This window comes from Paraburkholderia sp. FW306-2-2C-D06C (assembly GCF_058781505.1).
The window spans coordinates 1-56,347 of sequence record NZ_JBYSWU010000037.1; the positions used below are offsets into that span (position 1 = coordinate 1).

At 63.8% G+C, this 56,347-nt stretch carries 52 protein-coding genes, 1 pseudogene and 2 riboswitches (1 of these 55 cut by a window edge); of the genes and pseudogenes, 26 read left to right on the plus strand and 27 right to left on the minus strand.

From position 1 onward, the window contains the following. The first annotated feature begins 490 nt into the window (after positions 1–490). On the plus strand, positions 491–1,435 hold the full coding sequence (locus AC3WLT_RS24585) for a flagellar brake protein (protein ID WP_492594284.1): 945 nt from the start codon (positions 491–493) through the stop codon (positions 1,433–1,435). Between the two features lie 34 nt (positions 1,436–1,469). On the opposite strand, the gene AC3WLT_RS24590 is transcribed toward AC3WLT_RS24585, so the two are convergent. The 4 genes from AC3WLT_RS24590 to cobW all read right to left on the minus strand — a co-directional run bounded on the left by AC3WLT_RS24590 (position 1,470) and on the right by cobW (position 8,127). Continuing rightward, positions 1,470–2,060 carry a vWA domain-containing protein gene (locus tag AC3WLT_RS24590; protein WP_492594285.1) on the minus strand — a complete coding sequence of 197 codons (591 nt, stop codon included), beginning with the start codon at positions 2,058–2,060 and terminating at the stop codon, positions 1,470–1,472. An 80-nt stretch (positions 2,061–2,140) separates the two neighbouring features. Beyond that, on the minus strand, positions 2,141–3,193 hold the full coding sequence (locus AC3WLT_RS24595) for a magnesium chelatase ATPase subunit I (protein WP_492594286.1): 1,053 nt from the start codon (positions 3,191–3,193) through the stop codon (positions 2,141–2,143). Then, positions 3,190–6,990 (minus strand): cobaltochelatase subunit CobN, encoded by a 3,801-nt coding sequence (cobN, locus tag AC3WLT_RS24600; RefSeq protein WP_492594287.1) that lies wholly within the window; start codon positions 6,988–6,990, stop codon positions 3,190–3,192. Before cobN ends, AC3WLT_RS24595 begins: the two co-directional genes overlap by 4 nt. Positions 6,991–6,996: 6 nt before the next feature. Then, positions 6,997–8,127: a cobalamin biosynthesis protein CobW gene (gene cobW, locus AC3WLT_RS24605; protein WP_492594288.1), complete on the minus strand. Its 1,131-nt coding sequence runs from the start codon at positions 8,125–8,127 to the stop codon at positions 6,997–6,999. A gap of 216 nt (positions 8,128–8,343) precedes the next feature. Beyond that, a riboswitch (cobalamin riboswitch) is annotated at positions 8,344–8,624 on the minus strand. Between the two features lie 92 nt (positions 8,625–8,716). Beyond that, positions 8,717–8,957: riboswitch (cobalamin riboswitch) on the plus strand. Between the two features lie 222 nt (positions 8,958–9,179). On the opposite strand from cobW, the gene cobA reads away from it, so the two are divergent. Genes cobA through bluB form a run of 5 tightly spaced genes read left to right on the plus strand, consistent with a single transcriptional unit; the run spans position 9,180 to position 12,940 of the window. Continuing rightward, positions 9,180–9,932, plus strand: a complete 753-nt coding sequence (gene cobA, locus AC3WLT_RS24610; RefSeq protein ID WP_492594349.1) for a uroporphyrinogen-III C-methyltransferase — start codon at positions 9,180–9,182, stop codon at positions 9,930–9,932. Continuing rightward, positions 9,929–10,372: a cobalamin biosynthesis protein gene (locus AC3WLT_RS24615; protein ID WP_492594289.1), complete on the plus strand. Its 444-nt coding sequence runs from the start codon at positions 9,929–9,931 to the stop codon at positions 10,370–10,372. The genes cobA and AC3WLT_RS24615 overlap by 4 nt, the downstream gene beginning before the upstream one ends. Next, on the plus strand, positions 10,369–10,971 hold the full coding sequence (cobO, locus tag AC3WLT_RS24620) for a cob(I)yrinic acid a,c-diamide adenosyltransferase (protein ID WP_492594290.1): 603 nt from the start codon (positions 10,369–10,371) through the stop codon (positions 10,969–10,971). The genes AC3WLT_RS24615 and cobO overlap by 4 nt, the downstream gene beginning before the upstream one ends. A 3-nt stretch (positions 10,972–10,974) precedes the next feature. Then, complete coding sequence (locus tag AC3WLT_RS24625; RefSeq protein WP_492594291.1) at positions 10,975–12,300, plus strand: cobyrinic acid a,c-diamide synthase CobB; 1,326 nt, start codon at positions 10,975–10,977, stop codon at positions 12,298–12,300. Continuing rightward, positions 12,284–12,940: a 5,6-dimethylbenzimidazole synthase gene (gene bluB / locus AC3WLT_RS24630; protein WP_492594292.1), complete on the plus strand. Its 657-nt coding sequence runs from the start codon at positions 12,284–12,286 to the stop codon at positions 12,938–12,940. The genes AC3WLT_RS24625 and bluB overlap by 17 nt, the downstream gene beginning before the upstream one ends. A 10-nt stretch (positions 12,941–12,950) precedes the next feature. On the opposite strand, the gene AC3WLT_RS24635 is transcribed toward bluB, so the two are convergent. The 5 genes from AC3WLT_RS24635 to AC3WLT_RS24655 form a co-directional block, all read right to left on the minus strand. Further along, positions 12,951–13,631: a DUF4136 domain-containing protein gene (locus AC3WLT_RS24635; protein ID WP_492594293.1), complete on the minus strand. Its 681-nt coding sequence runs from the start codon at positions 13,629–13,631 to the stop codon at positions 12,951–12,953. Next, positions 13,631–16,111 carry a CHASE2 domain-containing protein gene (locus AC3WLT_RS24640; RefSeq protein ID WP_492594294.1) on the minus strand — a complete coding sequence of 827 codons (2,481 nt, stop codon included), beginning with the start codon at positions 16,109–16,111 and terminating at the stop codon, positions 13,631–13,633. Before AC3WLT_RS24640 ends, AC3WLT_RS24635 begins: the two co-directional genes overlap by 1 nt. Before the next feature lie 68 nt (positions 16,112–16,179). Beyond that, the gene (locus tag AC3WLT_RS24645) at positions 16,180–17,634 is read right to left on the minus strand and encodes a FecR family protein (RefSeq protein WP_492594295.1); all 1,455 of its coding nucleotides are present in this window, start codon (positions 17,632–17,634) and stop codon (positions 16,180–16,182) included. Next, positions 17,631–18,410 (minus strand): response regulator transcription factor, encoded by a 780-nt coding sequence (locus AC3WLT_RS24650; RefSeq protein WP_492594296.1) that lies wholly within the window; start codon positions 18,408–18,410, stop codon positions 17,631–17,633. Before AC3WLT_RS24650 ends, AC3WLT_RS24645 begins: the two co-directional genes overlap by 4 nt. Before the next feature lie 592 nt (positions 18,411–19,002). After that, on the minus strand, positions 19,003–22,452 hold the full coding sequence (locus AC3WLT_RS24655) for a DEAD/DEAH box helicase (RefSeq protein ID WP_492594297.1): 3,450 nt from the start codon (positions 22,450–22,452) through the stop codon (positions 19,003–19,005). 208 nt (positions 22,453–22,660) lie between these two features. Between AC3WLT_RS24655 and AC3WLT_RS24660 the strand changes: the two genes are divergently transcribed. After that, the gene (locus AC3WLT_RS24660; RefSeq protein WP_492594352.1) at positions 22,661–22,783 is read left to right on the plus strand and encodes a hypothetical protein; all 123 of its coding nucleotides are present in this window, start codon (positions 22,661–22,663) and stop codon (positions 22,781–22,783) included. A 37-nt stretch (positions 22,784–22,820) separates the two neighbouring features. On the opposite strand, the gene AC3WLT_RS24665 is transcribed toward AC3WLT_RS24660, so the two are convergent. The 3 genes from AC3WLT_RS24665 to AC3WLT_RS24675 form a co-directional block, all read right to left on the minus strand. Further along, positions 22,821–23,360 carry a cytochrome b gene (locus tag AC3WLT_RS24665; protein ID WP_492594298.1) on the minus strand — a complete coding sequence of 180 codons (540 nt, stop codon included), beginning with the start codon at positions 23,358–23,360 and terminating at the stop codon, positions 22,821–22,823. Beyond that, on the minus strand, positions 23,357–24,460 hold the full coding sequence (locus AC3WLT_RS24670) for a catalase family peroxidase (RefSeq protein WP_492594299.1): 1,104 nt from the start codon (positions 24,458–24,460) through the stop codon (positions 23,357–23,359). The genes AC3WLT_RS24665 and AC3WLT_RS24670 overlap by 4 nt, the downstream gene beginning before the upstream one ends. A 115-nt stretch (positions 24,461–24,575) precedes the next feature. Beyond that, complete coding sequence (locus tag AC3WLT_RS24675) at positions 24,576–24,842, minus strand: DUF4148 domain-containing protein (RefSeq protein ID WP_492594300.1); 267 nt, start codon at positions 24,840–24,842, stop codon at positions 24,576–24,578. Positions 24,843–25,077: 235 nt separating this feature from the next. On the opposite strand from AC3WLT_RS24675, the gene AC3WLT_RS24680 reads away from it, so the two are divergent. From AC3WLT_RS24680 to AC3WLT_RS24690, 3 genes are all read left to right on the plus strand, one after another. Beyond that, positions 25,078–25,815: a transcriptional regulator gene (locus AC3WLT_RS24680; RefSeq protein ID WP_492594301.1), complete on the plus strand. Its 738-nt coding sequence runs from the start codon at positions 25,078–25,080 to the stop codon at positions 25,813–25,815. Between the two features lie 194 nt (positions 25,816–26,009). Then, on the plus strand, positions 26,010–26,528 hold the full coding sequence (locus AC3WLT_RS24685) for a sigma-70 family RNA polymerase sigma factor (RefSeq protein WP_492594302.1): 519 nt from the start codon (positions 26,010–26,012) through the stop codon (positions 26,526–26,528). Further along, positions 26,525–27,358 (plus strand): anti-sigma factor family protein, encoded by an 834-nt coding sequence (locus AC3WLT_RS24690; RefSeq protein ID WP_492594303.1) that lies wholly within the window; start codon positions 26,525–26,527, stop codon positions 27,356–27,358. Before AC3WLT_RS24685 ends, AC3WLT_RS24690 begins: the two co-directional genes overlap by 4 nt. A gap of 41 nt (positions 27,359–27,399) precedes the next feature. On the opposite strand, the gene AC3WLT_RS24695 is transcribed toward AC3WLT_RS24690, so the two are convergent. From AC3WLT_RS24695 to AC3WLT_RS24705, 3 genes are all read right to left on the minus strand, one after another. Continuing rightward, positions 27,400–28,443, minus strand: a complete 1,044-nt coding sequence (locus AC3WLT_RS24695; protein ID WP_492594304.1) for a lipase secretion chaperone — start codon at positions 28,441–28,443, stop codon at positions 27,400–27,402. Positions 28,444–28,447: 4 nt separating this feature from the next. Further along, positions 28,448–29,542 carry a triacylglycerol lipase gene (locus tag AC3WLT_RS24700; RefSeq protein WP_492594305.1) on the minus strand — a complete coding sequence of 365 codons (1,095 nt, stop codon included), beginning with the start codon at positions 29,540–29,542 and terminating at the stop codon, positions 28,448–28,450. Between the two features lie 105 nt (positions 29,543–29,647). Continuing rightward, complete coding sequence (locus AC3WLT_RS24705) at positions 29,648–30,574, minus strand: helix-turn-helix domain-containing protein (RefSeq protein ID WP_492594306.1); 927 nt, start codon at positions 30,572–30,574, stop codon at positions 29,648–29,650. Positions 30,575–30,782: 208 nt separating this feature from the next. Here AC3WLT_RS24705 and AC3WLT_RS24710 point away from each other — a divergent pair, with 208 nt between their 5' ends. Both AC3WLT_RS24710 and AC3WLT_RS24715 read left to right on the plus strand, forming a co-directional pair. Then, positions 30,783–31,694 carry an NmrA family NAD(P)-binding protein gene (locus AC3WLT_RS24710; protein WP_492594307.1) on the plus strand — a complete coding sequence of 304 codons (912 nt, stop codon included), beginning with the start codon at positions 30,783–30,785 and terminating at the stop codon, positions 31,692–31,694. Between the two features lie 25 nt (positions 31,695–31,719). Continuing rightward, on the plus strand, positions 31,720–31,926 hold the full coding sequence (locus tag AC3WLT_RS24715) for a hypothetical protein (RefSeq protein WP_492594308.1): 207 nt from the start codon (positions 31,720–31,722) through the stop codon (positions 31,924–31,926). Positions 31,927–32,058: 132 nt separating this feature from the next. On the opposite strand, the gene ribA is transcribed toward AC3WLT_RS24715, so the two are convergent. Further along, the gene (gene ribA, locus AC3WLT_RS24720) at positions 32,059–32,709 is read right to left on the minus strand and encodes a GTP cyclohydrolase II (protein ID WP_492594350.1); all 651 of its coding nucleotides are present in this window, start codon (positions 32,707–32,709) and stop codon (positions 32,059–32,061) included. Between the two features lie 268 nt (positions 32,710–32,977). On the opposite strand from ribA, the gene AC3WLT_RS24725 reads away from it, so the two are divergent. After that, on the plus strand, positions 32,978–33,436 hold the full coding sequence (locus AC3WLT_RS24725; RefSeq protein WP_492594351.1) for a CBS domain-containing protein: 459 nt from the start codon (positions 32,978–32,980) through the stop codon (positions 33,434–33,436). 389 nt (positions 33,437–33,825) lie between these two features. On the opposite strand, the gene AC3WLT_RS24730 is transcribed toward AC3WLT_RS24725, so the two are convergent. Together AC3WLT_RS24730 and AC3WLT_RS24735 are read right to left on the minus strand one after the other, a co-directional pair. After that, positions 33,826–34,170 carry a DUF4148 domain-containing protein gene (locus AC3WLT_RS24730; protein WP_492594309.1) on the minus strand — a complete coding sequence of 115 codons (345 nt, stop codon included), beginning with the start codon at positions 34,168–34,170 and terminating at the stop codon, positions 33,826–33,828. Between the two features lie 273 nt (positions 34,171–34,443). After that, positions 34,444–35,088, minus strand: a complete 645-nt coding sequence (locus AC3WLT_RS24735) for a DNA-3-methyladenine glycosylase (protein WP_492594310.1) — start codon at positions 35,086–35,088, stop codon at positions 34,444–34,446. Between the two features lie 322 nt (positions 35,089–35,410). Between AC3WLT_RS24735 and AC3WLT_RS24740 the strand changes: the two genes are divergently transcribed. Together AC3WLT_RS24740 and AC3WLT_RS24745 are read left to right on the plus strand one after the other, a co-directional pair. Next, positions 35,411–35,773: a BON domain-containing protein gene (locus AC3WLT_RS24740; protein ID WP_492594311.1), complete on the plus strand. Its 363-nt coding sequence runs from the start codon at positions 35,411–35,413 to the stop codon at positions 35,771–35,773. A gap of 407 nt (positions 35,774–36,180) precedes the next feature. Beyond that, the gene (locus AC3WLT_RS24745; RefSeq protein WP_492594312.1) at positions 36,181–37,263 is read left to right on the plus strand and encodes a calcium:cation antiporter; all 1,083 of its coding nucleotides are present in this window, start codon (positions 36,181–36,183) and stop codon (positions 37,261–37,263) included. Positions 37,264–37,302: 39 nt separating this feature from the next. Here the strand turns inward: AC3WLT_RS24745 and AC3WLT_RS24750 are convergent, their stop codons facing one another. Next, complete coding sequence (locus tag AC3WLT_RS24750; protein ID WP_492594313.1) at positions 37,303–38,196, minus strand: LysR substrate-binding domain-containing protein; 894 nt, start codon at positions 38,194–38,196, stop codon at positions 37,303–37,305. Positions 38,197–38,636: 440 nt separating this feature from the next. On the opposite strand from AC3WLT_RS24750, the pseudogene AC3WLT_RS24755 reads away from it, so the two are divergent. The 4 genes and pseudogenes from AC3WLT_RS24755 to AC3WLT_RS24770 form a co-directional block, all read left to right on the plus strand. Then, positions 38,637–38,843 (plus strand): annotated as a pseudogene (locus AC3WLT_RS24755) (TOBE domain-containing protein); the annotation flags it as partial. 45 nt (positions 38,844–38,888) lie between these two features. Continuing rightward, positions 38,889–39,707, plus strand: coding sequence for a transporter substrate-binding domain-containing protein (locus tag AC3WLT_RS24760; protein WP_492594314.1), 819 nt, complete (start codon positions 38,889–38,891; stop codon positions 39,705–39,707). Between the two features lie 93 nt (positions 39,708–39,800). Next, the gene (locus AC3WLT_RS24765; protein ID WP_492594315.1) at positions 39,801–40,547 is read left to right on the plus strand and encodes an amino acid ABC transporter permease; all 747 of its coding nucleotides are present in this window, start codon (positions 39,801–39,803) and stop codon (positions 40,545–40,547) included. A 2-nt stretch (positions 40,548–40,549) separates the two neighbouring features. Beyond that, entirely contained in the window at positions 40,550–41,206 is a 657-nt protein-coding gene (locus tag AC3WLT_RS24770; protein ID WP_492594316.1) for an amino acid ABC transporter permease, read from the plus strand. A gap of 73 nt (positions 41,207–41,279) precedes the next feature. Here the strand turns inward: AC3WLT_RS24770 and AC3WLT_RS24775 are convergent, their stop codons facing one another. The 3 genes from AC3WLT_RS24775 to AC3WLT_RS24785 form a co-directional block, all read right to left on the minus strand. Then, the gene (locus tag AC3WLT_RS24775; RefSeq protein WP_492594317.1) at positions 41,280–42,560 is read right to left on the minus strand and encodes a cytochrome c; all 1,281 of its coding nucleotides are present in this window, start codon (positions 42,558–42,560) and stop codon (positions 41,280–41,282) included. A 110-nt stretch (positions 42,561–42,670) separates the two neighbouring features. Then, the gene (locus AC3WLT_RS24780; RefSeq protein ID WP_492594318.1) at positions 42,671–44,917 is read right to left on the minus strand and encodes a xanthine dehydrogenase family protein molybdopterin-binding subunit; all 2,247 of its coding nucleotides are present in this window, start codon (positions 44,915–44,917) and stop codon (positions 42,671–42,673) included. A gap of 1 nt (position 44,918) precedes the next feature. Continuing rightward, entirely contained in the window at positions 44,919–45,374 is a 456-nt protein-coding gene (locus AC3WLT_RS24785) for a (2Fe-2S)-binding protein (protein WP_492594319.1), read from the minus strand. Positions 45,375–45,827: 453 nt separating this feature from the next. Between AC3WLT_RS24785 and AC3WLT_RS24790 the strand changes: the two genes are divergently transcribed. Together AC3WLT_RS24790 and AC3WLT_RS24795 are read left to right on the plus strand one after the other, a co-directional pair. Further along, entirely contained in the window at positions 45,828–46,226 is a 399-nt protein-coding gene (locus AC3WLT_RS24790) for a hypothetical protein (RefSeq protein ID WP_492594320.1), read from the plus strand. Between the two features lie 400 nt (positions 46,227–46,626). Next, positions 46,627–47,445, plus strand: a complete 819-nt coding sequence (locus tag AC3WLT_RS24795) for an alpha/beta fold hydrolase (protein WP_492594321.1) — start codon at positions 46,627–46,629, stop codon at positions 47,443–47,445. A gap of 10 nt (positions 47,446–47,455) precedes the next feature. Here AC3WLT_RS24795 and AC3WLT_RS24800 read toward each other — a convergent pair whose 3' ends face one another. Beyond that, entirely contained in the window at positions 47,456–48,403 is a 948-nt protein-coding gene (locus tag AC3WLT_RS24800) for a peptidoglycan DD-metalloendopeptidase family protein (protein ID WP_492594322.1), read from the minus strand. A gap of 532 nt (positions 48,404–48,935) precedes the next feature. Further along, positions 48,936–49,352, minus strand: coding sequence for a hypothetical protein (locus AC3WLT_RS24805; protein ID WP_492594323.1), 417 nt, complete (start codon positions 49,350–49,352; stop codon positions 48,936–48,938). A gap of 188 nt (positions 49,353–49,540) precedes the next feature. Between AC3WLT_RS24805 and AC3WLT_RS24810 the strand changes: the two genes are divergently transcribed. Continuing rightward, positions 49,541–49,768, plus strand: a complete 228-nt coding sequence (locus AC3WLT_RS24810; protein WP_492594324.1) for a hypothetical protein — start codon at positions 49,541–49,543, stop codon at positions 49,766–49,768. A gap of 19 nt (positions 49,769–49,787) precedes the next feature. On the opposite strand, the gene AC3WLT_RS24815 is transcribed toward AC3WLT_RS24810, so the two are convergent. Continuing rightward, entirely contained in the window at positions 49,788–50,948 is a 1,161-nt protein-coding gene (locus tag AC3WLT_RS24815; RefSeq protein WP_492594325.1) for a porin, read from the minus strand. Between the two features lie 562 nt (positions 50,949–51,510). On the opposite strand from AC3WLT_RS24815, the gene AC3WLT_RS24820 reads away from it, so the two are divergent. Next, on the plus strand, positions 51,511–52,632 hold the full coding sequence (locus tag AC3WLT_RS24820) for an OpgC domain-containing protein (RefSeq protein ID WP_492594326.1): 1,122 nt from the start codon (positions 51,511–51,513) through the stop codon (positions 52,630–52,632). A 109-nt stretch (positions 52,633–52,741) separates the two neighbouring features. Beyond that, positions 52,742–53,602: an alpha/beta hydrolase gene (locus AC3WLT_RS24825; RefSeq protein WP_492594327.1), complete on the plus strand. Its 861-nt coding sequence runs from the start codon at positions 52,742–52,744 to the stop codon at positions 53,600–53,602. Between the two features lie 49 nt (positions 53,603–53,651). Here the strand turns inward: AC3WLT_RS24825 and AC3WLT_RS24830 are convergent, their stop codons facing one another. Then, entirely contained in the window at positions 53,652–54,731 is a 1,080-nt protein-coding gene (locus AC3WLT_RS24830) for an AI-2E family transporter (protein ID WP_492594328.1), read from the minus strand. A gap of 339 nt (positions 54,732–55,070) precedes the next feature. On the opposite strand from AC3WLT_RS24830, the gene AC3WLT_RS24835 reads away from it, so the two are divergent. Then, on the plus strand, positions 55,071–55,358 hold the full coding sequence (locus tag AC3WLT_RS24835; protein WP_492594329.1) for a DUF3331 domain-containing protein: 288 nt from the start codon (positions 55,071–55,073) through the stop codon (positions 55,356–55,358). Between the two features lie 59 nt (positions 55,359–55,417). On the opposite strand, the gene AC3WLT_RS24840 is transcribed toward AC3WLT_RS24835, so the two are convergent. Next, entirely contained in the window at positions 55,418–55,765 is a 348-nt protein-coding gene (locus AC3WLT_RS24840) for a hypothetical protein (RefSeq protein WP_492594330.1), read from the minus strand. Between the two features lie 101 nt (positions 55,766–55,866). Between AC3WLT_RS24840 and AC3WLT_RS24845 the strand changes: the two genes are divergently transcribed. Then, positions 55,867–56,347: the start of an adenosylcobalamin-dependent ribonucleoside-diphosphate reductase gene (locus tag AC3WLT_RS24845; protein WP_492594331.1), read on the plus strand. 2,078 nt of this gene lie beyond the right edge of the window; the window shows 481 of its 2,559 coding nt (coding positions 1–481); it begins with the start codon at positions 55,867–55,869; its stop codon lies beyond the right edge, outside the window.

The window sequence follows — 56,347 nt, forward strand, 5'->3', positions numbered from 1 at the left end:
GATTACGCCTGTCTCTCAACAGGCAAACCTTCCTCTAATACTGTGTGAGACTTGATACTTTCGCTTGTCCCGGCAGATCCCGAAGGGCCCACCGGCGCGTCGCGCATCAAGCGCCCACACTTATCGGCTGTTAATTTTTAAAGATCACTCGCTTAGAAGCTCTGCTTTCTTCGCGTCCGTCATCAAACGGGAGGCGAATTATGCGATGCGCCCCCCACCCCGTCAACCCCCTTTGTGAATTTATTTTAAAGAAGTTGAAAAACACCCGAACAGGAGAGCCTCGCTAGCAACAGAAAAATACTTAGAAAACCGAATCAATCCGGGAGCACTCGCAAACTCCCATTCGAAACCCGGCGCGACAGCTAGCATACATTCGCGCCGCGAGCGGACATTGGCCACCCCAACCACCTTAGGCGAAGCCACAAAACCTAAAGCTCCCACCCGGTACAGCCGTAAACAAGTCATACCGCCACTTATTTAGCCGTCGATCATGGAAAACCGAGCAGAATCCCGCGCCGCGGCACCTCCACCCGACACCGTATCGCCGGAACTCACGCTAGACGCAGTGCCGGTGGGCACGCCTCTGGACTGGCCAATCGTAGACTCCGACGGCACCCTCCTCTTCGCCAGTGGCACGATCCTTGCCACAACGGACGAACGCAAATTTCTGTTTGAAAACTTCCACCCGCAACGCGGAGACTTACTGGACACAACCGCGCTCCAGGAACTCACAACCGAGCAACCAGCGGAAAAAAACAGCGAGCTAACAATAAAAGACATGCACCTGACAATAGGTGCACTGATCGGCATGCGCGTCCAAATCGGCAGCGGCGCACCGATGCATCCATCCCGCATCATCGGCTTCGCGCCAAACCACGCGCTATTCGTCACGCCGCCGCTACAGGAAGGCCGCCCACTCCCGCCAGGACTCGGCGAGAACGTAGAAATCGTCGCAATAGCGAGCCAGGCCGTCTTCCGCTTCGTCTGCACGGTAGAGGCAGTCTGCCGCGCACCATTCGACTACGTCGTGTTATCAGAGCCCGGCGTCATCCGCCGTCTGCGCGAGCGCAAGTCGATCCGCGTCCGCACCCACCTCGCGGTACGCTTTGGCATCGGCGAAACCGGGGACACCTATGAAGGCGTCGGCCTCGCGAAAGGCATCAGCGCACTGGGCATGTCGCTGACCGCGCCGTGGACTCTGGGAGCAATCGGCGAACGCCTGCGCGTATCGTTCCGGCTAAAATCAGCAGATCTCGACACGCAAATCGAAACCAGCGCCGTGATCCGCAACGTGCAGAAAGGCGGCTCGCCAGGCGAGCCGTCGACCCATGGCCTCGAACTCGACCAACTCGACGCCGCCCAGCAGATGGCAATGAAAGTCTTCGTGTTCGACCGCCAGGACGATGCGCTGTATTGGTCGAACGGCCTGAAATAAGTACCTGCGAAAGCGTGCTCTATCGTCAGCCTGGTTAGCCGATCAACTCTTCCGGCGTGACACGCGTCGCGCCCCACGCATCGGCGAGCGCCTCGCAACGGCCGAGCCGGATCGCCTCGCGCTCGAAGTCGACGAATACGACTTCGTCCGCATCAAGTGGACGCGCCGGTTGATCGCTACAGCGGCCGTCGGTCAAAATCCACAGCCAGCGCTGCTGCGCAGGCTTGCGGCGCGCGGCGCGCTCCAGCAACTGCGCAGCCTTGCCCACGCCGGACGCGAACGGCGTGCCTCCCCCACCGCCCACCGGCCGCAGCCACCGCTCATTCCACCACTGCGGCACCGCTGGACCGAACCGCAGATCCGCTCGAGTTCCACCAAAACAGACCAGCGCCGCCTCGGAGCGCGCTGCGCTTGCCCGGTCGAACAACGCGATCAACAGCCCTTTGGCGAGCGCGAGACGCTGTCCCGTCAACATTGAGCCGGAACAATCGAGGACGAAGCAATGCAGCACGCTGCCCCGCGGCGCCTCGCGAACGAAGCGCAGATGCTCGGCGCGCAGCTTCTCGCGCCGCATCGCGGCGAATGTCTGCGGCCACGCAATGCGCTTGCCTGGCATGCCTTGCATGCGGCTGCGCGAACCCGTGCCCGCACCTTGCCGCCATCGAAAACCGCTGCGCGAGTCAGCGGCGGCGCCCTTCCGATGGCTCAGCGTTTTTTTGCGCTGAGCGGGATAACGCCTTTGACCTGCGTAATGCCGGCCGGCTCGGGCGGCAGATAGCCCCAATCGCTATCGCCGGATGTGGCAGCAGCGACGCTTGCGGACGAGGCAACCTCTTGCGAAGACGCCTCGTCGGCATCGAAAAAAGCCTGGTTCGGCGCTGCGTTATCACGCGCCTCGCGATCGTGCCGCCGATGCATCAACACCGCTTCGGCAACACGCTCGACGTGCTCTGTCGTGACCGCAACCGCCTGTTCATACGCCGCCAAAGCCCGCGCCGCGCGCAGCATCACGAGATCGGCACGTAGCCCATCCACCGCCGCGGCAATGCACAGCGCGCTGACATGCGCGTGCACTGTATCGTCGAACGCGAGTTGAGGCAGTGCCTCGCGCGCCGCGCGAATCCGTTCGACATACGCGTCCTGCTGCAGCGCATTAGCCGCGCGAAAACCCTGCGGATCCAGATCGAACGCCAGCCGCGCCTTCACGATCTGCTGGCGCACCAGCGGCTCAAAACAGTTCTGCAACTCGACCATCATCCCAAAGCGGTCGATCAGTTGCGGCCGCAACTCGCCTTCCTCCGGATTCATCGTGCCGATCAGCACGAAGCTCGCGTCGTGACTATGCGAAACCCCGTCGCGTTCGACTGCATTCACGCCGCTTGCCGCCGCATCGAGCAGCGCATCGACGAGCGCATCGGGCAGCAAATTGACTTCATCGACATACAGCACGCCGCGATGCGCTTTTGCGAGCAAACCCGGCGAAAACCGCACTGAACCATCGCGCAACACAGTTTCGATATCGAGCGTGCCGATCAGGCGATCTTCGCTGGCGCCGAGCGGCAAATTCACTAGTTGCCCTTCAGGCAACAGTTCGGCGAGCGCGCGCGCAGCGGTCGATTTCGCCGTGCCGCGCGGCCCGCTGACCAGCACACCGCCCAAACCGGGATCGATTGCGGCCAGCAATAGCGCCTGCTGCAACGGCGCCTGGCCGATCAGCGCGGCGAATGGAAAAGCGGGCCGTTGCTTGGCTGCATTCATGTTTGCATTCCTTCGATCTGCTGCTCGCTTGCCAGCAGATGCTGTTCGACTTGCTCGCGATAGTCGCCGGGCGCTTGCCACAAACCACGCTGCATCGCTTCGAGCAAACGCTCGCAGACGGAATGCAGCGCATGCGGATTGTGCCGCTGCATGAACTCGCGCGTATCGGCGTCGTTCAGATAGGCATCGGCGACGAGCGCATATTGATGATCGGCGATCACGCGCGCGGTCGCATCGTAGCCGTACAAATAGTCGACCGTTGCAGCGATTTCGGCAGCGCCTTTATAGCCGTGGCGCTTCACACCGTCGAGCCATTTCGGATTGACCACGCGCGAACGGATCACGCGTGCAATTTCCTCATGCAGCGTGCGCACTCGCGGCGCGGCCGGATTGCTGTGGTCGGCATGATAGATATGCGGCTGATTGCCCGCGAGATGCCGGACTGCCGCCACCATGCCGCCTTGAAACTGATAGTAATCGTTCGAATCGAGCACATCGTGCTCGCGGTTGTCCTGATTCTGCAGCACCACGTCCATCGCCGCGAGACGCGTGCCGAACGCCTGGCGCGCTTCTTCGCCGGCGCTTTTCTGCGTGTACGCGTAGCCGCCCCACGCCTGATACGCGTTCGCGAGGTCGGCGTCGGTTTGCCATTGCCGCGAGTCGATCATGTCCTGCAAGCCCGCGCCATACGCGCCGGGCCGCGCGCTGAACACGCGCCAGCCGGCGCGCTTACGCGCTTCGGCCGCATCCATGCCGCGCGCGATTAGCGCATCGCGCTCACGCAGCACGCGCGCGCGGATCGGGTTCATATCCTCGGGTTCGTCGAGCTCGGCCACTGCCTGTACCGCGGCATCGAACAGATGCATCACGTTCGCGAATGCATCGCGGAAAAAGCCCGAGACGCGCAAGGTCACGTCGATGCGGGGCCGGTCGAACACCTCGATCGGCATGATCTCGAAGTCGGTCACGCGATGACTGCCCGGCGCCCACTTCGGCCGCACGCCGAGTAGCGCGAGCGCCTGGGCGATATCGTCGCCGCCCGTGCGCATGGTCGCCGTGCCCCATACCGAGAGCCCGATAGCGCGCGGGTAGTCGCCGTTTTCCTGCAAATGCCGCTCGATGAGCTGCTGTGCGGATTTCAAGCCGAGCGACCACGCCGCTTGCGTCGGAATCGCGCGCGTATCGACCGAATAGAAGTTGCGGCCGGTCGGCAGCACGTCGGGCCGTCCACGCGAGGGCGAACCGCTCGGCCCCGGCGGTACGAAGCGCCCTTCGAGACCGCGCTTCAGATGCCGCATTTCTTGCGGCCCGCATGCGTCGAGCCGCGGCAGGACGTCGGCACGCAAGCGCTCGATCACACGTTCGGCTTGCGGCAAGGTTCCCGCCGCGGGCGCCAATGCATCAGTTTCATCGCCACACGCGCCGCGCAGCATCCCGGCCGCCAACAACTCCAGACGCTCGCGCGTGTCGCCGCAGTGCCGCCACGGCGCATCGCTCACGCGCTGCAAAACGTCGGGACGCGGTCCATCCCACGCCGCAGACCAATCCACCGACAGCGGATCGAACCGATGATCCACCCGCAGATCGCGCGCCAACGCATCGATCAAACCGGCTCTTTCAGCCTGCCCGTCGCCAACCGGGAAACGCCCCAACGCCAGCAACGTATCGCGCCGCTGCACGCCTTCCGGCGAACGCCCGAAGGTGTGCAAACCATCGCGAATCTGCGCTTCCTTCAACTCGCACAGCCACGCATCGACGCGCGTCAGCAGCACGTCCTCGGCATCTTGCCCGTCCGGCGCCGCAAGACTCAGCTCTTCATGCAGCCGATGCTCCACGATGGTCGCGAGAATCGTGCGCCTCAAGAGCTTCGCGCGGCGCGGGTCGACCATCAGCGCTTCATAGTATTCGTCGACCTGGCGCTCGAGATCCTGCAACGGCCCATAGCTTTCGGCGCGCGTGAGCGGCGGCATCAGGTGGTCGATAATGACGGCCTGCGCGCGGCGCTTGGCCTGGCTGCCCTCGCCCGGATCGTTGACGATGAACGGATAGAGATGCGGCAGCGGCCCAAGAATCAGATCGGGCCAGCACGCATCGCTCAGCGCGACACTCTTGCCCGGCAGCCATTCGAGGTTGCCATGCTTGCCGACGTGCACGACCGCGTCGATGCCGAACTGATGGCGCAGCCAGAAATAGAACGCGAGATAGGCATGCGGCGGCACGAGATCGGCGTCGTGATAGCTCGCATAATCGCCCTGTTCGCGCGAGCGCGATGGTTGAATGCCGACGAACACATGTCCGCAGCGCCAGCCCGCGATCATGAAACGGCCGCGCCGCAGCGTCGGGTCCCGCTCAGGCGAGCCCCAGCGCGCGTTCAATGCGTCGCGCGCTTCGGCAGGCAGCCGGTTGAAATACGAAAGATAGTCGTCGAGTGCGAGGCTTTGCAGCGCGGGCCGCAAGTCGCGCACGACGGGGTCGTTGGTGACGCCTTCGGTCAGCTTCTTCAACAGCGCGTCGCCGTCAGCGGGCAATTCGCTCAAACGATAGCCTTCGTCGCGCAGCATCGACAGGATGCCGACCACCGACGCCGGCGTATCGAGCCCCACGCCATTGCCGATGCGCCCTTCGCTCATAGGGTAGTTGGCGAGAATCAGCGCGAGTTTCTTGTCGGCGTTGTCGAGCGTGCGCAGACGGCACCAGCGGCGGCTCAGTTCAGCGAGAAAACCGACACGTTCGAGGTCCGGCTGATAGCGGACCACATCGACTTCCGTGTGCGGACAACGATAGGCGAGCCCCTTGAAACTGATCGCCCGTGTGATGATGCGGCCGTCCACTTCCGGCAGCGCGATATGCATCGCGATATCGCGCGAGTTGAGGCCTTGATTGTCCTTGAGCCAGTCTTCGCGATTGCCGCCGCTCAGGATCACCTGCATGACCGGCGCGTCGCCGGCCAGCGCGAGCGGCTCGGGGTCGTCGATCGCCGACGCGGCAAACGCGGTCGTGTTCAGAACCAGCGAGACATCATGTTGCGCGCACAACCGCTGCACGACTTCGCGGCTCATCGCATCTTTCAGCGAGGTAATCGCAATCGGCAGCGGATTCAAACCCTGCGTTTCGAGCGCGGCGATCAGCGCGTCGAACACGGCTGTGTTGGCCGCCTGCAAGTGCGCTTTGTAGAACAGGATCGCGGCAACCGGCGCATCCTCGCTCCAGCGCGCCTGCCAGTCGGCCATCGTCGGCGTATCGCGCTCGGGATGGTAGAGCGTTGCGGCAGGCAACGCGCGCGGCGGTGCGGGTTCATGCCCCCAGCCGACCGCACGATACGCAATGCAGCGCAGGAACGCCTCGGCATTCTGCGCGCCGCCTTCGCGCAGATAACGCCATAGCTGATGGCACAGTTCGGCATCCGCCGTGCTGCGCGCAAGCAGATTCGGATCTTCCTGCAAATCGCCGGAGAACATCGCCAGTGTCTGCTTCCTGCGCCCGGCGAGCGCGACCACCTGCTCGATCCCGTAAGGCCAGTACGCCTCGCCGCCGAGGTGATCCACGACCACGACGCGCGCATGCTGCAGCACGTCCTCGACATAGAAATCGACCGACGCCGGTTGCCGCAAATAAGTGACATTCGCGAGCCGCACGCTCGGGAAATCGGCACCCAAACGAGGAAACACGCTGGCGAGCAGCGACAGCGTCGTATCGGCGGAGCTAAGCACCACGATATCGGCGGGCTGCTGATCGATACGGATCACGCCCTGGGTATCGTCGACAAAACCGCCCGGCGTAGTGCGCAGCAGATGCATGATCGATTACGCCTGTTGCGGTTCGGCGCTCGACACAACCCGCAATGCAGCGCCCAGTGCAGCATCGAACGCGCGTTGCAGCGTAGCCTGATCCAGGTCCTCGCCGATCAGCACGAAGCGGCTCTGCCGACCCTCGCCGATTTCGCCGATTTCGCCGATTTCGCCGGGTTGCCAGCGACGATCGAAGTAGCTGTCGAAACGGCGCCCCACGCCTTGAATCACGAGCCGCATCAATGCGCCCGGCAACGCCGCAAAACCTTTGACGCGGTAAATCGTATGCGTTTCGACCAGCCCTTGCAGCGCGGCGATCACCGCTTCACGCGACGGCGCGCTCGCGTGCACCACGACAGAATCGAATTCGTCGTGATGGTGATCGGCGTCGTCGGCCGAACCGTGGTGGTCGTGGCGCAAGTGGATCGTTTCTTCGGAGGCGGCTTCGAGGCCGAGCAACGTGTGCAGATCGAGCTGGCCCATCTGTGCGCGCACGATCTTCACTTGCGGCGGAATCTCTTCACGGATCGCGGTCTCGACAGCGCTTTGCTGTTCATCGTCGAGCAAATCCGTTTTGTTCAGAATCACCAGATCGGCCGCCGACAGCTGATCCTCGAACAGTTCGTGCAGCGGCGATTCGTGATCGAGATTCGGATCGGCCTTGCGCTGCGCATCGACAGCGAGCGGGTTGTCGGCGAACTGGCCGCTCGCCGCGGCGGGGCCGTCCACCACAGTCACCACCGCGTCGACGGTGAAGCTGCTCTTGATCTGCGGCCAGTTGAAGGCCTGCACCAGCGGCTTAGGCAGTGCAAGACCGGAGGTTTCGATCAGCACGTGATCGATCTGCTCGCGGCGCTCGACGAGCTTTTCCATCACCGGGAAAAACTCTTCCTGCACCGTGCAGCACAGGCAGCCGTTCGCGAGTTCATACAGTTGCCCCTCGGTTTCGACGCCGTTCTCATCGCAACCGATCCCGCAACCCTTGAGGATTTCACCGTCGATGCCGAGTTCGCCGAACTCGTTGACGATCACCGCAATGCGCTTGCCGCCCGCATGCTGAAGAATATGCCGCAGCAGCGTGGTCTTGCCGCTGCCGAGAAAGCCCGTCACGATGGTGACGGGGATCCTGCGCATTTGAGTTTGCATCGTTGGTTCCATCCGAAGAAGTTGCGCGTTCACACGCCGGCGGTCCGGGTCTGGTTCGGGTCGGGTTCGGGTCCGAATGCGCTCGAGTCCAGGACAAACCAGCGCCAGGCAGGCAAACACGAAAACGGAACACAGATACGACAGCGGGGACGAAAAGCGGCGTTGCCGCGGCAACAGAGAACGAGGTCATGAACGAGCCACCGCATCCCCGCGGCGTTCATCCGTCATATTCTGGCCGGTATCCGGGCTGGCGAAAGCGCCGCTTCACCTTCCCGCGCGAGTGATTTCTCGCCCAGTGGTCATATGCCGACGCGGCCTTGCGCGTGGACATCGAAGCCGGCTCCGCGGCGCTGGAGAACGCATCCAGGCGCCGCTTTTCGCTTACCGTTGCGGGGGCAGCACAGGTTGACCCGGTCCATAGCAGGCGGGCGCCCTGTTTCCCGTTTAACTGCATGCGCACGAGCGCGCACACGAGCACCAAAGTGCGTGCGAGTGTAGGCCCGCGGCCCCGCGCCGTCAAGGAAGCGCGACAGGAAGCGCGGGCCGCGCCGGGGTCTTGCCGCGCGCGCCGGCGCGGGCCGCCGTGTGCTATCGTATGCGCGCGTTTGGTGCCCGCACATGCGTTCGCATGTGCAGTTAAACGGGAAACAGGCCGCGCTCGATTGCGCTCAACCTGTGCTGTCCCCGCAACGGTAAGCGACCTGCGGCGCTGGGTTCAATCCTGTCGCGCCGCGCATGCGTTTTCGATGCCACTGTCTGACGATTCAGGACGGGAAGGCAAAGCGCATGAGGCCGCCAGCCCGGATACCGGCCAGACGCGGAGGCGGCGAATGTCACGCCGCCGGCCGCCTGAATCCGCGAGGGACGGATGTGAAGGCGCTGAAGCATGACGTAATACGAACGCCCGCTTGCGATTTCGATGAAAATGCGGCGAGCGGCGTTGCCGTTGTGCGTAATCTGTCGCACCGCATGAGTTCTATTTCCGCCTGGGCCGTCTGCATGGCTCGCCTGTTTCCACTTGTCACGACATGGGGCGCGCCATGCACGCCGCGATGAGCCGCGCGTGGCTGATCGGCGCCGGCCCCGGCGACGTCGAACTGATGACGCTCAAGGCGACGCGCGCATTGGCGCAGGCCGACGTGGTACTGGTCGACGATCTGGTGAATCCCGAAGTGCTGCAATTCGCGCGCGCCGACGCGCTGGTCGTTCATGTCGGCAAACGTGGCGGGCATCCGTCGACGCCGCAGGCCGACATCGTCGCGCAGATGCTCGAACATGTGCAGGCCGGGCGCAGTGTCGCACGCCTGAAAGGCGGCGATCCGTTCGTATTCGGCCGCGGCGGCGAAGAGCAGCAGGCGCTGCATGCGGCGGGCATCGAGGTGGAAGTCGTCAACGGCATCACGGCGGGCATCGCGGCGCCCGCGGCGATCGGCATTCCGGTCACGCATCGCGAATACGCGCAGGGCGTGGTGTTCGTCACCGGACACGGCGCCGGCAGCGGCGAGCCGGATTGGGCGGCGCTCGTCGCGACGCGGATGACGCTGGTGATCTACATGGGCATGCGGCGGCTCAACGATATCGCCGGCACGTTGCTCGCGGCAGGCATGAGCGCCGATACGCCCTGTGCCGCGATCGAATTCGCGACACGTCCTGAACAAAGACATGCGCTCGCGCCACTTGGCGGCCTGGCCGACGCAGTCGCGCGCGCCGGTCTTGGCTCGCCGGCGATCGTGGTGATCGGCGGGGTGGCGTCGCTGGCGCTCGCGCGGGCCGCGGCGAATGCCGACGCAGCAGGGGCGCGATGAAAACGCTGACGGTCGGCATCGGTTGCCGCTTGCATAGTTCGGCTGAACAGATCGAGGCAGCCGTGCGCGCGGCGCTCGGCACTCATACACACGATGAAATCAGCGCAGTTGCCAGCATCGACGTCAAGGCCCACGAAGCGGGTCTGCTCGAATTCTGCGCACGGCACGCGCTACCGTTGAAACTGTTCAGCCGCGAGCAGATTGCCGCCTTGCCCGTGGCGGAGACTGAACCTTCGGCGGCGACACGCGAACATCTCGGCGTGGACGGCGTCTGCGAACCCTGCGCGTTGCTGGCCGCAGGTTCGAAATCCGCTGCAGCCGGGGCGCACCTCATCGTGCGCAAAACCGTACTCGACGGCGTCACCGTAGCGATCGCTTCGACCGCTCACGCCGGCATCGACCCCACCCACCACGACTCCAACGAACAGGACCTTCCATGAAGACCGATCCCGAATCGCATCAGCGCATGACCGAGCGCCGGCGCGAAGGCCACGAGAAAAAGCAGGCCGCCGCCACCGTCGAAAAAGGTCTGCTGATCGTCAACACCGGCACCGGCAAAGGCAAGACCACAGCCGCGTTCGGCATGGCCGTGCGGGTGCTCGGACACGGCATGCGTCTGGGCGTCGTGCAGTTCATCAAAGGCGCGCTGCATACCTCGGAGCGCGACTTCCTCGGCGCAATCGCCAATTGCGATTTCGTCACGATGGGCGACGGCTATACGTGGAACACGCAAAACCGCGACGCCGACATCGCCACTGCGCGCAAAGGCTGGGACGAAGCGCGCCGCATGATCGAGAGCGGCGACTACCAGATGGTGATCCTCGACGAATTGAATACGGTGCTGAAGTACGAATACCTGCCGCTCGACGAAGTGCTGTCCGTCCTGAACGCGCGTGCGGAAATGCTGCACGTGGTGGTGACCGGCCGTCACGCGCCGGACGCGTTGATCGAAGCCGCCGACCTCGTCACCGAAATGCGCATCGTCAAGCATCCGTATCGCGAGCAAGGCGTGAAAGCGCAGCGCGGCGTGGAGTTCTAAGCGATGTCCGCGCCCCCCAAGGGGACTTCCTTCGGGGCGTGCCCCGCCCTGTTCATTAGCGCGCCGGCTTCGGGTCAAGGCAAGACCACGATCACCGCGGGTCTGGCGCGCTACCATCGGCGGCTGGGGCGGCGTGTGCGCGTATTCAAGACCGGTCCCGACTTTCTCGACCCGATGATACTGGCGCAAGCCAGCGGCGCGCCGGTCCTGTCGCTCGATCTCTGGATGGTGGGCGAAGCGGCATGCCGCAATCTGCTCGCGCAAGCGGCGGCCGAAGCCGATCTGATCCTGATCGAAGGCGTAATGGGCCTGTTCGACGGCACGCCGAGCAGCGCCGATCTGGCAACCGTATTCGGCGTGCCGGTACTGGCTGTGATTTCAGCGAAGGCGATGGCGCAGACCTTCGGCGCGGTGGCCTTCGGTCTCGCGCAATTCAGGCCGCAACTGCCGTTTTACGGCGTGCTCGCCAATCGCGTCGGTTCTTCAAGGCACGCGCGGATGCTCGAAGAATCGCTGCCGCCCGGTATGCGCTGGTGCGGCTACATCGCCGGCAACGACGAAATCGAGTTGCCCGACCGCCATCTCGGCCTGCATCAAGCTGCGGAGATCGACGATCTGCACACACGTCTGGATCGAGCCGCCGATGCGCTCGCGCAAACCGCGCTGGCTGAATTGCCGCCGCCGGTCGAATTCGGCGAAGCTGTCCAGGAAGCGTTGCCGCGCCTTCTGGAAGGCAAGCGGATCGCCATCGCACGCGATGCGGCGTTCTCGTTCATCTACCCAGCCAACGTCACGCTCTTGCAAACACTCGGCGCGCACGTCGAATACTTTTCGCCGCTCGCCGACGATGCCTTACCGGACCAGACCGACGCCCTGTACCTCCCGGGCGGCTATCCCGAACTGCACGCCGCCGCGCTGGCCGGCAACACGCGCAGCGCCGCGGCGATCCGCGCGCACGCGGCAGCGGGCAAACCGGTCGTCGCCGAATGCGGCGGCATGCTCTACCTGCTCGATCAGCTCACCGACACGAACGGCGCCAGCGCGCCGATGCTCGGCCTGCTGCCCGGCCACGCGACGATGCAAACGCGCTTCACCGCGCTCGGCATGCAGCAGATCGACGGCCTGCACGGCCCGCTGACCGGTCACACCTTTCACTACTCGAAGCTGACGACGCCGCTCACGCCGTTGCGTTCAGCCACCCGCCCGCACAGCGACGCGCCCGGCGAGGCGGTGTTCCGTGCCGGCTCGATCGTCGCGACTTACATGCACGCTTATTGGCCCTCCAACCCGGCCTTCACGGCCGCCCTGTTCAATGGCGAAGCCTTTTAACGACTCCGAGCGCGAAGCCGTCTACCGCGCAATTTACGAACGGCGCGACATGCGCCACTTCGTGCGCGACCCGGTCAATCCCGCCGTGTTGCAACGGCTGCTCGACGCGGCGCATCACGCGCCCAGCGTCGGCTTCATGCAGCCGTGGCGCATCGCGCGCATCACCGATCCCGCCTTGCGCGCCGCGTTGCACGAGACCGTCGAAAGCGAACGGCTCGCCACCGCCGACGCCCTCGGCAAGCGGCGCGAAGAGTTCATGAAGCTGAAGGTCGAAGGCATGCTGGAATGCGGCGAACTACTGGTGATGGCGCTGATGGACGGCCGCGAGCGGCACATCTTCGGACGCCGCACCTTGCCGGAGATGGATCTCGCCTCGGTGGCGTGCGCGATCCAGAACATGTGGCTCGCCGCCCGCGCGGAAGGACTGGGAATGGGCTGGGTGTCGCTCTTCGACGTCGACACGGTGCGCTCGCAGCTGCACATGCCCGCAGGTGCACGGCCGGTGGCGATCTTGTGCCTCGGCCACGTCGATCAGTTTTACAGCGAGCCGATGCTGGAAACCGAACGCTGGGCGAGCCGCATGCCGCTCGCCGATTGCGTGTTCGAAAACCGCTGGCCGGACGATAAAGCGCCGGAATAGCGCCTGCGTTCTACTGTACGACCGGCTTCACCGATACCACGTCTGGCACGCCGCCCGCCTGATCGGCGCGCAGCTTCACGCGCCAGTCCGATGGCGCGCCGAACGGAAATTTCGCCAACGCGCTTTTCACGAGCGTCGGCATAGCGTGCAGCGGATCGGCATCGCGATCGCTGCTCATCGCGCTGACTTTGTAGACTTCATGCCCGTTCGCCCGCTCGAAAAACCGCAGCGTCAACGAGTGTTGATACGCGCGCCCGCCGAACAGCGAGACCGGCGGCTCGGCCGGACGCCCGCACGTGCCTGCCGCGCAATCCGCTGCATTGACGCCCACCGTGGCCGGCCGCGTGGCATAGGCGATCGACAGCAGATAGTGCGCCTGCTGCGCCGACGCATCGACGAAACCATGCCTCGTCAGTTCATCGCGCAGCAAGGCTTCGAATTGCGGATGATCCGCGCTGGCGTCCTGTGACGGCATGCGCGCGATCGTATAGGTGCGTTCGCCTTGCAATGCGGCGGCCGGATTCGCAGTGTGCACGTCGGCGTTCAGGCCCGTGCAACCGCTAAGAGTCGCCGCAGCCAGCGCGGCACAGATCAGTATCGATTTCACCGTCTTCTCGCCTCGATAAGGTGCGTGTTCATGCTGTGCATGCTGTGCATGGGCCTGGCCGCCGGGCGTCACGTTACGGCGCATCAGCGCTGATATTCAGGCTGCGTGTCGTCGAATGCCGGCAGGCAAATCGTAAAAGCCGTCCCCCTGCCCGGCGCGCTGACCACCTCCACGTCACCGCCATGGCGCGTCACGACGGTTTTGACAAACGCCATCCCCAATCCCGCGCCGCCGACTTCGGGCCGCTCCGTCTGGTGAAAGCGCCGGAACCGCCCGAACAGACCCGCCTGCTGTTCCTCGGGAATACCGTAGCCTTCGTCGCGGATCGTACACGACACGCGTTTTGCGGCGCCCGGCGCGGCCTTCGCCGCCAGGTTGTCGAGGCGGCCGAGGCTGCAAGTGATCCGCGTATCGGGCGGGCTGTATTTGACCGCATTGTTCAGGATGTTGACGAGCGCGCGCGTCATCAGCGAACGGTCGGCGCAGATCCAGTGGCCGTCGTCGCTGCCGGTATCGTCGGTATCCGTTTGCAGCGTGATCCGCCTGGCATGGGCCTGCGGCCAGACTTCGTCGCTGGCGTCGATCATCAGCTCGGTCAGGCTTACCGGCTCGAGCACGTAGGTTTGCGATTCGGCGCGCGCCAGTTGCACGAAATCGTCGGCGAGCGTCAACGCGCGTTGCGCATAGCGTTCGATGCGCTCCAGCAAACCGTGCGCCAGCGCCGATTCGCCGCGGGCGCGCTCCATCTCCACCAGCGCGAGAATCGACGCCTGCGGCGAGCGCATGTCGTGCGACAGCAGCTGCAGCGCGTCTTCGCGCTGGCGCTCGGCCGCATGCAGCGCCGACACGTCGACCAGACCCGCGATCCAGCCGGTCGTCTCGCCCTGCTCGTTGGTGCAGTTCGCGTACCGCAGCAGATGGTCGCGCTCATTGGCGTCGCGCACCTCGACGCCCTGTGCCATCAGCGCGGCAAATTCGCCGCGCGCCGGGTCGAGCAGCGCGGGCCAATGGGCATGCGCGAACAGATTGTTTTCGGTATCGGATGCAGCGCCGCTATCGATGGTCTTCACGAGCGTCAGGCCGTCCAGCACCGTCCACATCGGCTGGCCCTCCGGCGTTACCACGCCCAGACGCGCGAAATGCGCCTTGGCCGCGTGGTTCGCGATCAGCACGATGCCGTCCACGTCGCTCACGAGGATCGGCTCGGGCATGCTGTCGAGGCTGTCCCATACGAAACGCTTCATGTCCTGTACGCGTTGCGCGGCTCGCGCCATCAGCGCGATATGCTGCTCCAGCACGTCGCCGCCGAACTCACGGCGGCGCTGCGGCGTTTCGGGCAACAGATGCGGTTCGTCGGCGAGCCGTTGCAGTTCTTCGCGCAGATAGGCCATGGTCATTTCGAGGCGCCGCCAGTTCCAGATCGGATACACGACAATCACGCCGACAATCGCCGGCACCGGCGACATCCACAACCGCACGCCGTACAGCAAAGCCGCGCTGCCGGCCGCGGTAAGCGCGCACAGAGCGCCGGTCAACAGTAGCGAGCGGCGCGGCGACAACACCAGAAAACCCGCCAACAGCGCGGCGAGCGGCACCAGCGACACGGCGAACAGCAGCCACGGCTCGGCGGGCTCGATCGCGCGGCCGGTCAGCAGCGTGTCGAGCACGTCCGCGTGGATATAGACGCCGGGCAGCGGGCCCAATACACCGGACACCGGCGTGGCAAAGCGATCGTACAAGCCGGATGCGGTCACGCCGATCAGCACGACGCGTCCGCGCAGTTTTTCCGCCGGCACGTCGCCCGCGAGGACGCTCGCGAAGCTCAGCTTCGAATAGTTCTGAGCGTTCGGACCAAAGGGAATCAGAAAGCGGGCTTCGCCCTGCGGCTCCGGCGCCGCCGCATGGCCGGCGGAAAGTTTGCGCGGGCGCTCGTACAGTTGCAGCGCGCCGCGCTCGACGGCTTGCGCGACCGGCACCATCAATTGCGGCCAGCGCGAATCCGCGTCGCCTTCGAATTGCGCGACGCTGCGCACGATACCGTCGCTGTCGACCTCGAGATTGATATGGCCAAGGCCGGCCGCGGCATGCGCGAGCGGCGCCACCGGTTCGACGGCGACGCGTCGGCCCGCACTGTCGAGCGGACTGAGCAGCATCGGCAGATAGGTGGGGCTCAAGGCGATGGCTCGGGCGAGTTGGGCGTCGTCCGGATTGGCTTCGGTGAACAGCACGTCGTAGATCACCGCGGCGGGTTTCGCCCTGGCGAGCTGTTCGAGCAGCCGTGCGTGCACGCTGCGTGGCCATGGCCAGCGGCCGAGCTGCGCGATGCTGGCGTTGTCGATTTCGACCATCACGATGTCGGACGACACGGGCTGCGCGCGCAGGCTCAGAAAGCCGTCGTAGACCAGATGATCGACACTCGTGGTCAGCCGTCCGGGCGAGCCGAGCAGAATCACGACGAGGCCAAGGCAGCCGATACCCAGCCATTCGAACAGGAAACGGCGCCCGGCGCGCCTTCCGAGGCGCGCGCGCGGATCGAGGCTCAGGCGCGGGGATGGGGTCGGCAAGACGGTGGTTCGTTCCTGGGCTGTGCAACAGGTTTTCCGGCGGTTCTCAGTCAGCGATTCTATCGGTGTCAGCGCGCAAGCGTGAAGGAATGGATCGAGCTGCTCTTCTCATAGAACCTGCCGTTCTCGAACTGTTCGGCGACGACCGTCCAATAGTAGACGCCGCGCGGCAGATCGCTCACGACCAGTTGCCCGCCCGTCAGATCGGTGCGATCGACAATCGGGTGGCGCAAATCTTCAGTTGTCGCCAGCACGAAGCGAAAGCGCGTCTCGACATTGGTGCGGCCGACGAACCAGCGGAATTCGTAGTCGCGGCTGCCGGCGCGCTGCGCCGCCGACGCCGCCAGCCCGAACTGGCGCCGGTCGAAGCCGTACACCTGCGGCAAACCTTCGAGCCCATTGCTGTCGATCGCGGCGATGCGCACGAAATAGGTGCCGTCGGCCAGTTCGCCGAAATCCGCATGCGGCGCGCTCACCCGCAGATCGCGGATCAGGTCGAGCTGATCGGCATCGCGCGCGATCTGCACGCGGTAGGCCACCGCGCGCTCGGCCGGCACGAGGTCGAAAGCGACCGTCTTACCGTCCTGCACCTTCGCCGGCTCGGTGAGCGCCGGCGCGGGCAGCAATTCGACCGGATCGCCGATCTCGCTGCCCGCGCGCGTGATGCTGCCAAAGTGCGCCTTGACGAGTTGCGCGGACGCCTGCAACGGCACCCCCGGCAGCGGCGCCTTCGCGTGGCCGCCGACGCCGGCAGGATCGACGCCGACCGCGCCGTCCAGCACTTCCACGGCGGTGGTCTGCGCGTCGCCGTCATACGCCACCTTGAAACGCGTGCCTCGCACGCCGGCCACCACGGATGGCGAGTGAATCTGGAAACGGTCGTCCTTTTTGGTGGCGTGCGTCACCTCGCTGTCGACTTCGCCACGGTGCAGTTCGAGGACCCGGTCAGCCGCGCCGGTCAGCACGGTGTTCCGGAGCTTGCCAATGTCGAACATGCCTTCCTGCAACATCGATACGTGCGAACCGTCCGGCAACTCCAACGTGACAAAACCGTCATGGCCGGTGCGGATGCGGTCGCCTTCGCCGATCGTCATGCCGACTGACAGCGGGGTGTAGGGGTTCTTGCCGAACGCGCGCTCGGCCGGGCCGCTCGTCGCGATGACGCGCGCCGATTCCGGGTCCTGCCTGAGCTGGCCGGCCGGCAGCCGCAGCGCAATTCCGGCCGGCAGGCGGCGCGGCGCGGGCACGTGATTCAGGCGGCTCAGGACGGCCCAATCCTGCGGATCGCGCATATAGCGGCCAGCAATGTCATATAGCGTGTCGCCATCGTGGGTCACGTACGAGACATAGAGCGGCGCGGCGGCCGTCGCGCGTGGCTTCGGCGGGCGGGACGTTTGGGCGTCGGCCAATGCCGGTGCGAAGCACGTCACGGCGGCGCTCAGACCTGCCGCCAGCACTGCGCACGCTCGGCGGCCCGGCGAGCGCACGATACCGCGCGCTGCCGTGTCGAAGGAAACCGTCACACGCCCCCCGCTTCAGGGCGTTCGTCGCTCGCGACCGGTGCGCCGGGCTCCATCCGCTCAAGCCGCTCAAGCCGCTCGAGCCGCTCGAGCCGCTCGAGCCGCTCGAGCCGATAGCCATAGCCGTAGATCGGCGTCAGACGATAGCCGTGCTCCGGACGCAAGCCGAGCTTGCTGCGCAGCATCGACACGTGTGTGTCCATCGTGCGCGAGGGAATATCGGTCGCCTGCTTCCAGATCACATCGAGGATGTGCGCGCGCGACAGCGGCCGGCTCAGATGTTGAAACAACAGCAACGCGAGTTCGAATTCCTTCTGCGTCACGGTCACCGTCGTGCCGCGCACCACCACGTGCTTCGAGCCCAGATCGAACTCGAATTCGCCGAAGACTTCCTTCGCCGCGGCCGGCTTCAGATGATACGCGCGGCGCAGCAGCGAACCGACGCGCGCCAGCAGCACCGCCGCCGAGACCGGCTTGACGACGTAGTCGTCCGCGCCGGTGTTGAGGATCGAGGTGATATCGGTCTCGCGGCCGCGGCTCGTCATGAACAGCACCGGCAAACGCTCGGACAGGCTTTCGCGCACCCAGCGCAGCACGTCTTCGCCGGACATGTCGGGCACGTTCCAGTCGAGCACCAGCAGGTCGAAAGTCTGGCGCCGCAGCTGCCGCACCAGTTCACGGCCCGCGCCGTACGCGTGACAGATATGGCCCGCCGCCGACAGCGTCTGGCATACAAGATCGGCCTGAGCCGGATCGTCATCAAGGACTGCAATTCTCATAGAACCCCGCAACGCGACATCGTCCTTCGTATCTGGTGGCCGGCAGGCCGGTCGATGACCGGGATTGACGGCAGCTACGCCGTCGATCCGGCTCCTCGTTTCATCCTCGACTTCACTCTTTTTCGATTATCGGGCGCCAAGGCCCCGCCCTGTCCAGATCCGTCGCCGTCCTGTCTCAAAATTGGCGCCTATTTTTGCTTTTTGTCGCGTCAATAGCCACGAAGGCGAATCATCATAATCGAAAACAGCCGTCTTTCTTCCGGATGCGATTAAGCGGCGATCCGGCCCGGCCCGGTGCTGCGCGAGCCTCTCCCCTACGTTTCCGAAGTTCTCTCTCAGGCTCTTTCCGGCGCTCCTGGGTATTCAATTATCGACCTCCAGGGGGCGTACTTCGGTTTGGCTGGTCTCGCCCGCACGGTGAATGGCCCCGTCTGCCTTCTCATGTCATTCCACGTCCCGCATTCGGGAAACGAGAAATTTGACAATTTGCGAGACAGTATAAGAACTGTCTCAAAATAAATCGTTTAAAGATTGTCAGATGGATTTGATAATGCACCGCGACTGCCCTGGCGTTTAAACCACTCGATCGACGTCATCTCCCCCCTTCAATCTCCGGCATCGGCGCGAACAATGCGTCGAGATCGTCGTCCGAGAACTTGGTGGCGCCGGCGGCGTCTTCGGACAGAATGCTGTCGGCCAGTCCCGCCTTCTGTTCCTGCAACTCGACGATCTTCTCTTCGATGCTGCCCGCCGCAATCAGCTTGTAGACGAACACCGGCTTGTCCTGCCCCAGCCGATGCGCGCGGTCGGTCGCCTGATTCTCGGCGGCGGGATTCCACCACGGGTCGTAGTGAATCACCGTGTCGGCGGCGGTCAGGTTCAGGCCCACGCCGCCCGCCTTCAGGCTGATCAGGAACAGCGGCACCTCGCCCTGCTGGAACCGCTCGACCGGCGTGCTGCGGTCGGCGGTGTCGCCGGTCAGGATCACATAGGGAATCGCGGCTTCCTCCAGCGCCTCGGCAATCAGCGACAACATGCCGGTGAACTGCGAGAACAGCAGCACGCGCCGTCCTTCCTCGATCAGCTCCGGCAGCATCGACAACAACAGATCGAGCTTGGCCGAACGTGTCAGGCGCGCGCCCTTCTCGACCTGTTTTACCTTCTCACTCTTCTCACCCGCCTCCCTGTCAGCCTTGATCGCCTTAACGAGGCGCGGATCGCAGCATACCTGGCGCAGTTTCAGCAAGGCATCGAGCACGATGATGTGACTGCGCGCAAGGCCTTGCGCGCTGACCGCCGCGCGCACTCTTTCCCGCATCGCCGTACGCACGGTTTCGTAGAGATCGCGCTGCGCGCCTTCCAGGTCCACCGAGCACACGATGGTGGTCTTCGCGGGCAACTCCTTCGCGACCTCGTCCTTGCGACGGCGCAGCATGAACGGGCGGATGCGCCGCGCCAGCAACGCGCGGCGCACGCCGTCGCCGTTCTTCTCGATCGGATTGCGCCAGCGTTTGGTGAAGTCTTTCTGGCTGCCGAGAAAGCCCGGCAGCAGGAAGTCGAACTGCGACCACAGTTCGCCGAGGTGATTTTCCAGCGGCGTGCCGGTCAGGCACAGCCGATGCCGCGCGCGCAACCCGCGAATCGCCTGGGCGGCCTTGGTGGTCGCGTTCTTGACGTATTGCGCCTCGTCGAGAATCAGCAAGTGATAGTCGTGCTCGGCAAGCACCTTCTGGTCGCGCCATAGCAGCGCGTAGGTCGTCAGAATCAGTTCGTGCCCGCCGATCTGCTCGAAGCGCTCCTTGCGCTGCGGGCCGTTCAGCACCAGCACTTTCAGTTCTGGCGCGAAACGGCGCGCTTCCTCGCGCCAGTTGTGCACGAGCGTGGTCGGCACGACGATCAGCGCGGGACGGTCGAGCCGCCCGGCCTCCTTCTCCGCGAGGATGTGCGCCAGCGTCTGCACGGTCTTGCCGAGACCCATGTCGTCGGCCAGCACGCCGGCCAGATCGTGTTCGCGCAGAAACTGCATCCAGTTCAGGCCCTGCTGCTGGTACGCGCGCAATTCCGCTTGCAGCCCGCGCGGCACCGGCGCCTCGCGCAAGCCCGGGCCGGCCTGCAGGCGCTGCGCCAGTTGGCGGATCGAAGCTTCGCCCTGAAACTGCCAACGGCCTGTGCTGTTCAACGCTTCCAGCCGGCCGGCATCGACGGCAGGCACACGCAGCGCCGCGCCTTGGGCAAGCGAGCCGCCCAATGCGTCGAACAGGTCGACCAGCACGCGCACCACCGGTTTCAGCCGGTCGGCGCGCAGCCGCAGACGCTTGTTCTCTTCCGTCTTCAGCTCGATCGGCTCGTCGTCGGCGATCGCTTCCAGCGCGCCACCGAGCCAGCGCCGGTCGCGCCGGAACAGGTCGGCCAGAAGCGGCTCGAGCCGCACATTGCGCTCGCCGACCCGGATGCCCATCTCCAGATCGAACCAGCCGTCGCCCGCCTGATGCGCCGTACCGTCGATCGCGTCGATCTCGATGACGTTGTAGCGGAATTCCGGCGCCATGCTGATGCGCCAGCCTTTGCTCACGAGTTCCGGCACGGCGTCGTTGACGAAGGCGGACCACGCGTCGGCGTCCGGCAGACCGAGCATCGTGTCGGGCAATAGCCGCGAGGCGTAGACGCGGCTGGTCGGGACCCGTTGCAGGCCGGTCTTGCGCAATTCGAGCAGGCGTTTCTTTTCGACCTCGTAGCGGCGCCGGATATGAATCACGTCGCCGCCCGGCACCGGCACCAGCGTAACGCTGCTGTCCACGTTGATGCTGATGCCGTCGTAGTCGAAGCTGACGCCGGCGAGTTCCACCGCCTCGGACTTGCGCTGACCGGCTTTGCCGCCGGACGGCAGCGAGTGGCTATTGAGCGTCAGCACCGGCACCGGATCGACGTCGATCACGCGAATCGCCGACGCGTCGTGCGCGGGCGGCAGCGGCAAATCGGGCGCGATCTCGCGCAGCACCGCGGCAACCAGCGGCGCTTCGGCGAGCGAGATCGGCGGCATGGCGAGGTAATCGGGCAACTGCTGGAACGGCAGCGACAACTCGACGATGCCGGCCTCGTTCGAGACGCCGTCGACATACCAGACCGGCTCGGTGGGCAGCACCATGCTGGCGCGCGGCTCGGTGCACAGCGCGGGGCGCAGCCGCTCGTCCGCAAGCGGCTCCCATTCGATCCGGCCGGGCCGGTCGACGCCGCGCGACAGCGGTGTCGGCCCCTGACGGCCGGGCCCGGGTTTGAATTCGAAGAACAGACGCCCCGTCGCGATCAGCTTTTGCAACATTTCCGCGCCGCTCGTGCCGCGCAGAATGAACTGGCCGAAGTCTTCACGGGAACGGCCCAGCCACAGGCCGCGCAAGATCGACAGGTCCTCGTCGGAGACGAACTTCGGTTGTTTCAGCAACGCCGCTTCCACATTGCCCCACGGTTCGTCGACTTCGAAGATCGTGCCGTCCGGTTTGCAGCGCGCCTTGTACAGCACGACCTCATGGCGCATGTGGAAGTTGGACCAGTTGAGCAGATACGCCAGCGTCTGGGTACGCGCGGAACTCGCCTTCTGAGCGACAGCAGCGTCGGCCTCGGCGCGCGCACGAAAACGCTCGAGCCAGCTGACCAGTTCGGGGCGCACGCCGGGGGGCGGTTCCGGTTTTTTCCCGGCTCGCGCAGCCTGCGGATGCTCTGGTGGCCAGTGCTCGTCCGTATCGACGTTGGTCACATGGTCCATCTCTTCGTGATACTCGAGCTCCGCGAGCAGCAAGGCGGCAGCATGCTTGCAGTTGGTTCCGACTGGACAGGTGCAGTCCCCATCGGCCCAAATCGAACGCTTCCCATGATAGAAGCGCACCCGCGTGTGATAGGGGCTCCTTTGTGTGCCCTGCACGTCGGCGCTGAGCGTGTCGCCATCCCATCGCAGGTTCGTGACGGCGCCGACCGAGCGGGCTTTGGCCACTGTATGCTCACCCAGCCAATCCGCAATCTGGTCTCGATCAAAAAAATACGACGACATCAGCGTATTCCATCCCTATATTCAGACCGGCAAGGGCGCGTACGGGCGAAAAGTCAAGGCGGCAAGCGGGTGCGTCCCGCCTGCCGAGGCGTTTCCGCCACGGCCTCGATTGTCCGTGGTAACCGGCCATTTTACGCGTTGGACGGAGTTGGCTGCGGAGGCGGCGCGAGCCGCCGGACGAATCGCCTAGAGCGGGGATCCGGCGGCGATGGGCTATGTCAACAATCCGGACGGCGTTGCCGATACCGAGTATCTGAACAGCGGGCGATATGCGATCGACGTCGCCGGCAATCTGCTGCCGGCTACCTGCTGCCGGCTGCCGTGCATCTGAAGGCGCCTTATGATCCGCGGTCGGCGCGGGTGAAAGGTTAGCGTCCGCCCCGCGCCATACTCGAAAACACGCCGTCGCGGCGGATCAGCCCATGAAACAGCGCCGCGGCGAGATGCAACAGCACCGTCGCGAACAAGGCAAAGGCAAGCCACGTATGCCACGCGCGCAGCACCGCGAAGAGCCTGACGTCGTGCGGCGCGATCGGCGGCAAATGCAGCGGACCGTATAGCGTGACCGGATAGCCTGCTGCCGACAGCATGGCCCAACCGATCAACGGCATCGCCGCCATCAATGCATACAACACGAGATGCGACGCCTTGGCGGCGACACGTTGAGGCGCGGGCATATCGTCGGGCAGCGGCGGGCTGCCGCGTTTGATCCGCACGCTCGCGCGCAACAGCACCAACGCGAGCAGCGCGATGCCCAACGGTTTGTGAATTGCAATCAGCGTGTTATGCGCGTGCGAGACGGTCGCGACCATCCCCACGCCGATGAACAACATCGCGACGATCAGCGGCGCCATCGTCCAATGCAAGAACCGCGCGAGCGGACTGAAATGTGCGTGCGCCGCCGTCATGACCGAGCTCCGTTTGTCTGTGATGTCTGTGATTGATGAATCGCGGGGCGCAGCGCTTCTTCGCGTGTGCGGCGCTGGTATGAAAGCGCGTATGCCGCCGAGCGCGCGGCGAGCAGCGGGTCGTTCGAAGGCTGAATGCCGGCCGGCAAGATAGTCGGATCGAAGTTGACGTCGCGGCATGCGCCGTCTTCCTGCGACGTCGTGCGATCGATCACCAGTGTGCCGGCGTCGATATGCCGACGATCATCGTCAGGCCATTGCAGCGTGGCGTCGTCGGTGGGGTCTCCCGGCTCCGCGACCGTCAGGATCAGATGCCAGCGCAACGGTCCATTTTGCAGGCGTTGATCGAGGTCGGCCTGCAAGAAATTCTTCTCGTCTTTTTGCGCGTCGGTGATCGGCGCATAGGGCGTCTCGGGCACCATCGCCCAGCGCACGGCGCGGCTATTGCCCGCGCTATCGGTAAAACGAAATGCGTTGATGCCATAGTACGCGGCGTTAGCCAGACTCGATGACGGCGGATGCGCCTTCACCCATGCCTGAAAAGGTCTGGTCTCCGGATTCGCTGCGTAAAACGCTTTCAGTTTCGCCGGATCCGGTTTGCCGGTGGCCGCGTCGGGCTTCGCGGCAAGCAGTTGCTGATGGAACTGCTCAGGCGTATGAACCGCGAAGACTGGCGTCGAATTCATGCCCGTGCGCCATTGCTCTCCGTTCTGCAACTGAAACAGCAAAGCCATGCTGCGCACCGGCGAACTGGTGTCGGGTGCGGACGGGTTGCCGCCCGGAACTGCGAAGCGGCCCGTAACCGGCGTGCGGCCACGCGTAAATACGGCCGCGTGCGAGAGCACCGCAGCGTCGCCGTTACTATCGAAATAGCCCGCTACGCACAGTCCCTTTGCATGATTGCGGCGATAGCCCGGATGCGGCTTGCCAGCCACGGCTTCGAACGTATTGATGAAACGCGGCGCGGTAAGACGCGCGGGCGTCAGCCAGCCCGCCGTATAGGCAAAGCCGCCGGCGAGAACCAGCACCACCGCGCTGATCGCGGCGAGGCGGCACGGCACGCAGACAGGTTCAGGGTTGGAAACGGAGGGTTTTGTCACGAAGACTCCTTGGCGTTGGAACAGGTTCACATGCCGGCTAACACGCAATGCATGCGAACTATTCCACTCGATAGCCGGCGCGCGCGTTCGATACGCGCGCCGGCTATCGATACGCTCAATTGACGCTGCCGGCCGTACTGCTTGCAACGCGGCTGGCACCGGCCGCCGCCTGAGCGGCGAGCGCTTCCTTGTGATGCTCGACCTGTTGTGCGAAGACCGGACTCACGTCCGGATACGATGCATCGGTGACGTAGTCAAGACCGTTCTGTTGCGCTTCGATCAATTCCTGGTACACCTGAGCGCGTGTCTTGCCTTGTGCAAAAGCACTCGACGAAGCGGCGAGCACGACGATGGACAACGCGGCAAATGCGATCTTCTTCATGATGAACTCCAGTGAGTTTTGTGCGGGTTTGCATGAGGGAGAACCCCGCGTTTCCAGCTTTTATTCCTGCGTCGATACGCGAAAAAAACATTGCTGGAACGCGGAATAAAACCTCGCGCGAATGGGTTCGCCCGGCATCCGGCTGTGTCGCCAACGGTTCGTCACGCGCATGGAATAAACCCGCGCGTGCAGGTGTTTGCTACTCGAAAGCTGAAATTCGACGCATGCAGGCGCCATGAACCCCATCGACTCCCACCGCGATTCGCCGCTTTCCGAAGCGGACATTCAGGCGTACGCCGACGGCATGCTGACGCCGGAACGCGCCGCCTTTCTGCGGGACTATCTGGGGAAAGATCAGGCGGAAGCGCGCCGCGTGGCGTTCTACGGCAGACTGAATACGCAGATTCGACAGGCCTTTCAAACAACTGACGAACCGGCGACGGATCGCGCAACAGGACGGCGCCGCTCATTGCGCGGCTCACTTCGTCGGCTGAAGACGGCGATGCGTCACAGCAAGGCTGTGAAGACGATAGCGGCGCTCGTTCTGGTGCTGGCAACCGCCAGCGGTTGGCTCGCGGCGACTGAGGTATCCGCTCGGGCGCTCGACAACGCCGCCGTGATGGCGCTGGCGGAAACCGCAGCCGTGCAGTTCTCCGCTGCTTCGCCGACGCGAACCAGCGCGTCGGCGCCCGACCTCGCGGCGGTCGGCTTGCGGCTTGTCGATGAAAGGTCTCTCGCGCTCGGGCCGCTCCAGCGAGCCAGCGAATTCGTCTATCTGAATGCGGACAACCGGCCCGTGGTGTTGATGTCCGCCCTGGCGCCGCTGGCGCCGTCGCGGCCGCAATGGGCCGCGCGCCGGATCGGCGATATCCGCCTGCTGACCTGGACGGCGCAATGGCAACGCTTCGTGGTTGCCGGCGACGCACGCACGCACGGCCTGATGCGGGCCGCCGATGCACTGACGATGCGCTGACGATGAGCCAACTATTCGCCGCCGATGCACTGACGATGCGGTAACGATCCGATGCCCCACGACGCTCGACGGCCACATCATCGGCAAGGGAATAAAATGCGCCCACGCGTGTTTGCACCTGAATTGCGCGTGGTGGCCCAAGCAATGACCGCCCACCCGGCGCCCCACGAGAAGCCCCAGGATTGGGATGAAAAATGGATGTCCGTGACGAGTTGATGGAACATGTGCCGCGTTTGCGGCGCTATGCGCGAGCGCTGATCAACAACCGGGATCTGGCCGACGATCTGGTGCAGGACACGCTCGAACGCGCGCTTGGCCGCACCGGCATGTTCCAGCAAGGCACCGACCTGCGCGCGTGGCTGTTCACGATCATGCATAACGTGTTCGCCAATCAGGCACGCAAGGCTTCAGTGCGCGCCGTGCACGTCCCCGTCGACGACGACAGCGTTCACGAAAGCGAATTCGCCGTGCCGTCCGATCAGACCCGTTCACTGGAAATGCGCGACCTCGACTATGCGTTGCAGCGCCTGCCCGTGGAGCAGCGCGAAGCGGTGCTGCTGGTCGGCCTCGAAGAAATGAGCTACGCCGACGTGGCGCTCGCGCTTAACATTCCGATCGGCACGGTGATGTCGCGGCTTTCGCGCGGTCGCGAGCGGCTTCGGGCATTGATGGCGGGCGCGCAGCCCGGTGCGAAATTACAGGTGGTGCGATGAGCGACCAACACTTGCCGATCGGCGAAGAAGAGCTTCACGCGTACGTGGACGGCACGCTGTCCGACGAGCGCCGTGTCGCGGTGGAGCGCGCGCTTGAACACAGCCCCGAATTGGCCGCGCGCGTCAGCGATTATTTCTCGCTGAATAGCATGTTCCACGAGCGCTATGACCGCGTGTTGAGCGAGCCCGTGCCCAAGCGCCTGCAAGCGCGTGCGGCCGGTCGGCGCCGCTGGCGCATCGCCGCCAACTGGCCGCAGTTCGCCGGTATGGCCGCGGCGTTGGTGCTGGGGATCGGCATCGGCGTGGGCACGCATATGGGGCAGGACGTCATCGCGCCGCTCGCGAGCCGCTCGGGCTCGGACACGCACGCAGTCAATACGGACGGCTCCGAAGGATTCGCGCGGCAAGCCGCGGTAGCGCATGTGGTTTATATGCCCGCCATCGACCGGCCCGCCGATATCGACGCGGATCACGACCAGGAGTTCGTGCAGTGGCTGTCCAACCGGCTCGGCACGAACGTGCATCCGCCGATTCTGTCGAAGAGCGGTTTCAACCTGTCGGGCGGCCGCCTGCTGCCCGGCGCCGACGGACCGACCGCGCAGTTCATGTATCGCGGCCCGAACGGCGAACGCGTGACACTGTGCATTTCGCGCCGTCAGGCAAATGCGAACACCACCGCGTTCAAGCTCTATCAGGACGGACCGGTGAACGTGTTCTACTGGGTGGACGGCGACTTCGGTTATGCGGTGTCAGGCGGTATCGACCGGAAGGTGCTGCTGCAACTGTCGCATGATGTGTATTCGCAATTGACCGGCGCAGCGCCGGGCTGATTCGCCGCTTTCGCCACCTTCGCCGTCTCCGTCGTGCCGGCTCAGCTTCCCGAACCGCGATCGAGCGACGCCGCCCGCATGGCGTCGCTCGGGTTCGCGAAGAACTGCTGGCGCAATTGCGCGATCTGCGCCTCGAGCTGCTGCGGCGGCAAATCCTGTTTGTCGATCTGAGCACGCTGGGTTGCGTAGTCGGCGTAACGGGCTTGCCAGGCGTTGTCGGCTTGCTGGATCCGCACGACGCGCTCCGCCGCCTCGGGGCCGAGTGTTTGCGTGATCTGCGCACGCAGCGCTTCTGGCGAGGCACCCTGCTTTTGCGCCTGGCTGATTGCATCGATCGAGGCTTGCTGTTGCCGAGCGCGCTCACGCGCCGCGCGCATTTCCGGCGGCAATGCCTCATCGAGTGCCGCAAGACGCGCGGTTTTCTGCGCGTCGCTCAATGAGGTATCGGACGCAATGCGCAGGCGCGCCAGATCCGTGTGCTGGCGCTGCGATTCCCCGCCGAAAAATGCTTCGTTCCAGTCGCCCATTAACCGCGTACCCAATGCATCGCGCTGATCGAGTGCAAGTTGCAGCGCGTCCAGATCCTTCTTTGCGCCGCTTTGCGTCGGCGCTTGCGGTAACTGCGCGAGTGCGCTGCGATAGGCGTTGTAGCGCTGCCAGACGGCCAATGCTTCGTCGGCGGCCGGCGTGCCGTCGAGTTGTGCGGTGATCTGACGGCGCACCAATGCGTCGAGCGTGGCGGCCGAAACCTCGTTTTGCGTCGTCAGAAAGTAGTCGAAGAAATCGCGGACCGCACGCGTGTGCGCCAGATGACCTCGGCCGTCGGTCGGCAGATGCGGTGGCGCTGAGCCGTCGAGCGAAGCCGGTAAAGCGCCCGGAGTTTGCAAGCGCGCGGCGGGGTCCGGGCTCGATGCGAGCGGCGGTTGTGCGGTACTCGCCGCGTTAGCCGAATGCGCGGCAGACGCATCGCGCGCGGACGGCGCGCCGTTCAACCACAACGCGGCGCCCGCTGACAGAGCGCCCACCGCCGAAAACACCAGCCACTGACTGCGTGCACTGCCCCGCTGCCCGTCGAACCGGCGCATCCGCTCAAACGCCTTGCGTCTTCAACCGGTTCGCCTGCGTGCGGATCACCGCGACCGGGTCCGCCGCATTCGCGCCACGTACGCCGAGCAACTGATTGATCTCGTCGAGATGGTTCCACTTGTAGCTAGTGCCGAGCACCTTACCGTAGAGCGCGCTGCACACGGAGACCAGGCCGTCGTTCTGCCCCGACTGGCGGCTCACCATGACGGCGCCGGTGCCGTACAGCACGAGCGTCGACGCGTCGAGGAGATTGGCCGCATCGATCGGCGCGACGCTCGTATCGGTGGCGCCGGTGATGCCGAGCACTGAGGTCGGCTGAATGGCGCTGCCCGCCCACAAGTACAAAAGATGCGTGTTGCCGTTGACGGTCTCGGTTGCCGCGCCCGTTTGACACGAGCCCGGCGCACCGAGCCCCGCGCTCGGATAGCGCGTGTTGTAGGCCGCGACGTTCGCCGTGGTCAGCGTTTGGAGCGCAGCCACCGCGTCCTGATTCGTGTTGTTCGTGCTACTCGTCAGGATGCCGAATATATTTGCGAATGCACCGATGATCGGCGTCGACAAACCGGTCGGATCTTTTTGCAACGCGTCCTGCGCGAAGTCGGCGAACTCCGAGCCGCGATGCGGCGTGCCGATGGTCGTCACCGATGCGACCAGTTCAGGCGCCACCGCAGCGACGTAGCGCGACGTCAAGCCGCCCTGGCTGTGGCCGATCAGATTCACTTTCTGCGCACCGGTTGCCGCGAGCACCTGCTTCACGTAAGCGAGCAGTTGTTCGCCACGGCCGTTGGGACCGTCGTCGCTCTGGAAGCCTGACAGGTTTGCCACGTACACCGTCGCGCCATGCTGCTGAAGATCCGACTGAATGCCGTACCAGTAGTCGAGCACGCCGAGGTATTTGTCGGTGCCAGTGAGGCCATGCACGAGGATGATCGGATAACGGGTTGCCGCGTAATCGTCGGCACTGATGCTCGACGTGGCGGCGACCGCGCGATCGATGCCGGCTGGCGTCGCGAGTGTCAGAAGAACGGCGAGCGGGGCATTGGCGACAGCAGCGGCGATTGCCCAGGCGACGATGCGAGAACCCTTCGATTTCGACATGTAACGGCCTCCGGTTGCGAAGTCCGCGTATTTAGCTATGGAAATCGGTTGAGGGCAATAGAGCGGGAACTCCAGATTGCTGATACTGCACTGCGGGTTGAAGGTTTATCGGGGTGTCGTGATGCGGCGGGCATTCAGCGAATTCAGATCGATGATGCTGCTTGCATCCGGACTGGATTTGACGAGCTCACGCGGCGTCACCCCCAACAACCGATTCATCCAATGCGCCATATGGCTCTGGTGTGCGAAACCCGTATCGAGCGCGATCTGACTCGCGCTCAGCTTGCCGTTCAGCAAGAGCGTTTTCGCACGTTCGACGCGCCGCTGCACCACGTACTGATGCACCGGCATGCCGAGCGTTTCGCGAAACAGCACCTTGAAATGCGGCACGCTCAACTCCGCATGCGCAGCCAGTTCGGTGAGCGTAAGACGCTGATCCAGATGCGCTTCGATAAAGTCGATCACGCGTGCAGCCGTCTTCGGCGCGAGCGTGCGGCGCTTGTTGTCGAGCATCGGCGCGCCGCCGATCAGCCGCACGATCATCGCCGTGCACAAGCTTTCCGCGTAGAGCGGATCGGACGCATCGTCGGCTTCGAGTTCGGCGCGCAACGCCCATGTCAGATGCTGAAAGCGCGGGTCGCGCATCTGAAACTGCGGACGAAGGCCAGTTTCACTCGACTTCAGTTCCAGTTGCTCGACGGTCCTGCGCGCGAAGTCTTCGGCGATCCACACGCTGAAAATCGTGCACGCGGATTCATCGGTCCACTGCCCGTCGAGCCCCGCGGGAATCACATCGGCATCGCCATGCGCCTGAATCCGCGAATAGCGGCGTTCGTTGCACATGCAACGCGCTCTCACCGGCGCGCCGACGTGCACGCCTACACGATGATGCTTGAGCGCAGGAATCCGGTGCAGACCGGCGGCGACGCTAACCAGTTCCGCGCCAAAGCCCCGCCAGCCGAGCGCTTGGCTGGAACGCAAGGCGATGCGGGAACCGCTGTGCGGTTGCGGTAGGGGTGTCACGGCATTCATGGCGCTCCCTCGTAGATGACGGCCAATGTAGCTGCATTGTGCGGTGTTTTGCGCCGTTTCGCCTGGCTTGCTCCGACGCCTGATCTTCCGTGCCGCGGCGCCACAAAAAACCAATCATCCGAATCTGCGCATCACGATCCTTGCCCGCGCGTCTCCCCACTCGCGCGCCCCTATGATGACAGCACACCAATCCGACAAGGAGCCCACCGTGTTTGTGATTTTTGGAGCAGCAGGCCATGTAGGTCGAGTGAGCGCCGCGGCGTTGCGGCGGGCGGGCCGCGAGGTATGCGCGGTGGTGCGCAGCGAGCGGCAAGGCGAACTGCTCGCGGACATCGGCTGTGAGATTGCCCTGGCCGACCTGCTCGATCCGCGTTCGGTTGCGCGGGCTATCGAGGGCGCGTATGCCGTGCAGATGCTTTGCCCCGTGCCGCATACCGACCCCGATCCGGCCGCCACGATGCGCCGCATGATCGACGTGGGCGCCGGCGCATTGCGCGAGAACCCGCCGCAACGCGTGCTCGCACTGTCCGACTATGGCGCGGAGCACGCCGACGGCACCGGTATCACGACCTTGTTCCACTACCTCGAGACGCAACTTGCGCCCGTCGCCACTCAGCTGATCTTTTTACGCGCCGCCGAACATATGCAGAACTGGGCTCGCGTGCTGCCGATCGCGCTCGCCAAAGGTGTGCTGCCGAGCCTGCATCATCCGTTGAGCAAGCTGTTTCCGACGGTTGCCGCACAGGACGTCGGACTGCTCGCCGCCGAGTTGCTGCTCGACGACCGCCCGGCCAGGGTATCGCCACGCGTGGTCAGCATCGAAGCTGAGGAGCGCGTCAGTGCATTCGACGTTGCGCGCACATTCGGCGCACTGACTCACCGTGAGATCGTCGCACACGACATGCCGCGCGGCGAATGGGCCGCCATGCTCCAGGGCGCCGGACTCGGGGCGAACTACGCGCGCCTGATCACCGATCTGTACGACGCGCACAACGCCGGCCGCATCGACGTCGAAGCGGAAATCAGCGAACGGCGCTTCGGCGCCACGGCTCTCGCGGACGTGTTCGCTTCGATCCTGTCACGCGTGGCGGCAGTCCCCGCGGCTGCGGCGGCACGCTGAATGCGCACGTCATAGGAGACACGGCATGTACACCTGCCCTCTGCTACGCGTATCGATGGCATCGCGGAACATGGCGGCAAAGCGAAGCTTCGCCACGCGCACAAACATCAGCATCCCTCGCTACTGGCTAGCGATGCTGCTGGCAAGTCTCGCGGGACTGATCGGCTGGCGTGCGCTTCGGGATGTACTCAACGCGATTCCCGACAGCAACGACGACTTTGGTTTGTTTTAAGCTGTCGTGTCGTGTCGTGACGCGAACTGAATTGAAGCGCGCCGTTATACCGTCGAAATCGACGCCGCAACGCCGGTCGCCGCTTGCAAGCGGCGACCGGCGCGCTTCCCCTTTAATTCACCTTTAACGCAGTTACTCGTTCTCGTCGAAGTAATGTCCAAACTTCAGCTGCTTGGTGCGGATATAACGCTCGTTTTCCTCGCGCATCGGGATCGCCAGCGCGACCCGCTCGCACACCGGAATGCCGTGCTTCGACAGCGTGTCGAATTTCTCCGGATTGTTGCTCATCAAGCGCACTGATGTGACCTTCAAGGTGCGCAAAATGCCTGCCGCCGAATCATATTCGCGCGAGTCGTCGGGCAAGCCGAGATCGAGATTGGCCTCCACGGTATCGCGCCCCTGCTCCTGCAGCGCGTACGCGCGAATCTTGTTCGACAGGCCGATGCCGCGCCCTTCGTGGCCGCGCAAATACAGCAGTACGCCGCAACCTTCGGCCGCGATATAACGCAGCGCCAGATCGAGCTGTTCGCCGCAGTCGCAGCGATACGAGCCGAGCACGTCGCCCGTCAGGCATTCGGAATGCAGGCGCGTCAACACCGACGACTGGTTGGCGACATCGCCCATCACGAGCGCGAGATGTTCGGCGCCGCTTTCGACCACGCGAAACACGTAGGAGGTGAACGTGCCGTAGCGCGTGGGGAGCGTGGCGGTGGCGTCGAGGACGACGCACTCGCCGCTGATTTCGCCGTCTGTTGCTTGCGACGGATCGTGAGACGTGAGCATGGCGTTGGACAGTGGTGCTGACATGAACCCGATCAAACCGGGGATAAGGTATGGACTGGGAGTTTACCGCTAATCGGCTCGCTGCACCTGTATGTCCATGCACCGCGCACGGAACCGGTGCGCGCCGCGTGGATACCTCAGATTGACGCGCCGCGCGCCACAGGTATTCCCGATGTACCCGATTGCAGGTCAAGCCTATACTGGAAACGCCTGTCCCTCACGACAGCGCGCCGCGCCGGCGTGCTGCATTGCGAAACGGAGCCGCTCCATGACAAGCGTTGCACAACTTCTTAAAACGAAACCGAACAACACCATCGTCTATACGATCGGGGCCGGGGATTCCGTCTACGAGGCGATCAAGCTGATGGCCGAAAAAGGCATCGGCGCGCTGGTCGTGACGGACGGCGACAGCATCGCCGGCATCGTCACGGAACGCGACTATGCGCGCAAAGTCGTCCTGATGGACCGGTCGTCGAAGGACACCCCGGTGCGCGACATCATGAGCAAAGCCGTGCGCTTCGTCCGCCCCGACCAGTCCACCGAAGACTGCATGGCGCTGATGACCGAACGCCGCATGCGCCACTTGCCGGTGATCGACAACGACAGACTGGTCGGTATGGTGTCGATCGGCGACCTGGTGAAGAACATCATCGCTGAACAGCAATTCACCATTCAGCAGCTCGAGTTCTATATCCACGGCGAACGTCTCCACGGCGAACGGCCCTGACGTTCCCGCGCGCCGCAAGACACGACACACAGAAAGGCGCAAAAAAAGCCCAATCCTTGAAAAAGGTTGGGCGAAGCTACCTTGCGGCACCGGAGGTTCCTTGAAGGGCGGACCGCGACGTGCGCGGCGCGGCCGGTTGAACCAGCAAGCGGAACATGCCGCTGCACGCGCCGCCTGGTGTCAGGACCGCAATGTGTTGTCGTGCGTGCTCTCTATGCGGCACGCATGTTTCTCACCACTTCAAACTGCTGACTGCATGTTGGCCGCCGCGGCGCGCGCCCGGCTCGATAACCCGCGCACGCGCCCCGCCATTAGTTTGCTGCTGGCTCGCCGGCCGGATTGGCGACCCGGGTTTGCTGCCGGCTCGCCGGCCGGCTTGGCGACCCGGATCAGTTGCCGAAATAAACCGACTTCGGATCACCCGACGGCCGGAGCACCGCGCCCGACTGCGACGAACCGCTCATCGGCGCACCGTAACCGCTGGTGTCGGCGACCGGTTGCTGAGTTTGCGCGACTGCCGGGTTTTGTGCCTGGACACGACGCTCAGCGGCCTGGACGTCGGCCGGATAGGTCGGGTCATTAGTGACGGCGGGGTTGTAACCAGCTTGTTCCAGCTGGATCAATTCGTTGCGCACTTGTGCGCGGGTCGCGGGCTCCTGGCTCGATTGAGCGAACGAAGCGACCGGTGCTGCAAGAACGACTGCAATGGCGACTGCCTTGATGAGCGACTTCATGATCATTGACCTCCAGACTTGATTTTTTGCTTCGCTTGACACGCCCTGTGAGAAGCGAGTGATTGGAGTCTAGTCATCAGATCGCCGAGGGAAAACCCTTAATTTCGAGATACATAATTGTTCGAATCGAAAGAATGCGCAGAAACTTCCGGTTGGCTACGGCCGGAGCTGTAGCGTTACATAATAATTGTCGGCATCGTAACCCTTTGCGTCTGACGTTTCGAAAACACGCCCGCACGGAGTATGTTTTGCCGCGGCGCGTGCCATCCGCGGTCAAATTTGCGTGTCCGTCGAATCGGCGGAGCGCGGCATCAACAGCTTTCTCGGCCCGCTGACGAACGCGCTGCCCGGTTCGAAAAACCGCAATGGCCGATGCATCTCGCGTGACAAGCCGATGCGCGTCGTCACCCCAACCCGCATCTGTTCCGTTTCGATCACACCGATCCACAGGCCGCGCCCGGTGCAAAGATCGCGGCCGTCGAATGCCTGGCCGATGCCGAGCGCCGTAGTCATCCGTCCCGGGCCGCGCGCCAGGTCGCGCAGCGGCACGCCGGGCCGCCGCGCCTCCATCAGGGGCAGCCCTTCGAGCGGTTCGATCGCGCGAAACAGAATCCCCGCGCCGACCTCCTCCGCTTCCGCGGACATGTTGAGCATGTACGAAAGTCCATAGGTCAGGCGCACATAGGCGTGCCCGCGCGCGCGAAACATCGAGCCGTTATACGAACGGCGGCCGTGAAACGCGTGACTGGTCGAATCGCCGACCGGATACGCCTCGGTCTCGACAATCCGCCCGCTAATGCGGCCTTCCGGCAGATCGTGCACGAGGTATTTGCCGATCATGAAGCGCGCCAGTTCGACCGTATCGAGCGGCAAATCGTCACGAAGCAATGGGATGATGGGAAGCGGCTGATTCGGCATTCAGTTCGACCTTGTTCGAAGCGCACCCAGCGATACAGCGCCATCAGCCTGCTTTCATCGGCCGATTCGTTGCACCAAAGCCTCACTTCGGCGCACCGGCGCAATCACCATGGCACTAATTGGAGTATCGTGTGTTTCCGGCCTGCAGCACAGCCTTTGCCGGCACGCGTGAGCCTCGGCCCGCCTGATCAGCAGACAGATTGCAAGAAATCGCACGACCCGCAGCACGGTTCCATTCAGTTCCGATCCCGAAGTACCCGTTGGTGCAGTACACCGGCTCCATCCAGGGGCCGTTGTATTCATGACAAAAGGAGAAAGTTGAATGAAAGCATTCCCCGCAATCAAGATGATCGGCGGCGCGCTGATCGTTCTGGCGTCCCTCAATGCGTACGCACAAAGCAGCGATGCCGCGGCGCCTGCCGCTGCATCGTCGGCAACCGCCAAGCCGAGCAAAGCCGACAAGGCGGCCAATCGTGCACTGGGACGCAAGGTGCGCAGCGCGCTGTCGAAGGCAAAGGGTCTGAGCGTGGCCAACATCACGGTGCGCGCACGCGGCGGCGCGGTGACGCTGGAAGGCACCGTGCCCGAGCAGCAGCAAGTCGATCTGGCGACTCAGACCGCGCAAGGCGTAGCCGGCGTGACGTCGGTGAAGAATGCGCTGACGACCCGTCCGATCGGCCAGTAAACCCCAGTCAGCCTGCCGTAGCGCTATACCCGGGCGCAAAGCTTCCTCGTGAAGCGTTGCGTCCGGTTCGATTCAACCGGTTGCTTCCCCAGCCGCAGGCATCCCCGCCGTTCAGCGCCGCCAGCGTTTCGGCACGAGAAACTGCACGGCATTTTCCGCGCGATTTTGCGGACCCCATCCATGAATGCAGCACGATTGCCGGCCGCCACGAAGCGGACGAATCTGTGTCATCGCCAGATATCGCCTGGACCGGCAAACACGCGACAAGAAAAAATCCTTTATAATTTAATATGTTAGATATCATTGTTGAGACGATAAGTTAGCATTTTCGCTCGCTGAAGCGGCAGACGCCGCTCGCCGGCGCCTGCCGCGCCCGTTAAATATAAGCATTAGAAAGGAAGTCCTGAATGACCACGCCCGCGACCGCTTTGCCCCGCTGGACCATCGCCGCGCCGTTCGTCGCGTGGATCGTGCTGGGCGTGGCATACGCCATGCCGGGCCATGCGGTGCTGCTCGCGCTGGTCGGAGCGGCGCTGTGCGGCGCGGTCTTCACGGCGGTTCATCATGCGGAAGTCGTCGCGCATCGGGTCGGCGAGCCGTTCGGCACGCTGGTGCTGGCGGTGGCCGTCACCGTGATCGAGGTCGCACTGATCGTTTCGGTGATGCTGAGCGCCGGCCCGGAAAAAGCCGGCCTCGCGCGCGACACGGTGTTCGCGGCGGTGATGATCGTCTGCAATGGGATCGTGGGCATCTGTTTGCTGGTGGGCGGCATCCGGCACCGCGAGCAGGACTTTCAGATTCGTGGCGCAAGCGCGGCGCTGGCAGTGCTCGCGTCGTTGTCGGTGCTGACCATGGTGATGCCCAATTACACGACCACCAGCGTCGGTCCGGTGCTGTCGCCGTCGCAACTGGCGTTCGCGGGGATCTCGTCACTGGTGCTGTACGGCGTGTTCGTGTTCGTGCAAACCGTGCGCCACCGCGACTATTTTCTCGCCGACGTGCCCGATGAAAACGTCCACGCGGCGCCGCCGAGCGTCGGCGCCGCGCTGGCGAGCGGCGGCTTGCTGATGGTGTGCCTGGTTGCCGTCGTGTTGCTGGCGAAGGTGTTGTCGCCGGTGGTCGAAAGCGCGGTGAAGGACGCGGGCGCGCCGCCGGCGGTGGTCGGCATCGTGATCGCGGCGCTGGTGCTGCTGCCTGAAGGTCTCGCTGCGGTGCGCGCGGCGCGTGCCGACCGCTTGCAGAACAGCCTGAATCTCGCGCTCGGATCGGCGCTCGCCAGTATCGGCTTGACCATTCCGACCGTCGCCGTGGTGTTTTTGTGGAGCGGTCAGCCGCTCGTGCTGGGCATCGACGGCAAGGAAACCGTGCTGCTGGTTCTCACGCTGCTGGTCGGCACGCTCACGCTCAGCACCGGCCGCACCACGATTCTGCAAGGCGCGGTGCATCTGTCGCTGTTCGCGGCCTATCTGTTTATGTCGTTCGCGCCCTGACGGCGCGGCGTCGCAGAACGAAGGTCCGGGCGAGCAAACCTACTCGTCCCAATGCGCCGCGATCCAGTCGCGAAACAGATTCAGCTTCTGCTGATGCGCGACTGAGTCGGGATAAACGAAGTAATAGCGCCACCCGGTCTTGAGCACGGTCTCGAACGGCCGCACCAGACGCTTGGCCGCGACATCCTCGTCGATCAGCGCGAGATCGCTGATGGCCACGCCAAAGCCCTGCAACGCGGCGTTGGTCGCCATATCGAGCGTATCGAAGCTCGGGCCGTGTTCGGCGTCGATACCCTGCGTGTTCGCGGCATCCAGTTCGGTCACCTTGGCGAGCCACATTTTCCAGTCGCGATGATCGCGCGTGGGATGCAGCAGCGTGTGGCGCGCCAGATCGGCGACCTGCGCCAGCGGCTTATCCTTCAGCAGATCGGGCGCGCACACCGGCGTCAAACGCTCCTCGAACAACGGCACCGTCTGCACATCCACGCCCGGCGACGATCCATAGATGATCGCCGCGTCGAACGGCTCGAGCTGGAAATCGACGTCATGCTGCCAGGTGGTGGTGATCTGCACATGCAGATCGGGATACTCGGACTGGAAGCGCATGATCTTCGGCAGCATCCAGCGCATCACGCAGGTCGGCACTTTCAGCGCGAGATCGGTGCGCTGGCGCGTGAGGCGCAGCGAAATCTCCTCAATCCGCGCGAAGCTCTCTTTCACTGCCGGCAGCAGCAATTCGCCTTCGGCGGTGAGCGTCAAACCCTTCGCATGACGCTTGAAGAGCGGGAACTTGTAGTAATCCTCGAGCGCGATGATTTGCCGGCTGACCGCGCCTTGCGTCAGACACAGATGAGCGGCGGCGCGCGTAAAGCTGCGGTGCCGCGCAACGGTTTCGAAAATCTGCAGCGCATTGAGCGGCGGAAGACGTCGCATTGAAATAGTCCAGGATCAGGAAAAATCATTGCGGGGACGAATGGCGCTGCATGCCGCCACGCCCGCTGAGCCCACAGCATACGCGAATCGAAATTTCCACACGAGCCGGCACAAGTCCGGGGGCATGCACTCTGCTCATGTCACAACCCCGGTTCGAGGTTCGGCGCGGCGTCTTGCACCGACGCTGGGCAAAGGTCCCCGCCTGCCGCACCAGAACCGAGCTTTCCTCATACCTCCACAGATGCCCGCCCACGTAAAAATCATGGATGTTAACCCGCATGCGCCACTGCATCGGCGCTCCTGCTGCGTCAAACGAACCCGCCACGAGCATCGCGCAACGGCTCACGCATGAGATTACGTCATGGACTCCATGCGCATATTTCGTTTGTTGGAGGATTTTGGCAAACCTAGAGTGCCTCCACACGCAACACTCTGGCAACGATGCCGGGCCGAATCGCCTCGCGGGCACGGTGACGTTTATCCGCGACGTCGGCGCCTCGCTCGAAGCAACGCTCGATTGCACCGGCTTCACGCTGACAGCCGCGACGACGCCGCGCGAAACGCCGGGGCTCGCGCTCGGCATGCCGGTGCACGCGGAATTGCCACCGCATGCGTGCAAACTGATCGCCGCCCGCGCTGCCCATTGAAATCCGCTTATTAAAACCACCGACGTTTTCGACAGAGGAACGACCATGAACCAGACTGCCAAATCAACCACTCGCCGCGTGTTCGCCACGCTCGCCGCGACCCTGGCCTTCACGGGCCTCGGCGCGCTGTGCGCTTTTCCGTCGGCCGCCCATGCCGATGCGCTCGACACGATCGCCAGGTCCGGCACGGTGCGCATCGGCGTATTCGAAGACTACCCGCCGTTCGGTTCGATCGGCCCGGACATGAAGCCGATGGGCTACGACATCGACGTCGCCAACCTGATCGGCCGTGCGCTCAACGCCAAGGTCGAACTCGTCCAGGTGACGGGCGACAACCGCATGGCCTACCTTGCCGATCACAAGGCGGACATGCTGCTGTCGGTCGGCCAGACGCCGGAACGTGAAAAGGTGATCGACTTCTCGCAGCCGTACGCCCCCTACTACCTCGCCGTCTTCGGCTCGAAAACCCTGACCGTGAAAAACGCCACCGACCTCGCCGGCAAGTCGATTTCGGTCGCGCGCGGCACGCTGGAGGACCTGAGCGTCAGCAAGATCGCGCCGCCCAGCGCGAACATCAAACGTTTCGACGATCCGAACGGCGCAATTTCGGCATTTATTTCTGGTCAGGTACAGTTGATGGTGGTCGGCAACGACGTCGGTGCGACGATCCTCGCGCGCCATCCGGCGAACGATCCGGAGCAGAAGTTTTCGCTGTTCAGCTCCCCGGATCACGTCGGTTTGAACAAGAACGAGCCGCGTCTGAAGCAGAAAATCGACGAGACGATTGCCAGGGCCCGCAAGGACGGCACGATGAACGCGATTTCGCAGAAATGGCTGCGCGCCCCGCTGCCGGCCGACCTCTAAACCTTTTTTGCGCGGACTGGCCTGCCGGTCCCCCAAGGGGACTTCCTTCGGGGCGTCCGCGCTGGAGTTTGACCTCACGATGAGCGCCACGCCATGACCTATGCGTTCGATTTCAGCGGCTTCGGCCTCTATGCGGGGATGCTTGCGCGCGGCGTAGCCGTGACCTTGGGGCTCACGGCCGTGTCCACCCTGCTCGGCGGGCTGGTCGGGATTGCCGGCGCGAGCGTCGCGGTGGCTGGGCCGAAGTGGGCGCGCTGGGTGGTCGCGAGCTATGTCGAGCTGATCCGCAACACGCCTTTCATCGTGCAGTTGTTCTTTGTCTTCTTCGGCTTGCCGAGCCTCGGCATTCATATCGACGAAATCCAGGCCGCGATTCTGGCGATGACCGTCAATCTCGGCGCCTACGCGATCGAGATCGTGCGCGCCGGCATCGATTCGATTTCGCGCGGCCAGGTGCAGGCGGCGCAGGCGCTTGGCCTGCATGGCCGCCAGGTGTTTCGCTATGTCGTGCTGCCGCAGGCGGTCGCCAATGTGTTTCCGGCGCTGCTGAGCCAGGTGCTGATCGTGATGCTCGGCTCGGCTGTCGTGTCGCAGATCTCAGTGCCCGATCTGACCTACGCGGCCAACTTCATCCAGTCGCGCAACTTCCGCTCGTTCGAAAGCTACGTGATCATCACCGCCACTTACCTGCTGCTGTCGATCCTGTTGCGGCAATTATTGAACCGATTTGGACGCGGACTGTTCGCCGGCCGCGCAGCGCGAGGCGCCGGCAGCGCGCCGCGCAACTGGCGCACGCGCTTCGCCTGGCGCGGCGCACGCGCTCTGCCGACGGAGCGTTGATCATGGTCGAATTCACGCTGTGGGACATCGCCCGCAATCTGCTGCTTGCCGCCCGCTGGACAGTGTTGCTGTCGTTGATCGCGTTTGTCGGCGGCGGCATCGTCGGGCTGCTGTTGTTGGCGATGCGCGTTTCGCCGTTGCCGTGGCTGCGCCGCATCGTCGTGGTGTACGTCGAAGTGTTTCAGGGCACGCCGCTCCTGATGCAGCTGTTTCTCGCGTTCTTCGGGCTGCCGTTGCTCGGCGTCGACGTGTCGCCCTGGGTCGCGGCGGCCGTCACGCTGACGCTTTATACGAGCGCGTATCTAGTCGATATCTGGCGCGGCTGTGTCGAAGCGGTGCCGCGCGGCCAGTGGGCAGCCGGCGCCAGTCTCGGCATGACGTTCAGTCAGCAACTGCGCTATATCGTGTGGCCGCAGGCGCTGAAAATCGCGGTTGCGCCGACGGTCGGCTTTCTCGTGCAAGTGGTGAAAAGCACCGCGCTTGCGTCGATCATCGGCTTCACCGAGTTGACCAAGACCGGCACGATGATCACCAATGCCGCGTTCCGGCCGTTCCCGATCTACGGCTTGGTCGCGATGATTTACTTCGCGATGTGCTTCCCGTTGACGTGGTATGCGCGAGTGCTGGAGAAGCGGCAGAAGATCGGGCAGCATCGGTGATCGATTTGCGGCTATGAAAAAAGCGGCAACCGTTCTACACGGTTGCCGCTTTTTTTTTGCCTATTTGGCGTGATTACCGCGCTGCTTGCGTCGACTTCCGCAGCTTCGCCACGTCTTCCGCGCTCACCGCCGGCGCACCGTTGTTCCACCCGGCGCGCACGAACGTCAGCACGTCGGCGATCTGCCGATCGTTGAGCACCGGCGCGTACTTCGGCATCGGGTACGGCGCGGGAATACCGCCGATCACCAGATCGCCCGTGCCGTTCAGCGTCACGTTGATCAGCGACGACGGGTCCTTCTCCAGCACGTTCGGATTACCGGCCAAAGGCGCCAGCATCGGCGCGAAGCCTCGTCCATCGACACCGTGACAGTGCATGCAATACGCCGTGTAGACGCGCGCACCGGCATCGTTCGCGGGACGGTTCAACGACACCTTCGTGGTCCGCGGATCGTAGGTGTAAGGCGCCGCGCCCGTGCCGCCCGCCGGCGGCAACGACTTCAGATACGTCGTCATCGCGGCGATGTCGGTGTCGTTCATGGCCTGCGTGCTGTTGTTGATCACGCTGGTCATCGAGCCGAACGCCGACGCATGGCGATTCGCGCCGGTCTTCAGGAACGCCGTCAGATCCTGCTCGTTCCAGCGGCCGAGACCGACGTTGTGTTCGCCGGTCAGGTTCGCCGCGAACCAGCCGTCGAGCAGGCCGCCGGTCAGGAAGGCGCTGCCGGATTCATCCAGCGCCTTCTCCTGGAACGCGATGCCGCGCGGCATGTGACACGAGCCGCAGTGCCCCAGGCCCTGAATCAGGTACGCGCCGCGATTCCACGCGACATCCTTGCCGGGCTTGTTCTGGTAGACGCCCTTCTCAAGAAACACCATGTTCCATATCTTCAACGGCCAGCGCATGTTCAACGGCCATTTGATGTCCGGCTCGCGATTCGCCTGCTGCACCGGTGCGACGCCGTTCATGAAAAACGCGTAGAGCGCCTTCATGTCGTCGTCGTTGACCTTGGCGTAGGACGGATACGGCATCGCCGGATACAGGTTGTGGCCGTCTTTCGCCACGCCTGCGCGCATCGCCCTCGCGAAGTCCTCCTCGGTGTAACTGCCGATGCCGGTGGCCGGATCGGGCGTGATGTTGGTCGTGTAGATCTGGCCCATCGGCGTGGTCATCGGCAGGCCGCCCGCGAACGGCTTGCCCTTCGGCGCCGAATGACAGGCCACGCAATTGCCGACTTTCGCGAGATACGCGCCGCGTTGCACCAGCGCCTGGTCGGCGGCGCGCGCCGAAGCCGGCGTCAGGAACGGCAGCGCCACGCACAGCGCCGCACCAAAACCCTTGAGGGTGTTTTTCATGTCAGGCTCCTGTCGATCGGAGTTAGCGCTTTAGCGCTTACTCCGATCCCATGCAAAGCTGTCGATCGGAGTTAGCGCTTTAGTGCTTACTCCGATCCCATGCAAAGCTGTCAGGCAGTTTGCAGTTGGCTGCCGACCGGCAATTGCCGCAGCCGCTTGCCGGTGGCCGCATAGATCGCGTTCGCGAGAGCGGGCGCGAGCGCCGCCGTGCCCGGCTCGCCGATGCCGCCGGGCGCCTCGCTGCTCTTCACGATATGCACCTCGATGGCCGGCGTCTGATCGATGCGCAGCATCCGGTAGTCGGTGAAATTGCTCTGCTCGACGCGGCCGTCCTTGATCGTGATCTCGCTATAAAGCGCCGCCGTGATGCCGAAGATGATGCCGCCCTGCACCTGCGCTTCCACCGTGTTCGGATTGACCACCATGCCGCAGTCGACCGCGCACACCACGCGCTTCACCGTCACCTCGCCCTTGTCGACCGTGACATCGGCGACCATCGAGAAGAAGCTGCCGAACGCGTGCATCACCGAGACGCCGCGCCCTTGCCCCTTCGGCACCGCCTTGCCCCAGTTCGCGGCCTGCGTCGCGGTGTTGAGCACATTCAGCGCGCGCGGCGTCTTGCCGAGCAGGCCCTGACGATATTTGACCGGATCGATCTTCGCCTGCGCGGCCAGTTCGTCGATGAAACTCTCGACCACGAAGGTGCCGCGTGTCGGGCCCACGCCGCGCCAGAAGGCAGTCGGTACCATATGCGGCTCCTGACGCACGTAGTCGACCAGCTGATTCGGCAAGTCGTACGGCAGGTCCGCGGCGACTTCGACGGCATCCGGATCGAGTCCGTTCCTGAACGCGGGCGGCGCGAAGCGCGCCAGAATCGACGAGCCCACAATCCGGTGCTGCCATGCGATCGGCTTGCCGTTCGCGTCGAGCCCGGCGGAAATCCTGTCGTAGTAATAAGGCCGGTACATGTCGTGCTGGATGTCCTCTTCGCGCGTCCAGACGACCTTCACCGGCGTCGACACCTGTTTGGCGACCTTCACTGCCTGCGTCACCATATCGAACTCGAGCCGCCGGCCGAAGCCGCCGCCGATCAGATGGTTGTGCACGACGATCTTCCCGGCCGGCAAACCGGTCACGGCGACAGCGGCATCCACCACCCGCGTCGGCACTTGCGAGCCGAGCCAGATATCGCAGCCGTCCGGCCGCACGTGGACCGTGCAATTGATCGGCTCCATCGTGGCGTGGGCGAGGAATGGCTGCTGATAGACCGCATCGACGCGTGTCTTCGCGTTCGAAAACGCGTTGCCGACGTCGCCATCTTTACGCGCCACCGCGCCGCTGCGCTGCGACGCATCGGCGAGATCGTCGACGATCTGCTTCATCGAGAGATTCGCGCCCGCGCCTTCGTTCCACTTGATATCGAGCGCCTGCACGCCGCGTTTGGCCGCCCACGTGTGGTCGCCGATCACGGCCACGGCATTGTCGATCCTGACGACCTGGCGCACGCCGGGAATCTTCTTCGCGTTGGTGTCGTCGACGCTCGCGAGGGTGCCGCCGAACACCGGGCAGTTCGCGATCGCCGCGTAGACCATGTCCGGCACGCGTACGTCGAGGCCGAACATGGCGGTGCCGTCGACCTTCTCCGGCGAGTCGAGGCGCTTGACCGGCGTGCCGATCAGCTTGAAATCTTTCGGGTCCTTGAGCTTGACGTTTTGCGGCGCGGGCAGTTTCGCGGCGGCCCCGGCCAATTGCCCGTAGCCGATGCGGCGATTGCTGGCCGCGTGAATCACCTGGCCTGCCTGCGCATGGCAGCTGGCCGGATCCACCTGCCACTGCTGCGCGGCGGCGCTGATCAAGACGGTGCGCGCGGCCGCGCCGGCGCGGCGCATCGGCTCCCACGCATAACGGATCGACGTCGAGCCGCCGGTGAGCTGGCCGCCGAGCAGCGGGTCCATGAAGAGCTTTTCGTTCGGCGGCGCATGGTCGAGCGTGACCGAGTCGAGCGGCACTTCGAGTTCTTCGGCGATCAGCATCGGGATCGACGTATAGACGCCCTGGCCCATCTCGACCTTCGGAATCACCAGTGTGACCTTTCCCGCCGTGTCGATCTGGATGAACGCGTTCGGCGCGAACACGCCGTTTTGCGGCGCTTCATTGCCGTCGCCGCCGATCACCGATTTGCCGGCTTTCTGGTCCTGGCTGACCGCCGGCATGCTGAAGCCGAGCAGCAAGCCGCCGCCCGTCGCCGCGCCCACCGTCACGCCGAATTTCAGGAACGTGCGGCGCGTGATGCCACCACTCTGGCCGCCCTTCGACGGCTGCGCGCCGTTTTGTGCATCGAGCAATCCCTGGGACATGTCAGGCCCCCTTCGCGGCTTGCTTGATCGCCGCGCGGATGCGGTTGTAGGTCCCACAGCGGCAGATGTTGCCGGCCATGGCGGCGTCGATGTCCGCGTCGGTGGGATTCGGGTTGCTTGCCAGCAGCGATGCCGCCGACATCACCTGCCCCGACTGACAGTATCCGCATTGCACGACATCCAGTTGACGCCATGCCTGCTGGACCTTCTGCCCGGCCGGCGTGTTGCCGACCGCTTCGATAGTGGTGATCTTCCTGTCGCCGACCGCGGACGCCGGCAGCACGCACGAGCGCACCGCGACGCCGTCGAGATGCACGGTGCACGCGCCGCATTGGGCGATGCCGCAACCGAACTTGGTGCCGGTCAAGCCAACGATGTCGCGCAAGACCCACAGCAAGGGCATGTCGGGCGGTGCGTCGACGGTATGGGTCTGGCCGTTGATGTTAAGCGTTGTCATGGGCGGCTCCGAGTGGGATTTATTGTTTATCAGGCTGTTTAGACGGGGACGTTGAACCAAAACGCAAAGACGTGCCGTATTTATTCGACAAGCCGTACTAATACGCGATGGGGCTGGCGTGCGATTGAAGCGGAAGATCTGCGCAGCGCGATGGCGCCGTGCGAGACGAGGAAATTGTAGCCGCCGCGAAAGAAGTTCGCCGCGAGGCTGCACATGCTGGTGCGCGGACAAGCGCCCTGCCTCATCGCGAGCCGAAGCTGAAACGGGGTTCAAATCAATGCGTTACCGTCGGCTCAACGGCTCGCGCCCACGCAGCGCAGGCGATTGCTGAATTGTTCCTGATTCATTGTTGAGCGATTTTGTTAGCATGGGTATGGCTTGACCCGATCAGCCGGTTTGATCCGGTCTGACTGTCTGACAGAAGCGCGACGGAAACGCGAAAGGAGCAGCACGATGAACGACCAGCAAAACATTCAATTCCTCTCGGAGATTCGCCGACCGCTATTGACGCTGCATAAGGCGATTCTCGATCACGAACGCGCCTCGTATGAAAAGGAATTCGGTCCGGTAACGCCCGCGGCATTCCTGCAAGTGCTCATCAACGGTTCGGCGTTTCGCTGGCTCACGCCGCTATCCACCGTCATCGCAAACGTCGACGAGATTCTCGACGATAAAGAGGCCGACTCGGCCGACCGGCTCGCCGCGGTCGAAGCGGTCACGGGGCTCTTTTCTCCTAATCAGCCCAACAATGCTTTTCTGCCGCGCTATCTGCCGCTGTTGCAGGCCGATCCGGCGATCCTGCATCACCACGGCGAGGTTTCGCAACTGCTGCGCGGCACTGAAACGAAGTAGCCGGCTGCGCTACTCATCCGCTTCGTCGAGATGGGCCGAAGACGCCTTCGGCTCCCGAATTCCCTCACCATTGCAGAACGCGCGTTCTGGCCTGTCAAGCGTCGTCCACTGCAGCGCGGAATCGGCCTGCCCCGCGTGATTACCAGGCTTTCCGGCACCGGCCGACGCAACAACACCTTATTTCAAGGCAATTTGTGCCCGATTCGTAATAGTTCGCTGTACCGACGCTGCCCGCAAGTCGATCGGCCAGCGCGATGCATGACAATCCCTGGCTTTGCTGAATAAATTAAAGGTGAGGTTTTGCGGGAGGCATGCAGCGAATGCGCGACGACGCAAGCCGATCGACACACGTTGCATGGGCCTGTTAAGGTAAGCGGACTTTTTCGCGATACTCTCTGCTATGAAAAACTGGCCGCTCACCGAAAGCTATACGTTCCGTGCTCAAACCGTGCGCTTTCATGTAACCGGCAACGGTCCGCCGCTGGTGCTGATTCATGGCACACCGTTTTCTTCGTACGTGTGGCATCGCATCGCCCCGCATCTCGCGCAGATTCGCACTGTCTATTACTACGACCTGCTCGGCTACGGCCAATCGCAACAGTGCGACGGTCAGGACGTATCGCTCGGCGTGCAGAATGTTCTGCTGGCGGAATTGCTCGCGCATTGGCAACTGAAGAGCCCGGACGTCATTGCCCATGACTTCGGCGGCGCGACTTCGTTGCGCGCGCATCTGATCGACGGCTGCGACTATCGCAGCCTTACGCTGATCGATCCGGTCGCCGTCGCGCCGTGGGGTTCGCCGTTCGTTCGGCACGTGCGCAAGCACGGCGACGCGTTCGCCAGACTGCCGCCTTATATCCACGAAGCGGTGGTGAAAGCGTATGTGTGTGGCGCCATCGCACGCGATATTCCGGACGAAGAACTCGCGCCTTACGTGACGCCGTGGCTCGGCGAAACCGGACAAGCCGCGTTTTACCGGCAGATCGCGCAAATGGACCAGCGCTACACCGACGAAGTCGAAGCGCGCTATCCGCAGGTGCGCTGTCCGACGCAAATCCTGTGGGGCGAAGAGGACCAATGGATTCCGCTGGAGCGCGGCCGCCAACTAGCCGGCGCGATACCGGAGGCGCGTTTTCAGGCGGTGCCGAAAGCCGGTCATCTGATGCAGGAAGATGCGCCCGAAGCGATTGTCGCGGCGGCGCTGCGCTGGTTGGATTAAATACCCAGGCTTAGCCGCGCCCTTGAGGCAAATAGGGCATCGGATCGATCGGCTTGCCGTCGCGGCGCAACTCGAAGCCCACGGAAACGCGCGAGTTCTTTTCGTCGCCCATCTCGGCGATCTGCTGCCCCTGCACCACGATGTCGCCGGTCTTGACCAGCAGCTTGCGGTTATGCGAGTAGGCGGTCAGAAAGTCCTTGTTGTGCTGGACTATGATCAGACTGCCGTAACCGTTCAGACCCGTGCCGGCATACATCACCTTGCCGTCGGCCGCAGCCCGCACCGGATCGCCCGCCTTGCCGCCGATCTCGATGCCGCGCGTTTCGCCAGGCTGGAAGCTCTCGACGACCTTGCCGCCCGCCGGCCATGCCAGCGAGACGCCTTTCGCGTGCCGCTGGGTCTGCTGCGCGACTTCGCGCGCATCGGCCGCGCCAGGCGCGGCCGGCTGAGCGGCGGCCGCCGACGCCGGGGCCGATGACGATTGAGCCGCAAGCGGCACAGCCGGCGCGGACGCAGCCGCAGCCTTGGCAGCAGTCGCCGCCGCGTTGGCCGCCCGCACGGTTTCCGGCGCTGCAAGGTGCAGCACCTGCCCCCTCTTCAGCCGCGAGGACGGCTTCAGGCCGTTCCATGCCTGCAACTGTCTGACACTGCAATTGTTACTCTGCGCGATGCGCGCCAACGTGTCGCCGCGCTTGACGCGATACATCAGCTGCGACGCCTTCTTGAGCGCCGCGTCATAATTGGCCTTTGCCTGCGCCGCGGCACCCGCATCGGACGCTGGCGTCGCCGAAGCCACGGGTGCACCCGAAGCTGCCGCGCCGGACGCAGCCGCTGCACTGGATGCCGTTTCCGTCTGCGCGCCCTGCTGCTCCACATTCGCACAACCGCTGACCGCCAGCGCAACCCATACGCCGGCCAAACTGGCCATCAGTGTTCTGTCGAAACGCTTTCCCAACATGTTCGACTCCTGCCTTATTCATTGGCGAGCCGGGGTGCCGGCGTGCCGCGAGCGATGCGCGCGTTCGTACGACGCGCTGCGATCCCTGCGACACGGCGAGGCCGCCTCGTGCGGCGCCCACCCAGGCCCTACCGTTTATTCAAATCCTGTTACCCCTGCGGGGTGCCCTAAAACCGGCGATCTTCCACGAAAAGGGCCAGATTGCCGATTAAAATCCAAGCGGAATTGTAAAATGCATTTTGCAAAAAACGCGCCGCGCCAAACACTCTGATACAAACCTTACGCACGGTATTGCGGCGGGCCGCTCTCTTGCGGCGTGGCACGCGGCGCCGCGAGGCGCCGTCGAAAGAGCCGGCAACGGCTCCGCCTCGACGACCGGACGATAACGTTTTCTTTAACGGCAAAGCGCCGCCAAAACTTGAATCGCCGGCCGCAGGCGAAGGCACGAGCGGACGAACAGCGCGAGGACGGCGGCGTGCGCCGATTGAGCGGAATTCAGCCAGAGGGGCTAGCGGCGAGGCTAGCTACGAGGCTAGCTATAGTACTGCCCCTGATAAAGCACATAGCCGACCGGATGATGTGTGAAGTGCAGCACCGGCAGCACGGGATTCTCGTTGTCGGCGGTCGGATAGGCGCTGGCGTCCGGAATGTATTCGCCTTGCGCCTCGATAGGCTGGCCGGCCTGCAAGCCCGGAATCTCCTGTGCCAGCCCCTCGCTGTCGCCGAAACGCACGGCGACGAATACTTCGGTGCCCACCAGATTCTGCGTACCGCCTTCGAACTTCACGACCTTGTCGATCTTGATGACGAAGTGCTGGTGATTCGCGCCGTGGTGGTTGTCCGGACTGGCGAACACCTTGGTGATCGTGCCTTGCACGCAAGCCAGCGGCGCGCCCAGCGAATGAACGTAACGATGATGAGGAAGGATCTGCGTCGCGCGATTGCTCATGAAGTCTCCAGGAAGGGAATCAGGTTTTCTGCGGCGAAACGTGGCGCCGTTGCACACGCCATTACACGCGCGGTGACATGCACCTGCAAAAGCTGCCTTCGGCGCGATACCATTTGAGCGGCCCATCGCATGCGAGTTCATCGCGCGCACTCACAGCAGACAACGCAGGAGACAACGCAGGAGACGATATGACACGGCCCGTGGAATCGAAAATCATCAACACTCGCATTGCCCGCGATTGGCGCGACGTCTACGCATTCGCGTCGCCACCCGAGGCGTTCCCGAAATGGGCGTCCGGACTCGGCAAACCGCTGCGTCATGAAGGCGCGGTCTGGGTGTTCGAAGGCAATGAAGGTCTGGTGTCGGTGCGCTTCTCGGACACCCACCAGAGCGCGGCCGATGAACCCGGCCGATGAACGCGCCAAGAGCCCGCCGCTAGAACTTATGCCGTATCGCCGCCCGCACCACGACCTGCCTCGACGTCGATGAAGGCCCCTGGGTGCCGGGCGTAAATGCCTCGTCGAGTATCGAATACGTCGGGTCGCCGGTAACCTGCTGATACTCGCCCTGAATGTACAGGTCGGTGCGCTTGGACAAGTTGTAATCCGCCATCAGGCCGAACGAGTGGATTCTCGGCTTCACGCCGCCGCTCGACGCGTCGTAGGTTTCCATCGTGTACACATACTGGGCGCCGACGAACAGCATCGGCGAGATCTGATACTTGCCGTTCAACTCGAAGTTCTGGTATTTGAGCGAGTTCAGCAACACGCCGGGCGGCACCAGCGGGGTCACGCCGAGGTAGCCGTTGCCGGTCGGATCCAGGTAGTTCGAGTTGCTGTACGAAAAGCCCGCAGTGGCCGGGCCGAAGGTGTAGGTGATGCCGCCGCCGAACACACGCATGCGGGCGGCGATAAAGCTGGCGTCGTTCGCGGTGATTGCGCCGTTTGCGCCGTTGCCGGGGTTGTTGGCCTGCAGATACGCGGCGGCCACCAGCAGGCCGCCGTAGGCGTACTGGCCGCCGAAACTGTACGCGCGATTATTCGCGAAGTTCGTATCGTTGCTGAAGCTGTAGGTGCCGCCGAACTGGAAGCCGGAAATCTGCGGGCTGGTGTACTTGACCGTGTTGTCGAGGCGAAACGTGTTGTCGGTGTTGTCGTTATCGTAGGGATGCGAGAACAGCGCGCCGGCCCAGTTGCCATTGGCCGTGGTCTGCGCCAGATAGTCGACCACCGAGTCGTACTGACGGCCGAACGTCAATCCGCCGTACCGCTCCGCGCTCAGGCCGACAAAGGCCTGGCGGCCGAACATCCGGCCGCCCTGGCCGAGCCTGCCGGAATTGACGTCGAAACCGTTTTCCAGCTGGAAGATCGCTTTCAGGCCGCCGCCCAACTCCTCCGCGCCTCTCAGGCCCCAACGGCTGCCTTGCGCATAGCCGCTCGCCAGTTCATAGACATGGCCGCGGCCGACATTGTTGGTGTAGTTGATGCCTTCATCGAGGACACCGTACAAGGTCACGCTGGTCTGCGCGAACCCGGGCACGGCAAATGTGGCGGACACAGCGGCGGAGACAGCCAGCGCGAACACTTGCTTGTTCATGAAGATCTCCCTGCACTCGAGCAACGGGACTCGACCCGACCACCACTTTCTTATGACGCTCTGACAACGCCTTGATCAACCCCGACCTACTTTCAGGAAATCCTCACACGCCGATAGCTCGCCGTCCATCGGGTGTCGCTGCCTTATCTCAAAACGTTGCGAAATCTCCACGAGCACGCCTGGACGACTGTTGCAGCGACGCATATTCAGGTAGACGGCGCCGCGCCGACCGGAGTTAAGCCCGCCCTCCGACGCGGGACATAGGCCGGCGCCGCATGGCTGCAAGCAGCCTTGTCACACAAAGAAATATAATCGAAAGTTTTTGCGGCGCTGCAGCGGAACTCCCCGCATTCAAACGAGTCATTTTTACTGCCCCTGCAGCCGGACCACGTGTGCCGGCCCGAAAGCGGCGATGCGGATGGCCGCCCCGCGGATCGCGTATCCGCCGGGCGGCCGTCCGCCGTAGCACCCAATCCAATTCAAAAGCCTTGTGAGACGCCCGCCGCGCTGGACTAGCGCGCCGTCGCATGAGGCTGCCTGTTGCATGACCTGGCGCCACACAATGCAAAAGTCGCAATCCCGTTTCATCGAGCTCGATTTTTTTCGCGGGCTAGTTCTACTGATCATCGTCGTCGACCACATTGGCGGCAGCATTCTGTCGCGTGTCACGCCGCATGCGTACGCGTTATGCGATGCCGCCGAGGTGTTCGTGTTCCTCGGCGGCTTCGCTACCGCGACCGCCTATGCCGCGCTGGCCGAACGACGTACCGAGGCGATCGCGCGCAGCCGCTTCCTGCGGCGCTCGCTGGAGATCTATCGCGCGTTCCTTGTCACGGCCGGCTTGATGCTGCTGGTCAGCGCGGTGCTCACCGCGTTCAGCATCGACGGACCCAATCTCGCCACCACCGATCTCGACGATCTGATCGACGCGCCCGTGGACGCCTTGCGCGACATCCTGCTGTTTCGCCGTCAGCCGTATCTCGCTTCGGTGCTGCCGATGTACGCATTCTTCGCCCTGCTGGTGCCGATGATTCTGCCGCTCGCGCGCAGCAAGCCGTGGCTGTTGCTGGCGGGCAGCGTCGCGCTGTGGGCCGGCGTCCCGGCAATCGACGCCTATTTGCCGGCCGCACCGGACATGCATTGGGACTTCAATCCGTTCGCCTGGCAGCTCCTGTTCGTGCTCGGCGTGCTGGCGCGTTGCCAGCCGGTCTATCAGCGGATCAGCGCGCACCGTCTGGGCTGGCTCGTCAGCCTGCTGGCGCTCGCGGTGGTGGCCGCCGCGGCTTACTACAAGCTCTTCATTGAACGCGAACCGCTCGACGGAAGCCTCAAGCAAAACCTCTCATATCTGCGCGCGGTGAATTTCCTCGCGATTGCGTGGCTGGTCGCGAACCTGATCGAGCTTGGCTGGGCGAAGAAGCTCGCTCAATGGTTGCCGTGGGTCGGCATGATCGGCCGCAAGGGGTTGCTGTGTTTTATCGCCGGCTCGGTGATTTCGCTGGTCGTCGATTCAGTGCTGTATGCAGCCACCGACGGCTATCTGAACTATCCGCTCGGCCTCGTCGCAGACGCGTTCGCGGTCGGCGCGTTGTTCGCTGTCGCAAAAGCGTCCGAGCCGCTCACGCGCTTCTGCACCCGGCTTTTAAACCGGCTCGCTACCCTGCGCCTCGGCACCTCGCCCTGAGGACTACGCCGCTCGCGCCCGCGATCCTTCGCCGCGTTGCCGGCGCCCGCTTCCGATGCTGATAGCATGATGGCCGCGCGCGTCCTGCGCGCTCGTCTCCTACCCTGACATGCGTCTATTCCTACCCACTACGCTGCTTGTGCTGAGCGCTGCCGTCGGCGCGCCGGCTAGCGCCAGCACGGTCGTCAGCCGGACCTTCCATTCCGACGCGCTCGATCGCGACTGGGCCTACACGATCTATCTGCCGACCGGCTACCGCCACGACACCGCCCGCATTCCGGTGCTGTATCTCCTGCACGGCAATAACGGCAACGCCGGCGACTGGCTCATGCGAGGTCATCTGCAAGCCACCGCCGACACGCTGATCGAACGCAAGGAGATGCCGCCGGTCGCGATCGTGATGCCGCAAGGCGGCACGGATTGGTACGTCGATCGCAAGGAGAAGATGGAGACGGCTTTCTTCGACGATCTGCTGCCCGAGATCGAAGCCCACTATGCAGTCGCGACGCAGCGCGGCGGACGGATGATCGGCGGGGTGTCGATGGGCGGCTTCGGGGCGCTGCGCTATGCGATGACGCAACCCGAGCGCTTTTGCGGCGCGCTGCTGTTGAGCCCCGCGATCTATGTGAACGAGCCGCCGCCTGCTTCGGCTGCACGCCGTGTCGGCGTATTCGGAGACCGGCAATTCGATCCGCGGGTCTGGCATGCGCTCAACTATCCGGCGCAATGGGAACGCTATATGAACCGGCCGTACCGCCTGCCCATGTTCATCGCCGCCGGCGACGACGACCTCGCGATCCAGGCCGACGCGTCGTCGCTCTATACGCATCTTCGGCTGGCGGGCAATCCGGCGGCGCTGCGCATCATCGACGGCGGCCACACGTGGGACGTATGGAGCGCGTTGCTGCCGGCCGCGCTGAAATACACGCTCGGCTGCGTGAAGCCGGCTTCACACGATCGGGGTAAGTGACCTCGCGAGTCAGGTCTCTTTTCTGAATGCAGGAACAGCTCGCGTGCAACTATTGCACGAGATCGCTCCACAGCACCATCAGCACGGTCATGAGCGCGGGCCCGATGAACAGACCCAGCAGCCCGAACGTCTCCGCGCCGCCGAGAATGCCGAACAGCACCAGCAGGAACGGCAAACGCGTCGAGTTGCCGATCAGCACCGGCCGCACGAAATGCTCGGCGATGAACACCACGACAGAACCGAATACTGCAAGCCCGATGGCCGCGGTCACCGAGCCTTGCGCGAACAGCCACAAGGCCGCCAGGCCAAACGTGATCGGCGCGCAGAACGGCAGCATCGCGGCGATCGCCGTGACGAGTCCGAGCAACGCGGCATGCGGCAAGCCCGTGACGAAATAAGCGATGCCGAGCAACACGCCCTCGCCGACTCCAACCACGACCAGCCCTGACACCGTGCCGCGCACCGCCGCAGCCATCCGCTCGACGAGGCGCGCGCCGTCGTCGCCGAAGCCGCGCCGCACGCCTTTGAGAATCGAGCCGGACAGACGCGGCCCCGCCTGAAAAATCACGAACAGTGTGACCAGCATGAACGCGAACACCATCACGCCGTGCGCCACGCGCGCGCCGAAGTGCCGGCCGAGCGTCATCACCGTAGTGCTGTGCAGGCCGTTCATCGCCGGCGATTCGCGTAATGGCGGAGCGAGATTGGCCTGCCACCAGGTTGAAATCTGTTGCGCGCCGATGGGCAAGCGCTCAATCAGGCCCGGCATCGCAATGCCGTTTTCCTGCGCGCTTCTGAACCAGTCCGACAGGTCGCGGGCCTCGCGTAACGCTTGCGCGATGCCGACGCCGACCGGGAACACTACCAGCAAGGCAATCGCCAGCGTCAATAGCGCGGCGATCAGCGTGGTACGGCCGGTGAACCAGCGGCTTCCCTCCACCCTGCGCAACAACGGCCACAGAGCGATCGCGATGACGCTCGCCCAGGCCGCGACCGCAATGAAGTCCCGCACGACCCACAATGCCAGCAGCACCAGTGCCACGTACAACACGAGCGAAGCCGCTTTCTGCTTTTTCAGGCTGCCGGGTGTCGGCGATTCGGACGAAGCCGCCGGGGGGCGTGAAATCATGTGACCTCTTGTCGATAGGTGCGCGAGCCGACCTGAAAAAATGCAAACCCGCTACACTTGCATCGCACGGTCGCTCAACAATTTCCACATCTTAAAGGAAGCGCCGGCGCCCTCTACAGACGGCTCCTCTCGTCGCGTTGCGGACAACACTGCGTTGCAAAAATCCGCGCTATAGCAAAATCTGACTCGATCACGCCCGTAAAGCCCCGTGATTCCGGGTAAGTACGAATGTCAAGTTTCATTGTTGCTAATTGGAGAACAGTGTTTCAACCGCGGCACAATGGCTATCCGACGCGCACGAGACTACATTCGGCACACCACAACACGGAGCCGACCACGATGACCCTAGAGTCCATCCCCCTTGACGGTGCCAATGGCGCACGCATCGAGATTCTCGAGCGCTCCGACACGACGCTGGTGATCCGTTGGGTCGAGCCGGGGCGCTGCCACTACGGTGAGCAGCGGTGGCGCCGGCGGTCGGCGCATACTTCCGGCACCTGCGCTGTGTCGCGGCGGAAAATTCGTCGCGGCGACGCTGTTTTTAAACCGGCTGAGCGGCCGGCGCCTTCCAATGCTTCCGCAATGATTTCAGCCGAGGTGTTGTGCGCTCTCGCTGAAGAGGTCTGACGTTTTCTCTTTTCTGTTTTTCTGATCTGTTTTACTGGTGGTTCTCTGCGCGCGGAGCTTTATGTCTGCGCGCCTGCGGCGTTGCCTTTCCTTTCCCAGCCTTGCCTTGAGAGCGAAAGGAAGTCCTCTTGGGGCACAAAGAAAAATTGATGCCGCCCGCACAAGGGCAACGCCAATAAACCAATATAAAAAAGAACGACTAACGCCGAAAAAGCACAAAAGCATGCCACCGCCGCAAGCATACAAACAACCAGCGCCGCGAAGGCAAAAAACCCGAGCAAAGCCCGACACCGCCGGCACATAAACAAACCCGCCGGGAGGGTAAACAGCACAAGGCAGCTTCCTCCAATTGCGCCATCCAATTGCGCCCTTGCGCCGCGCATGCCGCCTGCGTTAATGTGGGCCACATTGCGTCATGTCACTGTGGCAGTCCCAAGCGTCACGCTATAGTAGTCCGCTCTCCCACCCACCGCGCCGCCCGCTTCGCTGCGCCGTTAGAGGCCACACCATGGCAGAAGACACCCCGGAAACTCGCGTGGCAGCGGCTCCCGCCGCACAGCTGGTTGCACCGCAACAATTCTCCCTCGACGTTCTGCTCGAGAAATACGCGAAAGGCGACGAACAATCGGCTGACGACGTGTTCAAACGCGTTGCCCGCGGCGTCGCTCAGGCCGAACCGGAAGCGCTGCGCGAATCGGTGGAAGCACGCTTCGTCGACAATCTGCGTCACGGCGCGCTCGGCGCCGGCCGCATCATGAGCGCGGCGGGAACCGGCATCGCCGCCACCCTCATCAATTGTTTCGTGCAGCCGGTCGGCGACTCGATTCAAGGTGTCGACGAACAAGGTCTTCCCGGCATCTATGTCGCATTGCTGCAGGCCGCTGAAACGATGCGCCGCGGCGGCGGCGTCGGTTATAACTTCTCCGCGATCCGGCCCAAAGGCGCGCGCGTTCACACCACCAGTTCGTCGGCGTCAGGTCCGTGCAGCT

Bases quoted from the DNA above. Each gene is read 5' to 3' on its own strand.
- AC3WLT_RS24585 (WP_492594284.1), top strand. From the start codon at position 491: ATGGAAAACCGAGCAGAATCCCGCGCCGCGGCACCTCCACCCGACACC.
- AC3WLT_RS24590 (WP_492594285.1), bottom strand. From the start codon at position 2,060: ATGCAAGGCATGCCAGGCAAGCGCATTGCGTGGCCGCAGACATTCGCC.
- AC3WLT_RS24595 (WP_492594286.1), bottom strand. From the start codon at position 3,193: ATGAATGCAGCCAAGCAACGGCCCGCTTTTCCATTCGCCGCGCTGATC.
- cobN (WP_492594287.1), bottom strand. From the start codon at position 6,990: ATGCATCTGCTGCGCACTACGCCGGGCGGTTTTGTCGACGATACCCAG.
- cobW (WP_492594288.1), bottom strand. From the start codon at position 8,127: ATGCAAACTCAAATGCGCAGGATCCCCGTCACCATCGTGACGGGCTTT.
- cobA (WP_492594349.1), top strand. From the start codon at position 9,180: ATGAGCCGCGCGTGGCTGATCGGCGCCGGCCCCGGCGACGTCGAACTG.
- AC3WLT_RS24615 (WP_492594289.1), top strand. From the start codon at position 9,929: ATGAAAACGCTGACGGTCGGCATCGGTTGCCGCTTGCATAGTTCGGCT.
- cobO (WP_492594290.1), top strand. From the start codon at position 10,369: ATGAAGACCGATCCCGAATCGCATCAGCGCATGACCGAGCGCCGGCGC.
- AC3WLT_RS24625 (WP_492594291.1), top strand. From the start codon at position 10,975: ATGTCCGCGCCCCCCAAGGGGACTTCCTTCGGGGCGTGCCCCGCCCTG.
- bluB (WP_492594292.1), top strand. From the start codon at position 12,284: ATGGCGAAGCCTTTTAACGACTCCGAGCGCGAAGCCGTCTACCGCGCA.
- AC3WLT_RS24635 (WP_492594293.1), bottom strand. From the start codon at position 13,631: ATGCGCCGTAACGTGACGCCCGGCGGCCAGGCCCATGCACAGCATGCA.
- AC3WLT_RS24650 (WP_492594296.1), bottom strand. From the start codon at position 18,410: ATGAGAATTGCAGTCCTTGATGACGATCCGGCTCAGGCCGATCTTGTA.
- AC3WLT_RS24655 (WP_492594297.1), bottom strand. From the start codon at position 22,452: ATGTCGTCGTATTTTTTTGATCGAGACCAGATTGCGGATTGGCTGGGT.
- AC3WLT_RS24660 (WP_492594352.1), top strand. From the start codon at position 22,661: ATGGGCTATGTCAACAATCCGGACGGCGTTGCCGATACCGAGTATCTG.
- AC3WLT_RS24665 (WP_492594298.1), bottom strand. From the start codon at position 23,360: ATGACGGCGGCGCACGCACATTTCAGTCCGCTCGCGCGGTTCTTGCAT.
- AC3WLT_RS24675 (WP_492594300.1), bottom strand. From the start codon at position 24,842: ATGAAGAAGATCGCATTTGCCGCGTTGTCCATCGTCGTGCTCGCCGCT.
- AC3WLT_RS24680 (WP_492594301.1), top strand. From the start codon at position 25,078: ATGAACCCCATCGACTCCCACCGCGATTCGCCGCTTTCCGAAGCGGAC.
- AC3WLT_RS24685 (WP_492594302.1), top strand. From the start codon at position 26,010: ATGGATGTCCGTGACGAGTTGATGGAACATGTGCCGCGTTTGCGGCGC.
- AC3WLT_RS24690 (WP_492594303.1), top strand. From the start codon at position 26,525: ATGAGCGACCAACACTTGCCGATCGGCGAAGAAGAGCTTCACGCGTAC.
- AC3WLT_RS24695 (WP_492594304.1), bottom strand. From the start codon at position 28,443: ATGCGCCGGTTCGACGGGCAGCGGGGCAGTGCACGCAGTCAGTGGCTG.
- AC3WLT_RS24700 (WP_492594305.1), bottom strand. From the start codon at position 29,542: ATGTCGAAATCGAAGGGTTCTCGCATCGTCGCCTGGGCAATCGCCGCT.
- AC3WLT_RS24705 (WP_492594306.1), bottom strand. From the start codon at position 30,574: ATGAATGCCGTGACACCCCTACCGCAACCGCACAGCGGTTCCCGCATC.
- AC3WLT_RS24715 (WP_492594308.1), top strand. From the start codon at position 31,720: ATGTACACCTGCCCTCTGCTACGCGTATCGATGGCATCGCGGAACATG.
- ribA (WP_492594350.1), bottom strand. From the start codon at position 32,709: ATGCTCACGTCTCACGATCCGTCGCAAGCAACAGACGGCGAAATCAGC.
- AC3WLT_RS24725 (WP_492594351.1), top strand. From the start codon at position 32,978: ATGACAAGCGTTGCACAACTTCTTAAAACGAAACCGAACAACACCATC.
- AC3WLT_RS24730 (WP_492594309.1), bottom strand. From the start codon at position 34,170: ATGAAGTCGCTCATCAAGGCAGTCGCCATTGCAGTCGTTCTTGCAGCA.
- AC3WLT_RS24735 (WP_492594310.1), bottom strand. From the start codon at position 35,088: ATGCCGAATCAGCCGCTTCCCATCATCCCATTGCTTCGTGACGATTTG.
- AC3WLT_RS24740 (WP_492594311.1), top strand. From the start codon at position 35,411: ATGAAAGCATTCCCCGCAATCAAGATGATCGGCGGCGCGCTGATCGTT.
- AC3WLT_RS24745 (WP_492594312.1), top strand. From the start codon at position 36,181: ATGACCACGCCCGCGACCGCTTTGCCCCGCTGGACCATCGCCGCGCCG.
- AC3WLT_RS24750 (WP_492594313.1), bottom strand. From the start codon at position 38,196: ATGCGACGTCTTCCGCCGCTCAATGCGCTGCAGATTTTCGAAACCGTT.
- AC3WLT_RS24760 (WP_492594314.1), top strand. From the start codon at position 38,889: ATGAACCAGACTGCCAAATCAACCACTCGCCGCGTGTTCGCCACGCTC.
- AC3WLT_RS24765 (WP_492594315.1), top strand. From the start codon at position 39,801: ATGACCTATGCGTTCGATTTCAGCGGCTTCGGCCTCTATGCGGGGATG.
- AC3WLT_RS24770 (WP_492594316.1), top strand. From the start codon at position 40,550: ATGGTCGAATTCACGCTGTGGGACATCGCCCGCAATCTGCTGCTTGCC.
- AC3WLT_RS24775 (WP_492594317.1), bottom strand. From the start codon at position 42,560: ATGAAAAACACCCTCAAGGGTTTTGGTGCGGCGCTGTGCGTGGCGCTG.
- AC3WLT_RS24780 (WP_492594318.1), bottom strand. From the start codon at position 44,917: ATGTCCCAGGGATTGCTCGATGCACAAAACGGCGCGCAGCCGTCGAAG.
- AC3WLT_RS24785 (WP_492594319.1), bottom strand. From the start codon at position 45,374: ATGACAACGCTTAACATCAACGGCCAGACCCATACCGTCGACGCACCG.
- AC3WLT_RS24790 (WP_492594320.1), top strand. From the start codon at position 45,828: ATGAACGACCAGCAAAACATTCAATTCCTCTCGGAGATTCGCCGACCG.
- AC3WLT_RS24795 (WP_492594321.1), top strand. From the start codon at position 46,627: ATGAAAAACTGGCCGCTCACCGAAAGCTATACGTTCCGTGCTCAAACC.
- AC3WLT_RS24800 (WP_492594322.1), bottom strand. From the start codon at position 48,403: ATGTTGGGAAAGCGTTTCGACAGAACACTGATGGCCAGTTTGGCCGGC.
- AC3WLT_RS24805 (WP_492594323.1), bottom strand. From the start codon at position 49,352: ATGAGCAATCGCGCGACGCAGATCCTTCCTCATCATCGTTACGTTCAT.
- AC3WLT_RS24810 (WP_492594324.1), top strand. From the start codon at position 49,541: ATGACACGGCCCGTGGAATCGAAAATCATCAACACTCGCATTGCCCGC.
- AC3WLT_RS24815 (WP_492594325.1), bottom strand. From the start codon at position 50,948: ATGAACAAGCAAGTGTTCGCGCTGGCTGTCTCCGCCGCTGTGTCCGCC.
- AC3WLT_RS24820 (WP_492594326.1), top strand. From the start codon at position 51,511: ATGCAAAAGTCGCAATCCCGTTTCATCGAGCTCGATTTTTTTCGCGGG.
- AC3WLT_RS24825 (WP_492594327.1), top strand. From the start codon at position 52,742: ATGCGTCTATTCCTACCCACTACGCTGCTTGTGCTGAGCGCTGCCGTC.
- AC3WLT_RS24830 (WP_492594328.1), bottom strand. From the start codon at position 54,731: ATGATTTCACGCCCCCCGGCGGCTTCGTCCGAATCGCCGACACCCGGC.
- AC3WLT_RS24835 (WP_492594329.1), top strand. From the start codon at position 55,071: ATGACCCTAGAGTCCATCCCCCTTGACGGTGCCAATGGCGCACGCATC.